The organism is Azospirillum sp. Marseille-Q6669 (genome assembly GCF_965111635.1).
Genome location: NZ_CBCOOP010000002.1, coordinates 109,694 through 164,940 on the forward strand (window position 1 = coordinate 109,694; position 55,247 = coordinate 164,940).

Genomic DNA, 55,247 nt, shown 5'->3' on the forward strand with positions numbered 1-55,247 from the left:
CGCGTCTGCGCTCGGCGCTGGTCAGCCGGGCGGCGCTGGCCGGGCTGCTGCACAGCGCGGCGGTCCACGCCTGCACCGTCTTCGCGGTGATCGCCTACGCCCATGCGCTGGGCATTCCCTTGCGGGTTCTGGACGCGCTGGCCGTCGTGCCGATGACGATCTTCGCGGCGGCGCTGCCCATCTCGCTGAACGGCTGGGGCGTGCGGGAGGGGGCTTTCGTTGCCGGCTTCGCGCTCTACGGCCTCGACGCCACCGACGCGCTGGCCCTGTCGCTGATGATCGGGCTGTCGGTCACCCTGTCGTCGCTGCCCGGTGGCCTGCTCTGGCTCAGCCTGAAGGGCTCTGCGCGGCCCTGAGCCGGGCCAACGCCCAAACCGCGGCGTCCCGCACCACCTCGCTTGGGTCTTCCAAGAGGCGTTCGGCCGCCCGTTCGGCTGCTGCGGCGTGGCGGGCGTCGCCGCTGTTGCCCAGAGCCACCAGAACGTTGCGCACGAAGCGGTCGCGGCCGATCCGCTTGATGGGCGAGCCGCTGAAGACCTGCCGGAAGCCCGCGTCGTCCAACTGCGCCAGATCGGCCAGCCGCGGCGCCGTCAGTTCCGCCCGCGGCAGGAAAGCCGCCTCGCGCGAGCGCTGGGCGAACTTGTTCCACGGGCAGGCGGCCAGACAGTCATCGCAGCCGTAGATGCGGTTGCCCATCAGCGGGCGCAACTCCTCCGGGATCGGACCCTTGTGCTCGATGGTCAGGTAGGAGATGCAGCGCCGCGCGTCCAACTGGTTGGGCGCGGGGAAGGCGGCGGTGGGGCAGGCGTCCAGGCAGCGTCGGCACTGGCCGCAGCGGTCCACCCCCGGCGGGTCCGGCGGCAGCTCCAGCGTCGTGTAGACCTCGCCCAGGAACAGCCAGGAGCCGTGGGAGCGCGACACGAGGTTGGTGTGCTTGCCCTGCCAGCCCAGCCCGGCCTTCTCGGCCAGCGGCTTCTCCATCACCGGGGCGGTGTCGACGAAGACCTTCAGCTCGGCCTTGAAACGGTGGGCGATCCATTGGCCCAGAGTCTTCAGTCGGCCCTTGATGAGGTCGTGGTAGTCTCGGTTCCTCGCGTAGACCGACACGATGCCGCGGTCGGGATGCGCCAGCAGGGCGCGAGGGTCCTCCGCCGGGGCGTAGCTGGTGCCGAGCGCGATGACGGTGCGCGCCTCCGGCCACAGGGACTGGGGATGGACGCGGCGGTCGGCCTTGTCCTCCATCCAGCCCATGTCGCCGTGCCGGCCCTGGCTCAGGAATTCGGCCAGCCGCGCCTTGGCCTCCTCGCCCAGCTCCGCCCGCGCGAAGCCGACCGCGTCGAAGCCCAGCGACAGGGCGCGGTCGCGGATCGTTTCACGGGTGGAGGTGGGTGAGTCGGACATGGTGATGGCTTGATCGCTTAGCCCTCTCCCCAGAGGGGAGAGGGGATTTAGGAGGGGTTCACCCCCGGATCAGCCGCGGCCGCGGTAGGTCTGGACGTCCTGCGACGGAATCCACACGCCTTTCGGCGGTTCGCCGGTGGCGTAGAACACGTCGATGGGGATGCCGCCGCGCGGGTACCAGTAGCCGCCGATGCGCAGCCACACCGGCTTCAGCTCGTCCGCCAGACGCTTGCCGATGCCGACGGTGCAGGCCTCGTGAAAGGCGCCATGATTGCGGAAGCTGGTCAGGAACAGCTTGAGCGACTTCGACTCCACCAGCCACTCGCCCGGCACATAGTCGATGACCAGATGGGCGAAGTCCGGCTGGCCGGTGATCGGGCAGAGCGAGGTGAATTCCGGCGCGGTGAAGCGCACGACGTAGTGGTCACCGGGGTTCGGGTTCGGCACGCGCTCCAGCACCGCCTCGTCCGGCGTCTTCGGCTGGACGGTGGCGCCGCCGAGTTGGGTCAGGCCGGCGTAGATGTTTTCAGACATCCGCGGATTCCTTCTTCGCGGGTTTCGCCGGCTTCACCTTCAGGTGGGCCAGCGGGTCTTCGGTGGCCGGGACGTCGCCCTCGTTCAGGCGGGCCTCCAGCGCGCTCGCGACCTCTTCGAAGCGGCCGTCCTCGATGGCCTGCCGAAGCTCGGCCATCAGGTCTTGGTAATAATGCAGGTTGTGCCAGGTGAGCAGCATCGGCCCCAGCATCTCGCCCGCCTTGAACAGGTGATGCAGATAGGCACGGCTGTGGTTGCGGCACGCGGGGCAGCCGCACTCCTCGTCCAGCGGGCGCTCGTCGTGGGCGTGGCGGGCGTTGCGGATGTTGATGGTGCCGCGCCGCACGAAGGCCTGACCGGTGCGGCCCGAGCGGGTGGGCATCACGCAGTCGAACATGTCGACGCCGCGCCGCACCGCGCCGATCAGGTCGCTGGGGCGGCCGACGCCCATCAGGTAGCGCGGGCGCTCCTTGACCATTAGCGGCTCGGTGAAGTCGAGCACGGTGAACATCGTCTCCTGGCCCTCGCCGACGGCCAGCCCGCCGATGGCGTAGCCGTCGAAGCCGATGTCCGACAGAGCCGCCACGCTCTCGGCCCGCAGGTCCGCGTAGACGCCGCCCTGCACGATGCCGAACAGACCGTAGCCGGGCCGCTCGACGAAGGCGTCCTTGCTGCGCTTGGCCCAGCGCATCGACAGGCGCATGGACGAGGCCGCCTGCGCCTCCGTCGCCGGGAAGGGGGTGCACTCGTCCAGGCACATGGTGATGTTGCTGTCCAGGAGATGCTGGATCTGAATCGAGCGTTCCGGCGTCAGATGGTGCTTGCTGCCGTCGAGGTGGGATTTGAATGTCACCCCCTCCTCGGTCATGGTGCGCAGGTCCGACAGGGACATGACCTGGAAGCCGCCGCTATCCGTCAGGATCGGCTTGTCCCAGTTCATGAAGCGGTGCAGGCCGCCCAACTGCCCGACGCGCTCCGCCGTGGGGCGCAGCATCAGGTGATAGGTGTTGCCCAGCAGGATTTCCGCGCCGGTGGACTTCACGGCGTCGCTGGTCATCGCCTTGACGGTGGCGGCGGTGCCCACGGGCATGAAGGCCGGCGTGTTGATGACGCCGTGCGCGGTGGAGACCCGCCCGCGCCGAGCGCGCCCGTCAGTCTTCAGAAGCTCGAACCCGATCCCGGTCATCACACCCTCCGGAGCAGCGACGCGTCGCCGTAGCTGAAGAAACGATAGTTCTGGCCGATGGCGTGCGCGTAGGCCGCCTTCATCGTGTCCATGCCCGCGAAGGCGCAGACCAGCATGAACAGGGTGGAGCGGGGCAGGTGGAAGTTGGTCACCAGAAGGTCCACGATCTTGAAGCGGTAGCCGGGGGTGATGAAGATGTCGGTGTCGCCACTGAAGGCCCGGATGCTGCGGTCGTCCAGCCCCGCCGTCTCCAGGATGCGCAGCGCCGTGGTGCCGACCGACACGATCCGCCCGCCCGCGGCGCGGGTGGCGTTGATGGCCTCGGCGGTCTCCGCGGAGATTTCGCCCCACTCGCTGTGCATGCGGTGCTCGGCGATGTCGTCCACCTTGACCGGCAGGAAGGTGCCGGCCCCGACATGCAGCGTCACCGGCACGCGGCGGACGCCGCGCGCGTCGAGCGCCGCCAGAAGCTCCGGCGTGAAGTGCAGACCGGCGGTCGGGGCGGCCACGGCGCCCTCCCGCGCAGCGAAGACGGTCTGGTAGTCCGCCGCGTCCTGCTCGTCCGCCTCGCGCCGGATGTAGGGGGGCAGGGGCATCCGGCCGTGGCGGTGCAGCGCCTCCATCAGCTCCGGCCCGCCCTTGGAGAAGCGCAGGCGCACCTCCATCCCGTCCTTGGCGACCACCTCGGCGGCGAAGTCCTCGGCGATGGCGATCACGTCGCCGGGCTTCAGCCGCTTGCCGGGGCGGGCGAAGGTCGCCCACTCCCGCTCGCCCTCGCGCTTGTGGAGGGTGATCTCCACCCGCACCTCGCCGCGCCGGCCGTCCAGCCGGGCGGGGATGACGCGGGTGTCGTTGACGACCATCAGGTCGCCCGGCTCCAGCAGGGCGGGCAGGTCGCGCACGACGCGGTCGTGCAGACGCTCCGCCACGTCGAGCAGACGGGCGGCGTCACGCGGCTTGGCCGGATGCTCGGCGATGCGGTCCGGCGGAAGGTCGAAGTCGAAATCGGCGGTCTTCATGGGAGCCGCTCGTATAGACCAAAGCGGTGGGACGGGGGAAGCATTACGAGTCGGCGCTTATTCGGGCAAAGGGAGGGCCTGTGCGGTCAGGGCGGCGGTCTGGCGGGCGTGCAGGACGTCCACGTCGAAGCCCTGGATCATCTCCTGGAACAGCCGGTACCAGTTCACCTCCGCCTGGAGATGCAGGAAGACGGAGCCCAGACCTATAGCCGCGCGGTCCATGAAGACGAATTCCCGCGGCACCTCCACCCCGCCGACGCGGCGCAGCTCCGCATGGACCTTGGCGGCGGTCTCGCGGCCATAGTGGCCGGAGTTGGTCTCCTCGATGCGGCGGCTGCGGTCGTCCATGATCGGGGCGTAGACGAAGCGCGCCCAGATGTTCAGAACGTCCACCAGCTCCTTGGTCGGGTTGCCGAAGCCCCAGGTGCGGTAGGCCTCCACCGCCTTGTCCTGGTTGCCGGTCTGCAACGCGTCGTAGAGGTCGATCACCCCCTTCACGAAGCGCGCCGGGAAGACGCGGATGCAGCCGAAATCCAGCAGGTTGATGGAGCGGTCGGGCCGCACCGTGTAGTTCCCCAGATGCGGGTCGCCGTGGATGATGCCGTAGCCGTAGAAGGGCACGTACCAAGCCCGGAACATGTTCATCGCCAGCTCGTCGCGGGCGTCCGGCTGGTCCTTGACGAAGTCAAGGATCTTGCGGCCCTCCACCCATTCCAGGGTCAGCAGGCGCCGGGTGGACAGGTCGGGCACCACCGCCGGCACATGGACGCCGGGCGTGTCGGCCAGCATGGCGCGGTAGAGGCGGGCGTGCTTGGCCTCGCGCTCGTAATCCAGCTCCTCGCGCAGCCGCGCGCCAATCTCCGCCTGGATCTGCTTGGTGGAAATGGCGCTGTCGGTGCGCTCGAAGATGGCGAAGATCAGGCCGAGCTGGCGCAGGTCCGCCTCAACGGCGGAGGCCATGTCCGGATACTGGAGCTTGCAGGCGAGGTTCTGCCCATCCAGTCCCACGGCCCGGTGCACCTGCCCCAGCGAGGCCGCCGCCGCCGCTGTCTGTTCGAAGTGCCGGAAGCGCTTGTGCCAAGCGGGGCCAAGCTCGCTCGCCATGCGGCGCTTGACGAAGGGCCAGCCCATCGACGGCGCGTCGGCCTGGAGCTGGGACAGCTCCTGCACATACTCGCGGGGCAGGGCGTCAGGGATGGTGGACAGCAGTTGCGCCACCTTCATCAGCGGTCCCTTCAGCCCGCCCAGCGCGGCGCGCAGTTCGGCGGCGTGGCGATCCCGCTCCAGGGGGATGCCCAGCACCCGTTCTCCGGCGAAACGGGCCGCAAGGCCCCCTACGGCGGTCCCGACCCGCGCATACCGCGCGATCCGGCCGCCAAGCCTGTTCTCATCCGTGTTCGGCATGCCGAATAGGTGGGTGCGGCGGGGCCGAAAGGCGAGTCCCAGGCTGGACGAAACCGGAACGCACCGGCGCCGTCATCCGCCCGGCGCGATGTTCTGGTTCACGCAGAAGAGGTTGCCGGGGTCGTATTTTGCCTTCAGCGCCCGCAGGCGTTCGTAGTTCGGCCCGTAGGCGGCCTGGACGCGCTGTTCGTCGTCGGTGACGAAGTTCACATAGACCCCACCGGTGGCGTAGCGGGCGGTCCGGTCGGAGACGCCGCGCGCCCATTGGATACAGGCGCTGTCCTCCGGAGGGGTGTTCCAGCGCGCGTGCACGTTCATGACGAAGAGGGCGTCGCGGTGCGGATAGGCGGTGGCGTCCGCCGGCACGCGGTTGGCCGCAGCCCCCAGCAGGCCGACGAAGATCTCGCACTGGTCGGAGGGCAGCCTTCCGGCTTCCTCAATCAGCGCATCGATCAGCCCGTCCTCCAGCCCGGTGAAGTTCTGCGATTTCCAATAGTTCCGCGCGCCCGGCACCAGGAGCGGGTCGAAGGCCGCCTGCCACGCCGCGTAGGGCATGAGGCCGACATGCTCCCCAATCGGCGTGCCCAGCGACAGCACCGGTTCCAGCGCCTTGCGGGCCGCCGCCTCGTCGTCTCCGGCGCAGATGACGGGCATGACCACCACCTCCTTGCCATGCACATCCGGTGGCAGGAAGGGCAGGGGGGGTGCCTTGCGCAGCACCATCCAGGCGGTGGCCTCGTCCGGCAGGGATGCCGTGGAGTCGCGGTAGCGGCGCATCAGATCGCCGGCCCCGGCGAAGGGATGGACGACCAGCCCGGCGAACACCATCGGGCCCACGGGATGCAGGCGGAAGGTGAAGGAGGTGACGATGCCGAAATTGCCGCCGCCGCCGCGGATGGCCCAGAAGAGGTCGGGATTCTCGTCGGCGCTGGCGCGCAGGAACTTCCCATCGGCGGTGACGACGTCGGCGGACAGCAGATTGTCAACCGTCAGCCCGTATTTGCGGGTCAGCCAGCCGAATCCGCCGCCCAGCGTCAGCCCGGCGATGCCGGTGGTGGAGTTGATGCCGACCGGCACGGCCAGCCCGAAAGCCTGCGTCTCCCGGTCGAGATCGCCCAGCGTGGCGCCGGGCGCCACCCGCGCCGTCCGGCTGATGGGGTCGACATGGACGAAGCGCAGGGCGCCGAGGTCGATCAGCAGGCCACCGTCGCACAGGGAATTGCCGGCGATGTTGTGGCCGCCGCCGCGCACGGAGACCAGCAGCCCGTTCTCCCGCGCAAAGCGTACCGCCTGCATGACGTCGGCGGCGCCGGCGCAGCGGGCGATCAGGCCGGGCCGGCGGTCGATCATGGCGTTCCAGATCGTCCGGGCCTCGTCATAGCCCGGCGACTGCGGGGTCAGCAGCGGGCCGCGCAGACGGACGGCAAGATCGTTGACGGTGTCCTCGGAAAGGGTCGCATCCCGCCGGTCGGCGGTGCGAAGCGTGAAATCGCCCATCAAGCACCTCCCACGTCAATGCAGCAATTTTCGCGAATATCCGGAGCGGATTGGCGCAACAAGGGTAAAGTTTCACCCCTGCACAGGCCATTCGGGAAAGGACTCCATCCGGTGTTCTTCCGGACGGAGCCACCCCTCAATTCGGTGTTCGCGCGGCTTCGACGGTGGAGGGCGGTGGATCAGCCGCCCTGGCTGCGGATCCAGGCGGCGGTGGCGCTGTCCATGGTGTTCTTGTGGTTGATGAACCACTCCGGCACGACCTCGGTCAGATAACCGCGGACCAAGGCCAGATTGCCGGCGGCCATGCGCTTGGCAATCCCTTCCAACTCCAGGCGGACGCGGTTGTGCTCGTGGACGTGGATGGGCGTCGGCGGGAAGCCGTACTGGTGCATCAGCTCCTCCTCGCGGGCCAGATGGTCGCGGAGGTGCTGGGCGAAGGCGGTGAAATGGGCGGGCAGGTCGGCGTCCGACGCCTTGGCGGCCTCGGCCAGAAGCTCGATGGTTTCCTTGTGGTCGGCGTCGATGATGGCGTTGCCGACTTCCAGGGACGGGCTCCAGGCGGGGATCGAGAGGGTGGGCATGGTGCTCTCCGAAGGGATCGTTGGAGGCACCATACCCATCCTGCAATTAGGGATTCTTGACGTCCGTCAAGAAAACCCGGTGGGAAACTCCCGTCAGGGCTGATTTTCCAGCTCATCAACAAAGCCGCGGATGACGTTCAGCCCCTTCTGCCAGAAGGCCGGGTCGCTGGCGTCCAGCCCGAAGGGAGCCAGAAGCTCCTGGTGGCGCAGCGTGCCGCCCGCCGACAGCATCGCCAGATACTTCTCCGCGAAGCCCTTCTCCGACTCCTGGTAGACCGCGTAGAGCGAGTTCACGAGACAGTCGCCGAACGCGTAGGCGTAGACGTAGAAGGGCGAGTGGATGAAGTGCGGGATGTAGGACCAGTAGTTCCGGTAGCCCTCGTCGAAGCGCAGCGCCGGGCCGAGGCTTTCGGTCTGCACCGCCATCCAGATCTCGCCCAGCCGCTCGGCGGTCAGCTCGCCCTCGCGGCGCTCGGTGTGGACGCGGCGCTCGAAGTCGAAGAAGGCGATCTGGCGGACCACCGTGTTCAGCATGTCCTCGACCTTCGAGGCCAGCATGATCTTGCGGCGCTTCGGGTCGGTCTCGCGGTCGAGCAGGGCGCGGAAGGTCAGCATCTCGCCGAACACCGACGCGGTCTCGGCCAGGGTCAGCGGCGTGTCGGACAGCAGATGCCCCTGACCGCCGGCCAGGATCTGGTGCACGCCGTGGCCCAGCTCATGCGCGAGCGTCATCACGTCGCGCGTCTTGCCCTGGTAGTTGACCAGCAGATAGGGGTGGACGCTGGGCACCGTGGGGTGGGCGAAGGCGCCCGGCGCCTTGCCGGGGCGCACCGGCGCGTCGATCCAGGCGTTGTCGAAGAAGCGCTTGCCCAACGCCGCCAGATCCGGCGAGAAGCGGCCGTAGGCGCCCAGGACCAGATCGCGCGCCTCGTCCCAGCGGATGCTGCGGTCGGTGTCGTCGGGCAGCGGCGCGTTGCGGTCCCAGTAATCCAGATGGTCCTGGCCGAACCACTTGGCCTTCATCGCGTAGTAGCGGTGGGACAGCGCCGGGTAGGCGTCCTTCACCGCCGCGGCCAGCGCGTCCACCACCTCGTCCTCGACGCGGTTGGACAGGTTGCGGGCCGAGGTCGGCGCCTTGTAGTTGCGCCACGTGTCGTCGATCTCCTTGTCCTTGGCCAGCGTGTTGGTCACCAGAGCGAACAGGCGGATGTTGTCGCCCATCACCCGGCCGATCACCGTCCCGGCCTCCTTGCGGACCTCCTGACGGCGGTCGGACAGGCGGTTCAGCGCCTCGGCGCAGGTCAGCTCCTTCCCGCCGATGGGGAAGCGCAAACTGGCGATGGTCTCGTCGAACAGGCGGTTCCAGGCGGCGCGCCCGACCACGTGCTTCTCATGGAGCAGCCGTTCGACCTCGTCGGAGAGTTGGTGCTCACGGAACAGGCGGACGTCGCGCAGCCAGGGGGCGTAGCGGGCGAGGTCCTTCGACGCCGTCAGCTTGGCGTCCAGCACCTTGTCCTCCAGCCGGTTGATCTCCAGCGTGAAGAAGACGAGGTGGGTTGAGATGCCGTTCACCCGCTCCTGTGCCGACTGGTAGAACTTGGCGATGGTCGGGTCGGTCATGTTGCCGTTGTAGACCAGCCCGGCGTAGGACATCACCCGCGACAGCACCTCGTCGATGCGCTCGTACTCGCGGATGGCGGCGGCGAAGGCGTTGCCGTCCAGACCGGCCAGCTTGGTCGCGTACTTCTCGTAGAAGTCCTTGGATGCGCGCTCCATCCGCTCCAGGTCGGCCTTCAGTTCCGCCGACTCCATGCCCGGGTAGAGGTCCGTCAGGTCCCAGGAGGGCAGGGCGCCGAGGTCAGGCCCGTCCCCCGTGGCGGCCAGGGCGGTGTCGAGCATGGTGGTCTGGGGAGCGCCAAGGAAATCGCCAATCGGGTGCCGGGTGGCGCTGCGGGTCATCTGTCCCTCCGTTCTGGGCTTTGGCCGTTCTGTGCTTGGAACGGGATATAAGCGCCGCGCGGGTTCGGGGGAAGGCTGCGCTGCGGCGCCCGCTCAGGGAGCTTGGCTTTCCTGCGCGCGTCGGATCGCCGCCTCCACGCATTGCAGGTGCAGCTTCTTGCGGGCGAGCTGGCGGGTCCGCCGCTCCTCCAGGTCGGTGGTCGGCATCGCCTCGATGGCGCAGCCGCGCCAGCCGTTGGCGTCCAGCGCGCGGGCGACCTCCGCATAGCCGAAATAGCCCTTGTCCGGCTGCTCCCACGGCGCGCGGAAGTCGGCGCGGCGCAGGACGAAGCGGTTGGACTGGCTGGACCCGCCGAGACTGGTCAGCCGGGCTACGATCAGCCGCTCGCCGTTGGTGTGGACGACGGTCAGGATCGGGCGGATGCCGAAGACGGGCGGGTCGCTGCTCATGGGGACATGCATAGCGCTCCGGCGCTGGTTAGGCCAGCAACAATGGCCAGCAATAACTGGATGCGATGCCGATATCCGCGCCGGTCGATTTTCGCTCGGATGTGCATCCACTCTTAGTGAAGAGTAAGCCAAGAGTGACCGAGGGATTGTCGAATAACATACCGCAGTATGATTGTTCTAATTGGCGCGGAGATTGGCTGTCTGATAAGTCATCATTGCTTTATATGCTGCCTTGTCCGCAATCGTGACAGGCGGCATCATCGGTCCTTACGGAGAAACGGAGAGAGCATTATGGCGCTAGGAGCATGGCTGCGCGTGTCGCTGGCAGTGGCGATCATCGGGCTATCGACCCTTTTGTCGGGGCATGCCTCGGCGCTGTCACCGCGTCAGTATCGTTGGGACGAACTGCCGGGTGATGCCTTCAACGCCCAGGGCAGTGCGCTCAAGGCGAGCGTTTACGTATCCGTGGGCGCGCGGGTGCGGGGCAAGGCTCCGCTTCTGGTCCTTCTTCACGGCTGCGAGCAGGATGCGTCGTCTTTCTTCACGGATTCCGGATGGATGGACATAGCTGACCGCTACGGCCTTATCGTCCTGCTGCCGGAGCAGCAGCACAACGCCTTTGCCATGGTCGGAGGGGCCTCCCGCTATGGCAACCCGCTCGGCTGCTTCAATTTCGCCGACCGCCTGATCAGTCCGCTGAAGGGCGGTGTCCCACGGGAAGCGGGGGCTATCGTCTCCATGGTCGACGCGGTGCGCGCGGGCAAGGGGCTTGACCGCGACGGTCCCCGAATCGAGGACGGGCGTGTCTATGTCACCGGCCTGTCGGCGGGGGCGGGCATGGCGGCGACCCTGCTGGCCGACTTCCCGCAGGTCTTCGCGGGCGGAGCGCTGTTCGCGGGCGTGCCGGTGATGTGTGCGCAGAGCATGCAGTCGGCCGCGTCGCTCTGCGGCATCTCCGTGTCGCGCGGCTGCGCCGAGGTGAAGGCGCGCTCCGGCGGCTACGACAGCCGCGAATGGACGAAGGCGGTCCAGCGCGCCCAGCACCCCGCCGGGCGTCCGCGCGTGCTGATCGTCCAGGGGACGGCCGACTGCACCGTGGACCCGCAGAACGCCCTCTACCTGACCAACCAGTGGACGGCCTTCCATGGTTTGAAGACCGACGCTCCGGTGGTCATCGGTCAGGAGCCCTCCTGGCCGGAGCGCGCCGTGCGGCAGGGCTACGCCCCGGCGGGCACCAACGCCCTGTGGGTGGAGACGGTGCTGCTGAAGGACGTCGGCCACGTCATGCCCATCGATACCCACAACCCGCAACGCCCCTGCGGGCGGGTGCGGGTGTCGGAGACGAAGACCTACATCGAGGATATCGGCTTCTGCGGCGCGGCGCTGGCCGCCGGCTTCCTGCAACTGGAGCAGTAACACCCGCCGGAAGGGCGGCGGGCGGGTTCGGCACTCACCAAAGTGGTGCGACAGCCCGCCGCACCTTCCGGAATGCCGTTTGCCAAACGATGCAGATCTGACGCAGATTGGGGCCGCTGCGTGAACGTTCATTGCGCGGCTGCGGAGAAACGCGAACCAAACAAAATATAAGGGACGCCCCCCATGAGCCAAAGCTCGGCCGATCGCTACAACCAGATCCACGCCCGTTCCCTGTCCGATCCCGATGGATTTTGGGGCGAGGCGGCGGAAGACATCACCTGGATCAAGCGCTGGGACAAGGTGCTGGACGACAGCAACGCGCCCTTCTACCGCTGGTTCACCGGCGGCGTCCTGAACACCTGTTACAACGCCGTCGACCGCCATGTGGAGGCCGGACGCGGCGCCCAGGCGGCGATCATCTACGACAGCCCGGTCACCAAGACCGTGCAGACCATCACCTACGCCGAACTCCAGGATCAGGTCGCCCGCTTCGCCGGCGCGCTGCGCGCCCAGGGCGTGGAGAAGGGCGACCGCGTCATCCTCTACATGCCGATGATTCCGCAGTCGCTGGTCGCCATGCTGGCCTGCGCGCGTCTCGGCGCGGTGCATTCGGTGGTGTTCGGCGGCTTCGCCCCGCACGAGCTGGCGACCCGCATCAACGACTCCCGGCCGAAGGCCATCGTCTCGGCCTCCTGCGGCATCGAGCCGAACCGCGTCGTCAAGTACAAGCCGATGCTCGACGCCGCCATCGAGCAGGCGGAGCACAAGCCGTCCAGCGTCATCGTCTTCCAGCGCCCGCAGGAAACCGCGACCCTGATCGAAGGCCGCGACGTGAATTGGGCGGAGGCCGTCGCCAAGGCCGAGCCGGCGGAGTGCGTGCCGGTTGCCGCGACCGACCCGCTCTACATCCTCTACACCTCGGGCACCACGGGCCAGCCGAAGGGCGTCATCCGCGACAACGGCGGCCACGCCGTGGCGCTGAAGTGGACGATGAAGAACATCTACAACGTCGAGCCGGGCGAGGTGTACTGGGCGGCGTCGGACGTGGGCTGGGTGGTCGGCCACTCCTACATCGTCTACGGCCCGCTGCTGCACGGCTGCACCACGGTGGTCTTCGAGGGCAAGCCGGTGGGCACGCCGGACGCCGGCACCTTCTGGCGGGTGATCGAGCAGCACAGGATCGGCACGCTGTTCACCGCCCCGACCGCCTTCCGCGCCATCAAGCGCGAGGACCCCAACGCCGAACTGCTGAAGAAGTACGACCTGTCGCACTTCCGCGCCCTGTTCCTGGCCGGCGAGCGGTCGGACCCCGACACGCTGCATTGGGCCGAGGACAATCTGAACGTTCCGGTCATCGATCACTGGTGGCAGACCGAAACCGGCTGGGCGATCTCCGGCAACCCGCTGGGCGTGCATCTCTTCCCGATCAAGTACGGCTCCGCCACCCGCCCGATGCCGGGCTGGGACGTGCAGATCCTGAACGCCGAGAACAAGGAAGTGCCGCGCGGCGACATCGGCGCCATCTGCGTGAAGCTGCCGCTGCCTCCGGGCACGCTGCCGACGCTGTGGAACGCCGACGACCGCTACAGGAAGTCGTACCTGTCCGATTACCCCGGCTATTACCAGACCGGTGACGCGGGCTTCATCGACGACGACGGCTACGTCTACATCATGGCCCGCACCGACGACATCATCAACGTCGCTGGTCACCGTCTGTCCACCGGCGGCATGGAGGAGGTTCTGGCCAGCCACAAGGACGTGGCGGAATGCGCGGTGATCGGCGTGGCCGACGACCTGAAGGGGCAGGTGCCACTGGGCTTCCTCTGCCTGAAGGCCGGCGTGACCCGCCCGCACGAGGAGATCGTCAAGGAGGTGGTCCAGTTGGTGCGCGAGCAGATCGGCCCGGTCGCCGACTTCAAGCGCGCCGTAGTGGTGGAACGCCTGCCGAAGACCCGCTCCGGCAAGATCCTGCGCGGGACCATGCAGAAGATTGCGGACAACCAGGACTACAAGACTCCGGCGACCATCGACGATCCGGGCATCCTGCCGGAAATCGCCGAGGCGCTGCAGTCGCTGGGCTACGCCAAGACGCATCAGGCGGGCTGACCGCTTCCGCCTGCAACCGGCGCGGCGTCCGAAACCCCTTGCCCGGCACTGCCCGGGGGAGGGGTTTTCTTTTTCCGCTAAGCCTTGTCCAGGGTGGACAGGGATTCGGCCAACTCGTCGAGCCGCGCCTGTTCCGCCTCCAACGCCGCCAGCGCATGACGGGCCTCGGTCAATTCCAGATCAAGTTGATCGCGCCGCCGCCGGATCAGTTCCTCCAGCGGGGTCAGCTCCGTCGTGGCCAGCGCCTGGGCGATGGCGGCGTTGCTTCCGCCGCCCAGCGCCAGCCGGACCATGCGCGCGGTCGGACGGATGCCCTGCGCCTCCAGGTGGCGGGCGGTGACCAGGATCTCGATGGTGTCGTGATGGCGTGCCATGGCTCCGCCCTTATGACGCAGTGCGCCCATTCTTGCCAAGCCGCGCGCCGGAGTCGCCGATTCATCCGCGCACGGTGGCAATTTGCCGCAAGTTTTTGCGGAAACGTTCTTTCTCTCGCCGGCCGGCGGCTCACGCTTGCCGTAAATCTACTTACCATGTAGATTAATAGACATAATAACACAGCGATTGCCGCTCAATCTGGCGCGCCAGTCTCTCGCTTCACCGATCCGCTTCCGCACCGCTGACGAACCAGGAGATACGATGAACACGCTGCCGCCCTCCAAAATCCGCTTGGCCAAGCGCCATTTCGCCGCCGCCTTCGGCGTCCTGCTGGCGACGACGATTTCCGGATCCGCCATGGCCGCCGCCACGGACGGGCCCCTGGTCACCACCGACTGGCTGGAAAAGAACCTCGGTGACCCGAAGGTGAAGGTCATCGAGGTCAGCGTGAACCCCGGCGTCTACGAGCGCGGTCACATCCCCGGCAGCGTGAATTTCTCCTGGCACACCGACCTGAACGACACCGTCCGCCGCGACATCGTGGGCAAGGAGCAGTTCCAGGCCCTGCTCTCCAAGGCCGGGGTGGAGAAGGACAGCACCATCGTCCTCTACGGCGACACCAACAACTGGTTCGCGGCCTGGGGCGCCTGGGTGTTCGACATCTACGGCGTTGACAATGTAAAGCTGCTGGACGGCGGTCGTAAGAAGTGGGAGGCGGAGAACCGCGCCCTGTCCAGCAAGCCGGCGGAGGTGAAGCCCAGCAACTACACCGTCTCCAAGGTGAACGCCGGCCTGCGCGCCCGCCTGACCGACGTGGTCGCCGTTGCCGACGGCAAGAGCGACGCCAAGCTGGTGGACATCCGCTCCCCCGACGAATACCAGGGCAAGGTCTTCGCCCCGCAGGGCATCCAGGAGCTGTCGATCCGCGCAGGCCATATTCCGGGTGCGGCGAACGTTCCCTGGGGCAAGGCGGTGAACGAGGCCGACGGCACCTTCAAGTCGGTGGCGGAACTGAAGGCGCTCTACGCCTCGGTCGGCATCGACGGCTCCAAGCCGGTCATCACCTATTGCCGCATTGGCGAGCGGTCGAGCCACACCTGGTTCGCCCTGTCCAAGCTGCTGGGCTATCAGGTGAAGAACTACGACGGGTCCTGGACCGAATACGGCAACGCCGTGGGGGTCCCGGTGGACAACCCGGCCGGTACGGTCTGGGCGGCCAAGTGACGGGTGGCCATGGATGGATGGCCGACTGATACCCGTCGCATGACGATCCGGACCCGCAACGGGGAGCCCGCCTTGCGGGCTTCCCCGACGCTTCACGCAGCTCTCGCCCCGGCTTCCAGCGCCACCGCGCTGGCCGGGCGGGTTCTGCTTCCCCTGCTGCTGGCCGGTGCGGTCGTGGCGGCGGCCTACGCGCTGGCCGCGCAGCCCGGCGGCGGTCCGTCGATGGCCTTCGCGCTGACGCTGGGCGCGGCGTTCGGCGCGCTTCTGCAACGGACGCGCTTCTGCTTCCTCTGCCACGCCCGCGACTTCATCGACCGCCGCGACCCGCGCGGCCTGCTGGCGATTCTGCTCGCCCTGGCGGTGGGGACGGTCGGCTATCACGTCGTCTTCGGAGCCTGGGTGCCGAACCCGGTCGCCCCGCGCTTGCCGCCCGACGCCCACATCGGTCCGGTGAGCTGGGTTCTGGCGCTGGCCGGTCTGGCCTTCGGGCTGGGGATGGCGGTGTCGGGCTCCTGCATCAGCGCCCATCTCTACCGGCTGGGCGAGGGCTCGCCGGTCTCCCCCTTCGCTCTGGTCGGGGCGGCGGGCGGCTTCCTGCTCGGCTTCCTCACCTGGAACGACCTCTACCTGTCCACGATCATCACCGCCCCGGTGGTCTGGCTGCCCCATCATCTGGGCTATGGCGGGTCGCTGGCGGTGCAGATCCTGGCGCTTGGCGGCCTTGCGGCCCTGCTCTGGCGTTTCCGCGCGGCCTCCGCCTCCGAAGCGCCCGCCCGCGAGCCTCCGCACACCCTACCGGACCTGCTGCGCTCCTGGTTCGACGGGCGCTGGCCCTATTGGATCGGCGGGCTGGGCGTCGGGCTGATCGGCTTCCTGGTGATCCTGCGGCTCAAGCCGCTGGGGGTCACCTCCGCCATCGGCACCGCCGCCCGCCAATTGGGCAGCGAGGCCGGGCTGGTACCCCTGCGGCTGGAGGGACTGGACGGCTTCGCCGGCTGCGCCACCGTGCCGGGCGACAGCTGGCTGACGCCGAACGGGCTACTGGTCGCCGGTTTGGTCGCCGGAGGCTTCGCGGCGTCGCTGGCAGCCGGCCAGTTCACCCCGCGCCGCCCGACGCTGAGGGACGCCGCACGCGGCCTCGGCGGTGGGCTTCTGCTCGGCTGGGGCAGCATGACCGGGCTGGGCTGCACGGTCGGCACGCTGCTGTCCGGCACCATGGCTGGCGCCCTGTCAGGCTGGGTGTTTGGCCTGACCGTCCTGGTCGGTGTGTGGGCCGGCTTGGCCCTGCCGCGGCGCTTTGTTCGCAGCTGACCGCAACCCCCCGCCTCGATTTTGCCGAATTTTTGCTGCACGGGCATCAAAGTCTGGAATAAACGATGAGCGGGGGGCGTTCATCCTGGCGTACCGGGTCCTGAATGGGGCTCGGCCCTGGGAGGCCGCGCCACCCGTTCCTACCTGAAGGAGTGCCATGATCCGCCACCCGGCGGTCCGTGGAGCCTTCGAGGCAACAATCGGGTGCGCGGTTGAGCACGTTCGGGGTCGAGCTGGAAGTCCACATTGCGTCGCTGCGCCGCTACGCGCGCGCGTTGCTGCGCAACCGTTCGGATGCCGAGGATCTGGTGCAGGAGGCGTTGACGCGTGCGGTGGCCCGCGCCGACACCTTCAAGGCGGGGACGAACCTGCGGGCGTGGCTTTTCACCATCCTGCACAACGTCCATGTCAATCAGGTCCGCTCCAAAGCGTCGCGGCCCGACGAGGTCGATGTGGACAGCGTCGAGTCGAAGCTGGTGACGCCGGCCCGGCAGGAGGAACGTGTGGAGTTGCGCGAGATGATGCGCGCGCTCGACGACCTGCCGGAGGAACAGCGCAAGGTGCTGCTCCTCGTCGCGCTGGAGGGCCTGAAATACGAAGAGGTCGCCGAGACGCTCGGCGTTCCGATCGGGACCGTCATGTCGCGCCTCTCGCGGGCGCGCGAGGCGGTCAGGGCGAAGCTGGCGAACGAGGGCTCGGTGGCCCTCAGGCGGGTGAAGTGATGAACGCGCATTGCGTAACGGACGACGAACTGCACGCCTACGTGGATGGGCAACTGGCTCCGGAACGCCGGCTCTTCGTGGAGCGATGGCTGGCGGACGACCCGGATGCCGCCCGCCGGGCGGAGGATTACCGCGCCCAGGCCGCGCTGCTGCACGAACTCTTCGACCCTGTGCTGCGCGAGCCGGCCAGCGGCCCGGTCGAGGAACTGACGGGCAAGCTGCGCGGGCGCATGCCCGGCAACGACAACGCCGCCCCCTGGCACGCCCGCTCCTGGGTGCGCATGGCTGCGGCGGTGATGCTGATCGTCGGCGGGGCCGGCGGCGGCTGGCTGGGCCGCGGCGCGGTGGACCAGTCGCCGGTCGTCCAGCAGCGCCAGACCCTCCAGACCTTCGCCGAGGAGGCCACCCAGGCCCACCGCTTCTACACCTCCGACGAGCGCTTCCAGGTCGAGCTCGGCGCCGACAACCAGGACGAGCTGAACAGCTGGCTGTCCAAGCGCGTCGGGCGCGACGTCTTCGGCCCGGACCTGGGCAAGGTCGGTCTGCGGCTGATCGGCGGGCGGTCGCTGCCCACCGAGCTGGGGGCCGGCGCCCAGTACATGTACGTGAACGAGGCGAACAAGCGCGTCACCCTGTTTGTCGGCGCCCCGCGCTCCGGCAACCCGGCGAAGTTCGGCTTCTCGCAGAACGGCGACGTGGCGACCATCTACTGGGTCGAAGGCCCGCTGGCCTACGCGCTGGCCGGGCGGATGTCCAAGGAGGACCTGCTGCGCGTCGCCGAGGCCGTCTACAACGACGTCAAGGCCGGTCCGCGCCGCCCCGAGCCGCAACAGCAGGACCAGCAGAACCCGCAGCCGCAGCAGGAGCAGCAGCCCCAGCAACAGCAGGACCAGCCGCCCGCCGGCGTCCAGCCGATCAGCGACACGCACAAGCCGAAGGACAGCTGAGGCAGGAAAGGGCGCGCTTTGCGAGGGGCGACCGCCGCCCCTCGCGCTTCCCGCAAAAGGGCGGTGTGGCTTCTGAAGTCAATGAGTTGAAATAGGCTTCCCTCTCTTCGTTTCCCGGTTTACTCCCACCCAGCCGCCGCCCCACAATGCGCCGGTGGTGGCGTGGGTCGTGAGGCATGCGGGACTGGTTCTTCATCGGCGACAGCCATGTGCAATCCTTCGAGATCGCCGCGACGATTCGCTTGCTCGACCGGCCGGCGCGCTGTCTGCTGGTTCCCGGGGCGACCTCGATCGGCCTGCGCAACCCGGAAAGCCAGACCCACGCGGTCACTCTCTTCAAGGACGCCTTGCTGCCCGCCGATCCGAACGCCATTCCGGTGATCCAACTCGGCGAGGTCGATTGCGGCTTCGTCATCTGGTGGCGGGCGCAGAGGCACGGCGACTGCGTCGAGCGGCAGTTGGAGGAGTCGGTGGTCGCCTGCGCCACCTTCGTGGACGATCTGCTGGAGGGCGGCTATCCCACGCTGGTGCTGACCGGGGCGGTGCTGCCGACCATCCGGGACGGCGAAACCCGGGGCAAGGTCGCGCGCGCCCGGCACGAGGTCACCGCCACCCTGCGCCAGCGCACCGAACTGACCCACCGCTACAACGCCCGCCTGCGCGACGAGGCGGACGCGCGCAGGTTGCCCTTCGTTGACATCACCCCGCGCATCACCGACCCGGACACCGGGCTGGTCGCCGAGGCGTTCCGCAGCCCGAATCCCGGCGATCACCACCTCCACCCCATCCGCGCCGCCGGGGTCTGGGCGGAGGCTTTGAACGCGCTGGACCTGCCGCCATGATGACGCCCATCATGATTCGATCATCATCCCAGGAGGCCGCGTGACCGACGCGATGGAGTTTCTCCGCGCGGGCGCCGCCGCGCTCCAGCGGGGCGACCGAGCGGGGGCAGAGCGCCGGGTTGTCCGTGCGTTGGCGCTGGTCCCCGGCCACGGCGAAGCCTGGAACGTCCTGGGCGTGCTGGCCGTCTCCGCGGGCGATCCTGCGGGAGGCGAGGCGCGCTTCCGCCGGGCCGCCGTCTGCGCGCCGGAGAACCCCGCCTACGCGCGCAGCCAGGCGGAATGCCTGAAGCGCCAGGGGCGGGCGGACCGGGCGGCGGCCCTGCTGGCCGGCGCCGTGCGCCGCGGTGTGCTGTCGCCCGATCTTGCCTGCGACCTTGGCGACCTGCGGCTGGGCACGCGCGATATCGCCGCGGCGGCGGTGCTGTACCGGCTCGCTCTGGTCCTGGCCCCCGGCCACACCCGCAGCCAGAACAACATGGCGGAGGCGCTGGGCAAGGTGGAGCGGCCGGACGCGGCGGCCGACGCCTTTGTCCGGCTGGCGGTGCTGCGCGGCACGGCCGCCGCCTGGGGTGCGGCGGGTGCGGCGCTGCTGGCGGCGTGGCGGCAGGACGAGGCGCGCACTGCGCTGCGCCGGGCCGTCACGCTCGACCCGTCCACGGCCGAGCACTGGGCCAACCTGGGCTTCGCCGGGCTGGGACGGCACGCGGTCGTCCTGGCCGAGGCCGCCTTCGACCGCGCCTTGCGCCTGTCACCGGGGATGGACACGGCGCGGGCGGGGCGGGGGACGCTGCGGATGCTCACCGGGCGCCTGCGCGACGGAGCGGCGGATTACGAGGCGCGGCTGAGCCTGCCGGCCTTCCTGCCGTCGCGGTCCTACAGCCGGCCGGTCTGGGACGGTCGGATTCAGCCGGGCCGGACGCTGCTGATCCACGCCGACCGCGGTTATGGCGATGCCATCCAGTTCATCCGCTACGCCCCGCTGCTGCGAGCCCAGGGGATGCGCGTGGTCTTCCACGGGCCGGAAGGTTTGCTCGCCCTCTTCCGCGCGTCGGAACTGGTGGATGACCTGTCCGGTCTCGATGGACCGCCGCCAGCCCACGACGTCCAAATCCCCATCATGAGCCTGATCCACCGGATGGGCACCGATCTGGACAGCGTGCCCGCCGCCGTTCCCTATCTGCGGGCGCCCGATGCGGCAGCGCGGCGTTGGGCGGACCGGCTGGCCGAGTTGCGGGGTGTGAAGGCGGGGCTGGTCTGGCACGGCTCGGTCGCCTTTCCCTACCATCGCCAGCGCTCGCCGGGGCTTGAGGCGGTGCTGCCGCTGACCGGCGTCTCCGGCGTGACGACCGTCCTGCTCCAGGTCGTCAACGGCCGTGCGGACCTTGAGCGCCACACCCCGCTCGGCCCGTTCCTCGACCTGGGGACGGAGCTTCGCGATTTCGCGGACACCGCCGCGGCGATCCAGGCGCTGGACATCGTGATCAGCCCCTGCACCGCCGTGGCCCACCTCGCCGGAGCGCTTGGGAAACCGGTGGCGGTGCTGCTCGACCAGGGGGCGGAGTGGCGCTGGATGTGCGGACGGGTGGATTCGCCCTGGTACCCGACGGCGCGCCTCTACCGCCAGTCCGTGTTCGGCGACTGGACGGAGCCGGTGGAACGGCTGCGCCGCGATTTGGCGGCGCTGAGTGGACCCTTGCAGGATCGACCATGAGCACATTGTGCGTGACCGGCGCCAACGCGCGCTACTTCATCACCACGCTGGCCTTCCTGGAGGGGCTGAGCGGGCGTTTTCCGCTGGAGCGGGTGCGCGTCTGCGATTTCGGTCTGACCGACGGGCAGCGCGCGTATCTGCGCGCCGCTGGCCTGCTGCTCGACCGCCCGAAAATCCTGCCGGCGGACGCGCATCCCTACCTGTGCAAGGGGCACCTGTCGGACTATTGCGCGGGTGAGGCGTGGGACAGCCTGCTGTGGCTGGACGCCGACATGATGGTGGGGGCCCTCGACCTCGCCGCGGCCGAGCGGCTGGCGGATGATCTCCGGCGTTCCGGCAAGGCGCTCGCCACCACCGACACGGTGGACCGCATGACCTTCGGCGGGATGATGGACGAACTGCACAGTGGCGGCCATTACGTCACGCCGGCGGAACGCCTGTTGCGGGACCGCGGGATCGACCCGGACTCGCCGTACCTGATGTCGGCGCTGATGCTGTGGGTGTCGCGCGGGTTGCTGGCGGAATGGGCGGTGACCTGCCGGGGCGTGCCGCAGCACGCGCTGTGGGAACAGAATGTGCTGAACGCGCTGGTTCTGCCCGATCCCGCCTGCGTGGAGGTGCTCGACGCGCGCCTGTGGCAGGTCTACGACGCGCCTCTGGCCGATGTGACGATGCCGGACCCCCGGGACCGCCATGGCTTCGTGCTCGACGGGCATCCGACGATGGTCGTCCACGCCACCTCCCGGAAGGGGCATCACCTGGACGCCGACCTCGCGCTGAACTTTGGGGAGCATGTGCTGAAGGGCTATCTGCGCACCTTCGCCAATCCGGCCCTTCAGCAGCAGCATTTGCGCCATCTGGCTGCCGCCGTCACCCGCAACCGCGCGGCATTGGCGGAGATCGGCGTCCTGCAGCCGCGATGAGGGTACGGGAGGCAAGCCGCCTCCCGTACCCGGTCCGGTCGGTCACTCCGCCGCCATCGGCTGCGGGGCGGCGGGCTGGCGGAAGCCGTCGAGCAGGGTGGCCTCCTTCGCCTTGGCCGCCTCGACGTTGCGGGCCTTCACCGGGCCGTAGCCGCGCATTTCCTGCGGCAGGCGGGCGATCTCCACCGCCGTGGCGTGGTTGTCGCGGGTCAGGCCGTGCAGGATTTCGCCCATGATCGCCTCGTACTCCGCGATCAGGCGGCGCTCCATGCGGCGCTCGGCCAGCCAGCCGAACGGGTCCAACGGGCTGCCGCGCAGGCGCTTGCCTTTGGCGAGCAGGCGCAGGGCCTTCAGCATCCACGGGCCGAAGCGCTTCTTCTTCGGCTCGCCGCCGTCCTCGCCGGTCTCGCCCATCACCGGCGGGGCCATGTGGAAGACCAGCTTGTAGTCGCCCTCGAACATCCGCCCGACCTGCTCGACGAAACCGGTGTCGGTGTAGAGTCGGGCCACCTCATACTCGTCCTTGTAGGCGAGCAGCTTGAAGTAGCCCTTGGCCACGGCCTCGGTCAGGGCGGTGGAGCCGGGAATCTTCTGGCCCTCGACGCGCCGCGTCCAGTCGACCAGCGCGTGGTATCGGCTGGCGTAGGCCGCATCCTGATAGTCGGTCAGGAAGGCGGTGCGGCGGGCGATGGCCTCGTCCAGGCTGGCGGACGGGCGGCGCTGGTCGAGGATGAACAGGTCGTGGGCCGCGGCCTGCTCCTGCGGCGGGTTGGCGGCGGCCTCCACGGCGGCCAGATCGACGGCGGCGCGGCGGCCCCAGTTGAAGGCGTCGGTGTTCATTTTCACGGCCACGCCGTTCAGTTCGATGGCCTTGAGGATGGCTTCGGCGGTGATCGGGATCAGCCCCTTCTGCCACGCGTAGCCCATCAGGAAGGGGTTGGTGGCGATGCTGTCGCCCATCAGCGCGGTCGCCAGCTTGGTCGCGTCGAAGGCGTTCACCGCCCCCTCGCCGCAGGCCTTGCGGATGTCGGCCACCAGATCGTGGACCGGCACGGTGAAGTCCGGCTTCTTCAGGAAGTCCACGGTGATGGTGTCGTGGGTGTTGATGACCGCGCGGGTGTGGCCGTGCGCCATCTTCGACAGGGCGTCGCCCGCCCCGGCGACGATCAGGTCGCAGCCCACCACCGCGTCGGCCCCGCCCGCCGCGATGCGGACGGAATGGATGTCCTCCGGCGTGGCGGCGATGCGGATGTGGCTGGTCACAGCACCACCCTTCTGGGCGAGGCCGGTCATATCGAGCACGCCGACGCCCTTGCCCTCGATGTGGGCGGCCATGCCGAGCAGGGCGCCGATGGTCACCACGCCGGTGCCGCCGACGCCGGTGACGTAGATGCCCCAGGGCCGGTCGAGCGCGGGCAGGGTGGGGGTGCGCAGGTCGGACGGCTCGGCCCCGGCCTTGGCCGCGGCCGGTTTCGGCTTGCGGAGCTGCCCGCCCTCCACCGTCACGAAGCTGGGGCAGAAGCCCTTGGTGCAGGAATAGTCCTTGTTGCAGCTCGACTGGTCGATCTGGCGCTTGCGCCCGAACTCGGTCTCCAGCGGCACCACCGACACGCAGGAGGACTTGGCGGAACAGTCGCCGCAGCCCTCGCAGACCAGCTCGTTGATGATCACGCGCTTGGCCGGGTCGACCATCCGGCCGCGCTTGCGGCGGCGACGCTTCTCGGTGGCGCAGGTCTGGTCGTAGATCAGGACGCTGACGCCGGACACCTCGCGCATCTCCTTCTGCACGCGCTCCAAGTCGTCGCGGTGCTCGACGCTGGTGTATTGCGGCAGGCCGTCGCCGATGCCGTACTTCTCCGGCTCGTCGGAGACGACGACGATGCGGCCCACACCCTCGGCGCGGAGCTGGTTGGCGAGCGACTGGACGGTCAGCGTGCCATCCACCGGCTGGCCGCCGGTCATCGCTACGGCGTCGTTGAACAGGATCTTGTAGGTGATGTTGGCCTTCGCCGCGATGGCCTGCCGGATGGCCAGGATGCCGGAGTGGTAGTAGGTGCCGTCGCCGAGGTTGGCGAAGATGTGCTTCTCCTCGGTGAAGGGGGCCTGGCCGACCCAGGGCACGCCCTCGCCGCCCATCTGGGTGAAGGTGTCGGTCTTGCGGTCGAGCCAGGTCGCCATGTAGTGGCAGCCGATGCCGCCCAGCGCCCGGCTGCCCTCCGGCACATGGGTGGAGGTGTTGTGCGGGCAGCCGGAGCAGAAGGTCGGCTTGCGGATGACGCGGGCCTGATGGGCCTTCTGCTTCTCCTGCGCATCCAGGAAAGCGACGCGGCGCTTCAGGTTCTCGTTGTCGACGAAGCGCTCCAGCCGACGCCCGATGACCACGGCGATCTGCGCGGGGGAGAGTTCGCCAGCGGAGGGGAGAATCCACTCGCCATGCTCGTCGAACTTGCCGACCACCTTCGGGCGGACGTCGGGATGCCAGTTGTAGAGCTGCTCCTTGAGCTGGTTCTCGATGACGGCGCGCTTCTCCTCGACCACGACGATCTCGTCGAGCCCCTCGGCGAAGTGACGCACGCCGTCGCGTTCCAGCGGCCAGGGCATGCCGACCTTGTAGACGGTAAGGCCCCAGTCGGCGGCCATCTCCTCGGTGATGCCCAGCTCGTCGAAGGCCTGCCGGACGTCCAGATAGCTCTTGCCGGTCGTGACGATGCCGAAGCGTGGACGGGGGGAGGACACCATCACCTTGTCCAGCCGGTTGGCACGCGCGAACGCCAGGGCGGCGTACAGCTTGTGCTTCATCAGCCGGTATTCCTGCTCCAGCGGCGGGTCGGGCCAGCGAATGTTCAGGCCGCCCGGCGGCATCGGGAAGTCGGCGGGGACGATCGGGCTGACGCGATGCGGGTCGATGTACACCGAGGCCGAGGTATCCACCGTCTCGGCGATCGTCTTCATGGCGATCCAGCAGCCGGACCAGCGGCTCATCGCCCAGCCGATCAGGCCGTAATCCAGGATCTCCTGCACGCCCGACGGGTTCAGCACGGGGATCATCGCGTGCATGAAGGCGTGTTCGGACTGGTGCGGGAAGGTGGAGGACTTGGCGTTGTGGTCGTCGCCCGTCAGAACCAGCACGCCGCCGTTGCGCGACGTGCCGGCGGCATTGGCGTGCTTGAACACGTCGCCCGACCGGTCGACGCCCGGACCCTTGCCGTACCACATGGAATAGACGCCGTCGTACTTGGCGCCGGGGAACATGCCGACCTGCTGGCTGCCCCAGACAGCGGTGGCGCCCAGCTCCTCGTTCACGCCGGGCTGGAATTGGATGTGGTTCTTCTCCAGGAACTTGCGCGCGTTCCACAAATTCTGGTCGAAGCCGCCCAATGGAGACCCACGGTAACCCGAAATGAAACAGGCGGTGTTCAGCCCGGCGGCAAGATCGCGCTGGCGCTGCATCATCGGAAGGCGCACCAGCGCCTGGGTTCCCGTCAGGTACACGCGCCCTTGTTCAAGCGCGTACTTGTCGTCAAGGGTCACGGTTGCGAGAGCCATTGTTCCATCCCCTTTGTGGCGCCCTGAAAAGCGCTGTTCGGGGCGCGTTCGCCGCGCCGCTTGTTGTGTTTGTTCGACAAGCAAAAAGGTAACGAAGGCTGTCTTATTCGGCAACCGGCGCGGGGCCTCCTTCCGCAAAAAGCAAGGAACGGTCCGGCGCTCGCAGCGCTGTGAAACGGACGGGCGGGAATCGCCCTTCGGCGGGACATTCCCGCTCGCGTCCATGGGTGCGTCACCCTTGCCACCACCCTAACCCTCCCCCGCTAACGCAGGGGAGGGTTAGGGTGGTGGCCCTCTTACCCGATATGGGAAGTCTTCAGGCGGGTGGCAGGGGGGAATGCCCCGCTTCGCCCCCATGGTCCGACGCGCCGAAGGCGCCGTCCGGCCACAGATTGGGGCCGTTGCCGTCGCGTAGGCTGAGGCTGCGCACCATGGCGCGCAGGGCGCCGATCATCACCCGCAGGGCGGCGGAGGAGTCCGCTCCGCCGCCGATGCTGATGGTCCAACGCAGCGCGTCCATGTGGGCTTGCACCGCTTCCTGGAAGCTCTCTCCGTCATGCTCCACCCAGGTGACGCAGGTGGACAGAGACGCGACGATGGCGGTGGCCGCGGCGTTGCCGGCGGCGGCCAGCTGCAGGTCGGACACCGCGTGGCGCAGCCGCGTGCCCAGCGCGTCGGGGCAGGCCAGCGCCCTTTCCATCCGGTCGAGCGCCAGCACTAGGCGGACCATCTTCGGATCGGTCGAGCGCAGCGGACCCGTTCCCGTCGTGGACGGCCCGGACAGGCGGGGCGGCGGAGGCGGCAGACGGGGGGTGGGACCGGCAGAGATCGCCGGGCGGGCCGGCGCTGGGCGGGAATGCGGCGGCGCGTTGTTGTTCGTCGGCTTTGCCGTGGCCGCCTCGGCTTGGGAGCGACCGCCCCGGCGTGGGTTGTTCAGCACGGTTTCGATCCGCCGGGCGATGGTGGCGGCGGAGGCCGGCTTGGCGAGCACGGTGTCCGCCCCGGCGTCCCAAGCAGCGCGCACGGTGGCGACGTCGGCGTTGGCGGTCAGCACGATGATCGGCAGATCGGGGCTGAGGCAGCTGGCCGCGCCGCGCACCCAGCGGACGAGTTGGCCGCCACCCACCGGCTCCATCACCCAGTCGGTGACCATCAGATCGTAGGGTTCCCGGCGCAGCAGCTCCATCGCCTCCTGCCCGTTGGCGGCGGGGGCGACCTGGCCGCCCCCCCAATGCTCCAGCATGTCCCGCAGCGCCCGCAGCAGCAGCGGGTTGTTCTCGACGACCAGGATTTTCAGATGGGTCGGGTAGCGGCGGGGCATGTCGGGTCCGAAGGTTCGGGAACGGAGCGTTACCGAATATCCGAACGCCGCCCTGGGATTTCAGGACACGGAGACGTGTTAGCGCCAATCGGCGCACGACCGGGGGAGCCTTTTCGCCTCATGGAGTGCGCTTGGTCTTCGGCTCCCCCGTCCGGGAACTTGATCAAGGTCCGGGGTGCCTCTAGCGGACCAGCGCGAGATCCTTCAGGACGGCCACCTCGTGGGCCTGCTCGTCCAACCGGGCCTTCACGGCATCACCGATGGAGATCACGCCGGCGAGATCGCCCGCCTCGTTGCAGACCGGCACATGGCGGTGGCGGCGCAGGGTCATCATCTGCATCAGGTCCTTGATCGTGTCCTCCGGCCGGCAGGTCTTGACCTGACGGGTCATCAGATCCTCCACCGGCATATCCAGCGCGTCGGCGCCATGCATCGCCACGGCGCGGACGATGTCGCGCTCCGACAGGATGCCGGCCAGCCGGCCCCGGCGGTCGCACACCACCAGGGCGCCGATGCGCCGGTCGGTCAGCGTGCGGGCGGCGGTCCGGATGGACTCGGACGGCAGGATCGATGCGACGTTATGGCCTTTGCGGTTCAAAACCTCGGAAACGACGGTCATGTCCACCCTCCCTCTTTGGGGTTGGCGAATCGGCGGGGTCCGATTCGGAATGAGCCTGGAGCGGCCGGCGGTTCCGGCAAGGGCTTGGCGGTCCGGATTGGAAAATCGGTTTTGCCGCCTCGATGGGGCCGCTATGCATGAATGCATGGCAACCGCTGAGTTGCGGGGGAAAAGGGAGAGCGCGCATGACCACCGAGCAGAAGGTTCTTCGCCTGTCCATCGCCGTCACGGTGCTGCTGGCGGGGGCCGGCATCCTGTTCGGCTTGCTGTCGGGTTCCTTCGCCATCGTCTTCGACGGCATCTATTCGCTGGTGGACGCCAGCATGACGATGGTGACGCTGTTGGTGTCGAACCTGATCGCCGCCTCGACCAGTGTCGGCCCGCGCCGGGGCAAGCTGGCCGAGCGTTTCACCATGGGATTCTGGCACCTCGAACCCATGGTCCTCGGGCTGAATGCAACGCTGCTGATGGGAGCGGCGATCTACGCGCTCATCAACGCCGTGGGCAGCCTGATGACGGGGGGCCGCGATCTGGCCTTCGACCATGCGATCGTCTACGCGGCGGTGACCCTTCTCGTGGCCGCCGGCATGGCGGTCTTCGCGACGCGGGCGAACCGGACGGTCCATTCCGACTTTTTGGCGCTCGACGCGAAGTCCTGGGTCATGGCAGCGGCGCTCACCGCGGCGCTGCTCGTCGCCTTCGTCTTCGGATACCTGATCGAGGGCACCCGGCTTCAGTGGATGTCGCCCTACATCGACCCGGCGGTGCTGGCCCTGGTCTGTCTGGTGGTCATTCCGATCCCAGTCGGCACGATGCGGCAGGCGCTGGCCGATGTCCTGCTGGTCACACCCGCCGACCTCAAGCGGCACGTCGATGCCGTCGCGTCGGACACCGTGCGGCGCCATGGCTTCGCCTCCTACCGCGCCTATGTCGCGCGGGTGGGCCGGGGGCGGCAGATCGAGCTGTTCTTCATCGCCCCGATCGGCTGGCCGCCGCGCAGGCTGGAGGAGTGGGACAGGATCCGCGACGAGGTCGGTGCTGCCCTCGGCGGCGAAGGTCCGGACCGCTGGCTCACCATCGTTTTCACCAGCGACCCGGAATGGGCGGAATGACGGCCTGCCCTATGGACGGGCCGGAGTGGGTACATTAGCTTTCCATGAGGAACGGAGCGCGTGGAGCGGGCGGAGGGTGACGGGATGGCGGGCAATTGCTGTGGAGGCTCCTGTGGGAGCGGCGGTCGTTCAAACAGCGGACGGCAGGCCGACTACCGTCGCACCCTGCGCATGGCGCTGATCGTCAACGGGCTGATGGCCGCCGTCGCCCTGGCCGCGGGGCTGGAGACGCAGTCCATGGCCCTGCGGGCGAGCGCGCTGGATTTCCTGGCGGCCGCGCTGACCCATGGCGTCGGCCTGTGGATGATGGGGCGGGGGCTGGAGTCCCGCGGCTGGGCCACGCTGGCGAGAGGGCTGACGCTGACCGTCCTCGGGCTGGGGGTGGTGGCCGCCACGGCGTGGAGCGCCTATGCCGGCACGGTTCCCGACGCGCCGGTCATGAGCCTCGTCGCACTTCTCGGGATGGGGGCGACCCTGTCGGTGGCGGTCCTGCTGTTCGCCGGACGGCGCGGCGGATTGACGCTGCGCGCGGTCTGGCTGTGCGCCCGCAACGGCGTGCTGACCAACGCCGCGGTGATGATGGCGGCGGCGGGCGCCTGGACGATGGGGCAGGGCTGGCCGGATCATCTGGTCGCCGCGGTCATCGCCGCCACGGTGCTGTCCGCCGCGGTGACGGCGCTGCGGCAGGCGGTGGGGGAACGGCGCGCGTGGTACGCGCCCGCCGACCCGACCGGGCTGGGCAAGGGGGCTTGACAGGCCCGCATCCCTGTGGCGAACTCGGTGTCATGATTTTCGCTGCGCCCTCCCTGTCGTGTCGTTGGTGGTGGCCCGTCTAACCGGGCCGGCCAGCCGACGCGCGTGAGCGCGCACACCATCGAAAGGCCGCCCGGAGCTTCCGGGCGGCCTTTTTCCTGACCAGGGAATCACAGGTGTCGAGCAAGGGAACTCCGGGTGTCCGTCCATCCACGGATCGACCATCGGAGTCCCCGCCATGTATCCCGCCGATCTCCTCGCTTCGCCCAACCTCCTCGAACCGCTGCGTTTCCGGACGCGCGGTGGCGTGACCGTGACCCGGCGGGCCACGACACTCGACCCGCGGAACGCCCTCGATCCGGTGATCGACGCGCTGGACCGCCGCCGCGGCTTGCTGTTGTCCAGCGGTGTGGAGGCGCCGGGCCGCTACCGCCGCCACGCGCTGGGCTTCACCGACCCGCCGCTGGCCGTCACGGCGCGCGGGCGGACGCTGCGCATCGACGCGCTGAACGCGCGGGGCCGCGTGCTGCTGCCGGCCATCGCCGAGGCCCTGCGCGGCCTGGAGGCGCTGGCCGGGCTGGAGGAGGCGCCGTCGCGGGTCACCGCGCTGGTCCGCAAACCCCAGCACCCCTTCCCGGAGGAGGAGCGGAGCCGCCAGCCCTCCGTCTTCTCGGTCCTGCGTGCGGTGCTGGAGCTGTTCGCCGCCCCCGACGACCCGCTGCTCGGGCTCTACGGCGCCTTCGCCTACGACCTCGCCTTCCAGTTCGAGCCGATCCGCCTGCGGCTGGAGCGGCCCGACGACCAGCGCGATCTGGTGCTCTACCTGCCGGACCGGCTCGTCGCTCTGGACCCCATCGCAGGACTCGCGCGGCTCGTCGAGTATGAGTTCGCCACGGCGGCGGGGAGTACGGAAGGGCTGGAGCGCGCCGGGCGCGACCACCCGTACCGCCCGGACACCAACACCGAGGCCGGCTGCGACCACGCGCCCGGCGCGTATCAGCGCGTCGTCGAGACCGCCAAGGCCGCCTTCCGCCGCGGCGACCTGTTCGAGGTGGTGCCCGGCCAGACCTTCGCCGAGCCCTGCGCCGACGCGCCCTCGGCGGTGTTCCGCCGGCTGCGCGCCGCCAATCCGGCGCCCTACGAGGCCTTTGTCAATCTCGGGCGGGGCGAGTTCCTCGTCGCCGCCAGTCCGGAGATGTATGTGCGGGTGGCCGGCGGGCGTGTGGAGACCTGCCCGATCTCCGGCACCGTGGCGCGCGGGGCCGACGCGTTGGGCGACTCCTCCCAGATCCTCCGCCTGCTGACCTCGGCCAAGGACGCGGCGGAACTGACCATGTGCACCGACGTGGACCGCAACGACAAGGCGCGGGTGTGCGAGCCGGGGTCCGTCCGGGTGATCGGGCGGCGGATGATCGAGCTGTACTCCCGCCTGATCCACACGGTGGACCATGTGGAGGGGCGGCTGCGGCCCGGCCTGGATGCGCTGGACGCCTTCCTCACCCACACCTGGGCGGTGACGGTGACCGGGGCGCCCAAGCGCTGGGCCATGCAGTTCCTGGAGGACACGGAGCAATCGCCGCGGCGCTGGTATGGCGGGGCCTTCGGCCGGCTGGGCTTCGACGGCGGGATGGACACCGGCCTGACCCTGCGCACCATCCGCATGGCCGAGGGCGTCGCCTATGTGCGGGCCGGGGCGACCTTGCTGTCCGACAGCGACCCGGACGCGGAGGACGCGGAGTGCCGCCTGAAGGCCGCCGCCTTCCGCGACGCCATCCGCGGGACGACGGCAGGTGCGGTGTCCGCTCTTCCGGCGGCTCCCCGCGGCGGGCGGGGCCGGCGGGTGCTGCTGGTGGATCACGATGACAGCTTCGTCCACACGCTGGCCGACTATCTGCGCCAGACCGGCGCATCGGTGACGACGCTGCGTCACGGCCACGCGCGGGCGACGCTGGCGGAGCGGAGGCCGGATCTGGTCGTGCTGTCCCCCGGTCCGGGGCGCCCGGCGGATTTCGACGTGGCCGGCACCATCGACGCGGCGCTGGCGCTCGGCCTGCCGGTGTTCGGCGTCTGCCTGGGCTTGCAGGGGATGGTGGAGCGCTTCGGCGGTGCTCTGGACGTTTTGCCGGAGCCGGTCCACGGCAAGGCGACGGAGGTCTGTGTGCTGGGCGGCGCGCTGTTCGCCGGCCTTCCGGAGCGGCTGACGGTCGGGCGCTACCACTCGCTGGTGGCGCGGCGCGACCGGCTGCCGGCGGACCTCACGGTGACCGCGGAAACCGCCGACGGTCTGGTGATGGCGGTCGAGCACCGGCGGCTTCCGCTCGCCGCCGTGCAGTTCCACCCCGAGTCGATCCTGTCGCTCGACGGTGGGGCCGGTCTCGCCCTGCTGGGCAACGTGATGGACCGGCTGGCCGCCGGCGCCCTCGCGGACGCGGCGGCGTGAGGAAGGGGGCGGGGGTGGTTACTCCACCATCCCCAGCGCTTCCTTGTAGAGTTCCAGGATGGCTTCCTGCTCCTGGCGATCGGCCTTGTCCATTTTGCGCAGCCGGATGATCTGGCGGATGATCTTGGTGTCGAAACCGGTGCCCTTGGCCTCGGAGTAGACCTCCTTGATGTCCTCCTGCAGGCCGCGCTTCTCTTCTTCCAGGCGCTCGATGCGCTCCACGAAGGATTTCAGGCGATCCGCCGCAATGCCGCCGACGTCGGACATGATAAGGGTAACCTCAAATTGGGTGCTTCCGGGGAATCCGGCGCGGACGATATCGGCGGTCGCTGTCGATGGCAAGCGACTCCCGGCGTCGTCGGCGCGGATGCCACAGGGCGCGGCAAACCGCAGCAACGCCTCGGCCGGGTGTGCCCGGATAGTGGGATGCGTCCGTGGCGACGACCGCCGCCTCGGAGGACGCCTGATGCGAAAGACCGATGGCGGGAGCGTGCGAAAGCGGCGACCTTGCACTTTCCGTTGCACGCGGGCGTGCCAAGCCTCTTCGGGCTGTTGCGCCGCACCCATCACCGCTGGTAATACCATCGACGCTCTTGAGCTTCACAAAGTCACATAAATCCGGCATTGATGCCGACGGTCTAGGCCGATTGCACGCAAATCGGCCACTTGCGGCAGGGGAGATAAAGAACCATGAAAATCGCCATACCCAGGGAGCGGCGCGCGGGCGAGAATCGCGTCGCGGCTTCTCCGGAGACGGTCAAGAAACTCAAAGCCCTCAGCCTGGAAGTGGTCGTGGAGACCGGCGCCGGACTGGGCTCGAACCTGCCGGACCGGGTCTATCAGGACGCGGGCGCGGAGATCGCGCCGGACGCCGCGTCGGCGCTGGCCGACGCCGACATCGTGCTGAAGGTGCAGCGCCCGCTGCTGGCCGGGGAAGGGTACCTCGACGAGCTGGCGCTGATCAAGCGCGGCGCTCTGCTGTTCGCCATCCTCAACCCCTACAACAGCCGCGACCACGTGGCGGCCTACGCCGCGGCCGGGGTGAACGCCTTCGCCATGGAGTTCATGCCGCGCATCACCCGCGCCCAGGTCATGGACGTGCTGTCCTCCCAGGCCAACCTCGCCGGCTACAAGGCGGTGGTCGATGCCGCCAGCGAGTATGGCCGGGCCTATCCGATGATGATGACCGCGGCGGGCACGGTGCCGCCGGCCCGCGCCTTCATCATGGGTGTCGGCGTCGCCGGGCTGCAGGCCATCGCCACGGCCAAGCGGCTGGGCGCCATCGTCTCGGCGACCGACGTGCGCCCGGCGGTCAAGGAGCAGGTGCAGAGCCTTGGCGGCAGCTTCGTCGCGGTCGAGAACGAGGAGTTCAAACAGGCCGAGACGTCGGGCGGCTACGCCAAGGAGATGTCGGACGACTACAAGCGCCAGCAGGCGGCGCTGGTGGCCGAGCACATCAAGAAGCAGGACATCGTCATCACCACGGCGCTGATCCCCGGACGCAAGGCGCCGATCCTGGTGACGCGCGAGCATGTGGCGTCGATGAAGCCGGGCTCGGTGCTGATCGATCTGGCGGTGGAGCAGGGCGGCAACGTCGAGGGCTCGGAGCTGGGCAAGGTCGTCGTCACCGACAACGGGGTGAAGATCGTCGGCCACGCCAACTACCCCAGCCGCATCGCCGAGAGCGCCTCGCTGCTCTACGCCAAGAACCTGCTCGCTCTGCTGCAGTCGCTGCACGACAAGGAGAAGGGCGTCACGCTCAACTGGGACGACGAGATCGTGAAGGCCATCGCGCTCACCCGCGATGGGCAGGTCGTCCATCCCGCCTTCGCCGGCCAGACGGTCTAAAGGCCGGACGGAATTAGGGAGAGACACATGGATCAGACTCAATTGTCCAACCGCGTCGCTGAGCTGAAGGCCCAGCTCGCCGCGGCCAGCCAGCAGATCGACGCGCTCGCCGCCCAGGCCGCCGCGCTCGGCCACGCCGCTCCCGTCGCGGACGCGGCGAGCCACGGCAACTTCTTCATCACCGGCCTGACGGTGTTCGTGCTGGCCTGCTTCGTCGGCTACTACGTGGTGTGGCGGGTGACGCCGGCGCTGCACTCGCCGCTGATGGCGGTGACCAACGCGGTGTCCTCGGTGATCATCGTCGGCGCCCTGATCGCCGCCGGCCCGGCCGGCTTCGGCTTCTCCAAGATCATGGGCTTCCTCGCGGTCATCCTGGCCAGCGTCAACATCTTCGGCGGCTTCCTGGTCACCCAGCGCATGCTGTCGATGTTCAAGAAGAAGGGCAAGTAACCATGGAAACCCTGTCCGCCCTTCTCTATCTGGTCGCCTCGGTCTGCTTCATCATGGCCCTGCGCGGCCTGTCCAGCCCGGAGACCTCCCGCCAGGGCAACTTCTTCGGCATGGCCGGCATGACCATCGCCGTGCTGACCACGCTGGCCCTGCCCATCGTCCAGTCCTACTGGATGATCGTGCTCGGCATCGCCATCGGCGGCGGCATCGGCTACGTCATCGCCAAGAAGATCGAGATGACCGCCCTGCCGCAGCTCGTCGCCGCCTTCCACTCGCTGGTCGGTCTGGCCGCGGTGTTCGTGGCGCTGTCGGCCTTCTACTCGCCCGAGGCCTACGGCATCGGCGTGCCCGGCGCCATCGCCAAGGGCTCGCTGGTCGAGATGGCGCTGGGCACCGCCATCGGCGCCATCACCTTCACCGGCTCGATCGTCGCGTTTGCCAAGCTCCAGGGTCTGGTCACCGGCAAGCCGCTGGTCTTCCCCTTCCAGCACCATCTCAACGCCGGCCTCGGCATCCTCACCATCCTCCTCATCGTCTGGCTGGTGCAGAGCAACGCCGATGCCCCGATGTGGCTGATCGTCGCCGTGTCGCTGGCGCTCGGCCTGTTGCTGATCCTGCCGATCGGTGGCGCGGACATGCCGGTGGTGATCTCGATGCTGAACAGCTACTCGGGCTGGGCGGCGGCGGGCATCGGCTTCACGCTGCAGAACAACCTGCTGATCGTCACGGGCGCGCTGGTCGGCTCGTCGGGCGCCATTCTGTCCTACATCATGTGCAAGGGCATGAACCGCTCGATCTTCAACGTCATCCTGGGCGGCTTCGGCGGCGACAGCGGGGCGGCGTCGGCGGCGGCCGGCGGCGGCGAGCGCGGCACGGTCAAGGCCGGCTCGCCGGAGGACGCGGCCTACATCATGAAGAACGCCCAGTCGGTGATCATCGTCCCCGGCTACGGCATGGCGGTGGCCCAGGCCCAGCACGCGCTGCGCGAGATGGCCGACCTGCTGAAGAAGGAAGGCGTCGAGGTCAAGTACGCCATCCATCCGGTGGCGGGGCGCATGCCCGGGCACATGAACGTGCTGCTGGCCGAGGCCAACGTGCCCTACGACGAGGTGTTCGAGCTGGAGGACATCAACCGCGACTTCGGCACGGCGGACGTGGCCTTCGTGATCGGCGCCAACGACGTGACCAACCCGGCGGCCAAGACCGATCCGCAGTCGCCGATCTACGGCATGCCGATCCTCGACGTCGAGAAGGCCAAGACGGTGTTCTTCATCAAGCGCGGCATGGCCGCCGGCTACGCCGGCGTCGAGAACGAGCTGTTCTTCCGCCCCAACACCATGATGCTGTTCGGTGACGCCAAGAAGGTCACCGAAGAGGTCGTGAAGTCGATGGAGTAACCCGCACCCTTACCGGTGTGGCGTAAGATGAACCCCCGGGGCCGGCGCGCTCCGGGGGTTCTTTTTGCCATCACAAGAAACGGAGAGAGGACGCCATGCCCGCCTACATCATCGCCGACGTGAACGTGACGAATCCCGAGGCCTATGAAAACTACAAGAAGCTGACCCCCAATGCGGTCGCCAGGAATGGCGGGCGGTTCATCGCCCGCGGCGGGCAGGCGGAGGAGCTGGAAGGCGGCTGGCAGCCCAACCGCGTGGTCATCCTGGAGTTCCCGGACTACGCCACCGCCAAGGCCTTCTACGACAGCCCCGAGTACCGCGAAGCGCGCGAGGCCCGGAAGGACGCGGCCGACTTCCGGATGATCGTGGTGGACGGAGCCTGACACTCTCCGAAACAAGAAAAAAGCCGTGCGAGGGCGCACGGCTTCTTTCTTTTGGAGAGGGGAGGGGGCCCTACGCCTTCTTGATGCCGAAGCAGTGCTCCGGACCGGGGAAGTTGCGGGCCTTCACCTCGGTGGCGTAGGTCGCGGCGGCTTCGCCGATGGCGGTGCCGAGCTGGGCGTAGCGCTTCACGAACTTGGGCTGGAACTCGCCGAACAGGCCGAACATGTCGTCCGACACCAGGACCTGCCCGTCGCAGGCGGGGGAGGCGCCGATGCCGATGGTGGGGATGGTCACATCCTCGGTGATCTGGCGGGCCAGCGACTCCATCGTGCCTTCGATGACCAGGGAGAAGGCGCCGGCCTCGGCGATGGCACGGGCGTCGGCGCGGATGCGCTCCGCCGCTTCCGGATCGCGGCCCACCGCCTTGTAGCCGCCGAGCGCGTTGACCGACTGCGGCAGCAGGCCGACATGGCCCATCACCGGCACGCCGCGGGTGGTCAGGTAGGCCACCGTCTCGGCCATCTCCAGCCCGCCTTCCACCTTCACCGCCTGGGCGCCGCTCTCCGCCATGACGCGGGCGGCGTTGCGGAAGGCCACCTGCGGGCTCTCCTGGTAGCTGCCGAAGGGCAGGTCGACGACCACGCAGGCGTGGCGCGAGCCGCGCACCACGGCGGCGCCATGGGCGATCATCATGTCGAGCGTGACGGGAAGCGTGCTGTCGAAGCCGTAGACGACCATGCCCAGCGAGTCGCCGACCAGCAGCAGGTCGACGTGCGGGTCCAGCAGGCGGGCGACCGGAGTCGTGTAGGCGGTCAGGCAGACGATCGGCTCCCCGCCCTTGCGCGCGCGCAGCGCCGGCACGGAAACGCGCGGAGTGTCCTTGGATGCGCTCATTGGCGACCCTCCCCATTCTTTTCTTGGCAAATATTCTTTTGGCAGGCGTTCTTGTGCGGCGAAGCGGACCGCAGATGCACCAAAACCGCCCACGCGCAGACGCGGGGCGGCAGGTGCAAGACACAAGAGGGGCAAGCGCGCGAACGCGCATGGATGCCCGGCGTGCCGAAGCACGCCTGTCAATCCGGCGCGAAACGCGCCTGAGGATTAATAGCCCTCGCGCTCCATACGCTTGCGGAGCAGCTTGCGGGTGCGACGCACCGCCTCAGCCTTCTCACGCGCGCGCTTCTCCGAGGGCTTCTCGTAGTTCCGGCGCAGCTTCATTTCCCGGAAAATGCCCTCGCGCTGCATCTTCTTCTTCAGCGCGCGGAGGGCCTGATCGACGTTGTTGTCTCGGACCAGAACTTGCACGTTAACCGTCACCTTTATCAAGTGAGCCGAGTTGCCATGAAGCAACAAACAGGCATGCGACAGGCATGCGCTTTCGGGCGCACCCCTTGTGTGGACCTTTATGTAGCACGGACGGGGCCGCCTGTGAAGCGGAGTCTTCCAACCCTGCGTGTTCCGCTGCGACAATGCGTGGGCAAAACGGTTGCCCGGTGGCCCGCGCCGCCCAGATAATAGGGCATGGCCCTGTTGAAGATCGCCCGCATGGGGCACCCGGTGCTGCGCAAGGTCGCAGACCTGGTGCCCGACCCGACGGCCCCGGAGATCCGGCGGCTGGCTTCCGACATGATCGACACCATGCTGGACGCGCCCGGAGTCGGGCTGGCGGCCCCGCAGGTGCACGAATCGCTGCGCATGATCGTGTTCCGCGTTCCCGCCATGCGTTCCGGTGGCGAGTCGGTGGAGCCGACCGTCCTCATCAACCCGGTGATCGAGCCGCTGGACGGTGGGATGGAGCACGGGATGGAGGGCTGCCTGTCGATTCCTGAGCTGCGCGGCGTCGTTCCGCGATTCGCGCGCATCCGCTACCGCGGAGTCGGGCTGGACGGCGAATCCATCGAGCGCGAGGCGGCGGGGTTCCACGCCCGTGTCATCCAGCACGAGTGCGATCACCTGGACGGCGTGCTTTACATCGACCGGATGACCGATCTGCGCTATCTGGCCTTCACCGACGAGGCGCATCACGTGACCGAGGCGCTGGAACAGCAGGAGGGGAGAGACTGATATGGACGCTGCGCTGGATATGGACGCGGTGCGGGACGACATCCTGCTGTCCACGCTTCCCAATATCGTGTTTGACGGCTGGAGCCTCCAGGCGCTGCGCGACGGCGCCCAAATGGCCGGCTACGACACGGCGACCATGCATCGCGCCTTCCCCGGCGGCGTGCCGGAGCTGGCCGAGCATTTCGGCGCCTGGACCGACCGCCGCATGCTGGCCGAGCTGGACAAGCACCCGCTCGACGAGATGAGGGTGGGCGAGAAGATCGCGCTCGCCATCCGCACCCATTTCGAGGTGCTGGAACCGCATATGGAGGCCAAGCGCCGCCTGCTCGCCTATCTCGCCATGCCGCAGAATCTCGGCATGGGCCTGACCATGCTCTACCGCACGGTGGACGCCATGTGGTTCGCGGCAGGCGACACCGCCACCGACTTCAATCACTACACCAAACGCGCCACGCTGGCCGCGGTGCTCAGCTCCGCGACCTTCTACTGGCTGGACGACCGGTCGGAGGGGCATGCCGAGACCTGGGCCTTCGTGGACCGCCGGCTTGGCGACGTCATGAGCATGGGCAAGGCGATGTCGGCCATGGGCCGCGCCGGGCGTCTCCTCAGCCATCTGCCGAGTCCCGCGCGCTTCGCCCGTCAGATCCGCCAGCGTGCCGGCGCCGCTCCGGTGGACACCGCCTCCGCCCACATGGCGGAGAACATCTGACGGCTCAGGCCCGGGCCTTCTTAAGGACAGCTTTCTTGCGGGACGGTTTTATGACGGCGGCGGTGCGGATCGCCGCTGCCAGGGCCGGGCGGGCCCAGAACAAAAGCTCGTCCGGGTCGTCCAGCGCCGAGTCGGGCGGAGGGAAGTAGGGCAGGACCGTCGGCTTGTCGTCGAAGGGCTTGAAGGGGCGCAGGCCCAGCGCCTCGTACTCCGGCCGGTTGCCATCGTCGGTCTTGAAATATAGGATGTTGCGGGCGACCAGGGCGAAGACGACGCCGTCGCAATAGACCGCGTAACCGCCGAACATGCGGCGGGCGGTGATGGCCCCCAAGGGCGTCAGCGACTCGCACAGGAAACGGACGAGTTCGCTGACCGTGGCCATGCTGGGGAGCCTGTTGGTGAAAGCCTATTTTTTGCGGAAGGCGTCGAGCGCCACGACCTCGCCGCGCTTCGGCTCCTCGCCGGAACGGTCGGAGTCGGGCTTGCCGGCGTCGGCCTTGGCCGCGTCGGCTTTGGCGAGCTTCGCGATGGACGGCTTCGCCCCGTCCGCAGCCTTCTTCTCCGGCGTCTCGCGCGCGGGGATGGTGGCGATTTCCGCCGATTCGGCGGGCTCCACGGGCTGGAACTGGAGGGCGAAATTCTCCGACGGATCGGCGAAGGTGGTGATGGCGGCGTAGGGAATGACCAGCCGCTCATGCACGTTGTTGAAGCTCAGCGTCACCTCGAAATGATCATCCAGCGCCTCCAGCCCATAGAACTGGTACTGGATGACGATGGTCATCTCGTTGGGATACTGGGACGACAGATATTCGGGGATGTCGACGCCCGCGTAACCCGTCCGGAAGGTCAGGTAGAAGTGATGATCGCCGGGGAGCCCGCGGTCCGTCACCTGGCGGAGCGCGTCACGGACGACACCACGCAAGGCGGCCTCGACCATGCGGTCATAACGCAACTGCTCTCTCGGCATTCTTGGGCGGGTCCTTAACGCCAGACGGGTAAGTGTGGGCCTTCTGTTGCTAGGCGGCCCACGGCCCCACCCTCAGGTGCTACCCATCGGGGATTGATTTCGGTCAGTCACCGCCGTTAGGCGGCAACGGCGACCGGAGCAACGTTGTCGTTGGCAACTATTGCAATGGCCCGATAACGGCGGAACCATGCCGGGCGAAGACCATGCCTTTACCACGCGTGTCGATCCTATTTCGCCCCCAACGAACCCGCTCCCTACGGCAACGCCCGAGAGACCGGTGGTTTGTTTGGTGGAGGCGCCGGGTACCGCCCCCGGGTCCACAACGCTTATTCCGCAAGGCGTTTATCGCCATAGTCGGCTGCTGCCGACGGACCCAATATAGGCCCTTCGCCCGAAGATGGAAAGGGGGTGCCGCGGATTCTGACCGGAGGCTCTTGCAAAGGGGTGACTGTCCGGGTTCGCGGACGTAGAGTGCCGCCCGAATTTCAGTCCCCGGAGTACCCATGCCGATCACGCCCGAGCAGCGCGCCGAGATCGACCGCCTGCGCGCCGTCACCGCCACCACCCGCCGCGCCACCGTTCCGGCTCTGGAGGAGATCCTCTATGAGCCGCTGGAGGTCCTGGACCACGGCTTCGTGCGCGTCGTCGACTACATGGGCGACGATTCGGCCGTCGTCCAGGCGGCGCGCGTGTCCTACGGCAAGGGCACCAAGAAGGTCACCGAGGACGCCGGTCTCATCAAGTATCTGATGCGCCATCGCCACTCGACGCCGTTCGAGATGTGCGAGATCAAGTTCCACGTCAAGCTGCCGATCTTCGTCGCCCGCCAGTGGATTCGGCACCGCACGGCGAACGTCAACGAATACTCCGCGCGCTACTCCATCCTCGACCGCGAGTTCTACATCCCGACACCCGAGAACCTGGGCGCCCAGGCCGTTGTCAACCGGCAGGGCCGCGGCGACGTTCTCCAGGGCGACGAGGCGGCGGCGGTGATGAAGCTGCTGCGCGACGATTCGGAGGCGGTCTATGCGCACTACGAGGAGATGCTGAACCAGCGCGAGGACGGCACCACCATCGAGGAAGGTCGCCAGGGACTGGCGCGCGAATTGGCGCGCATGAACCTGACGCTGAACTACTACACCCAGTGGTACTGGAAGGTCGATCTCCACAACCTTCTGCATTTCCTCAGCCTGCGCGCCGACCCGCACGCCCAGTACGAGATCCGCGTCTATGCGGAGGCCATGCTGGATGTGGTGAAACGCTGGGTCCCTGCCGTGTTCGACGCCTTCAGCGAGTACCGGCTGGGCGGCACCCACATGTCGAAGACCGGGCTGGAGGTCGTGAAGCGCCTGCTCTCCGGAGAGGCCGTGACCCAGGAGGCCAGTGGCCTGTCCAAGCGCGAATGGCGCGAACTGATGGACCAACTCGGCCGCGCCGAGTAACGCCCGCTCCAACTGTGTAAGGACCAACCGTCATGACGCCGCCCCCGATGACGCCGCACGAGGCCGATGGATTGCACCGCCAGGGCCTCGTCGCGGCGCAGGCCGGGCGGTTCGACGAGGCCTTGGACCTGATCGGGCGGGCCATTGCCGCCTATCCCTCGGTTGCCGTCTGGTGGGCCAACTACGGGCTGGTGATGGAAAGCCTGGGCGACGTCGCCGGGGCGGCCAACGCCTATGCCGGGGCGCTGAACCTCGATCCGTCGCTGGAGATGGCGATGGACGGGCTGCTCACCATGGCGGAGGCGGTGCGCCGGGCCGGCGATTCGGCGCGCGCGGAGGCCTTCTTCCGCCGCGCCATCGCGCTGAACCCGAAGACGCTGGCCGCCGTCGCCAATCTCGGCGTGCTGCTGCGCGCCCAGGCGCGGCGGGCGGAGGCGGTGACGCTCTATGAGAGGGCCGGGCGGCTCGATCCGGCCAACTGGGCGCACCCTTACAACCTCGGCAACGCGCTGGCCGAGATGAACCGGCTGGGCGAGGCCGACGACGCCTATGGGGCGGCGCTCGCGCTGGCGCCAGGCCGGGCAGAGGTGCGGGCGAACCGCGCCACCCGCGTGCTCGCCATGCAGGGGCGGGCGGCGGAGGCCCTGGCGGAAATCGAAGCCGTGGTGGCGCAGCATGGCAACGTCGATTCGCTGCACGCCTCGCGCCTCTACCTGATGCAGTTCGTGCCGGGGCTGGCCATGCCGGCCATCGCCCAGGCCCACGCGGACTGGGGGGCCCGCTATCCCGACCGTCCGGCGCCCGCGGTGGCCGCTCCGGCGCCGAAGATCCGCATCGGCTATGTCTCGCCGGACTTCCGCGCACACCCCGTGGGCTTCTTCCTCGAGCCGGTGCTGGCGAATCACGACCGCACGGCCTTCGAGGTCGTGTGCTACGCCAACACCGCCAACCCGGACTGGAAGACCGAGCGGCTGATGGCCCACGCCGACCACTGGGTCTGGACCACCGGCATGGACGATGAGGCTCTGGCCCGGCGCATCCAGGCGGACGGCATCCACATCCTGGTCGATCTGGCCGGGCAGACCTTCGGCAACCGCCTGCCGGTCTTCGCGCGGCGCGCGGCGCCAGTGCAGGCGACCTGGGCGGGCTATGTCGGCACCACCGGCCTGCCGGCCATGGACTATCTGATTTCCGATTCGCGGCAGAGCCCGCCGGGATCGGACGGCTGGTGCATCGAGGGCATCGTGCGCATGCCCGACGCCTACGTCCCCTGGGCGCCGCCCGAGGACGCGCCGGCCGTGGCTCCGCTGCCGATGGCGACGCGCGGTCACGCCACCTTCGGGTCCTTCAACGCTCTGCCCAAGCTGAACGCGGAGGTCGCGGCGCTGTGGGCGCGCGTGTTGGGCGCCGTTCCCGGCTCCCGGCTGCTGCTGCGCACGCCGGGCCTGGACGACGCCGGCACCGCGGCGCGCACCCTGACGCTGTTCGAGCGGGCCGGGCTCGACCCGGCGCGGGTGGATCTGCGGGGCGGGGCGCCGCACCGGGACTTCCTGGCCGGCTACGGGGAGGTCGACGTGGCGCTGGACCCCTTCCCCTATTCCGGCGGGCTGACGACCCTGGAGGCGCTGTGGATGGGCGTGCCGGTGGTGACGCTGGGCGGCGACCGCTTCTGCGCCCGCCATTCGGTGACGCACCTCGCCTCGGCGGGCCTGTCCGATTTGGTGGCCGACGGGCCGGACGGCTACGTCGCCAAGGCGGCGGCGCTGGTCGCCGATCCGGCAGGGCTGGCGGCTCTGCGCGGCGGGCTGCGGGATCGGCTGGCGGCCTCCCCGGCGCTGGACGGCGTGCGCTTCACCCGCGCGCTGGAGGCCGCCTTCGGCGTGATGTGGCAGCGCTTCCAGGCCGGGCAGGGGCGGGCGAGCTTCGCCCTCAGTTTCGATTGAGCCAGCTTCGATTGAGGCTCAGGCGCGCTCGGACCCCGGCGCGCCGGTGCTCCACAGCAGCCCCAGCACCACGCCCTTGCAGCGCGGCAGCAGCAGGCCGGTCAGCAGCAGCGTCAGCAACGGCCAGATGGTGAGATGCACCCAGGTCGCCGGCTCGTAGCTTTGCTCGACCGACAGGACGGCCGGGATGATGATGTGGCCGACGATCAGGATGGTCATCCAGGGCGGGGCGTCGTCGGCGCGCAGATGGCCGAACGCCTCGCCGCAATGGGTACAATGGTCGACCGGCTTCAGGTAGTTCCGCAGCAGGCGCCCGCGTCCGCAGGCCGGGCATTGCCCCATCAGCCCGCGCAGCGCCGCCGTCGTCTTCGACCGCGTCCCGTCTTCCGCTCCGACCGCCGCCCTGTCTTCCGCCGTCATGACCGTACCCCTGCGTTCCGCTCCCCGAAGGGCCTCATATGGGGAGGGAGCGACCGATCGTCACGCCGTTCCGTCGCCCGCACCCCGGGGTTGCGCCGCGCGCAGGGCCTCCACGCGGCGGGCGATGTTCTCCAGCCGCATCTGAAGCTCATGGGCGCACAGGGCGTGGGCGGCGGCGCGGGCCTCCGCCTCGATGTCGGCGATGGCGGATTCCAAGGCTTGGAGTCGGGCTTGGAGTCGGGCGTCGCGTGGGTCTTCGCTCATCGGATTCCTGCTCCGGCAGTTGACGGACCGGCCCCTGGGCGTCTACGGGATGCACAAACCCTCTCCGGGAGCCTGGAGCCATGACGATCACCCGCCTGTTTTTCGCCGCCGCCACGGCGGCCGTCGCGCTGACCAGCGCCGCCGCCTTCGCCCAGACCAAGACCGTCGCCATCACCGCCATCGTCGAGCATCCGGCGCTCGACGCCACGCGCGACGGCGTGGTCGAGGCGCTGAAGGCCGCGGGCTACACGCCGGGTGACACCCTGAAGGTCGAGTATCAGAGCGCCCAGGGCAACCCCGCCACCGCCGCGCAGATCGCGCGCCAGTTCACCGGCGCCCGTCCGGACGTGATCGTTCCGATCTCCACCCCCTCCGCCCAGGCCGTCGTCGCCTCGACCCGCGACATTCCGGTGGTCTTCACCGCGGTGACCGACCCGGTCGGCGCGCAGCTCGTCCGCAGCCTGGACAAGCCGGGGGCCAACGTCACCGGCGTGTCGGACATGGCCCCGGTGGCCGAGCATGTCGCGCTGATCCGCGAGATCGTGCCGTCCGTCAAGCGTCTGGGCGTTCTCTACAACGCCGGCGAGCCGAACTCCGTCTCGCTGGTCAAGGCGCTGAAGGACGAGGCGCAGAAGGCCGGGCTGACCGTGGTCGAGGCGACCGCCACCAAGTCCGCCGACGCCCAGCCCGCCGCCCGCAGCCTCGTCGGCAAGGCCGATGCGATCTACGTGCCGCTGGACAACACGGTCGTCTCGGCGCTGGAGAGCGTCGTCGCGGTGGGCCAGCAGGCCAAGCTGCCGGTCTTCTCTGCCGACACCGACAGCGTGGCGCGCGGCACGGTGGCCTCCATCGGCTTCGACTACCGGCAGGTCGGCCGCCAGACCGGCGAGGCCGTGGTCCGCATCCTGAAGGGCGAGAAGCCGGGCGACGTTCCGGTGACCTTCGCCAAGGGCACCGACCTGTTCGTGAATCCGAAATCCGCGGCGGCGATGGGCGTGACCATTCCCGAGGCGGTGACCCAGCGCGCGACCAAGGTGGTCGGGCAGTAAGTTGTTTCGTTGAGGGGGAGTGGTTGAGACGGGCCCCCACCCAACCCTCCCCGCTTTGCAGGGGGAGGGCTTTCTCCTCCCCCTGCGAAAGCGGGGAGGCCGGGAGGGGGGCCCGACGCGACGCTCGCCAAGGACCAATCATGAGTGAAATCGCCTTCTTCGGGGCCGTCGAGATCGGGCTGGTGTACGCGCTGGTCGCCCTTGGCGTGTACCTGTCCTTCCGGGTGCTCGATTTCCCGGACCTGACGGTGGACGGCAGCTTCCCGCTGGGCGCGGCGGTCTGCGCCACGCTGCTGGTCGCCGGGGTCAACCCGTGGATCGCCAGCCTCGTCGCGGCCCTGGCCGGCTCGATGGCCGGGCTGGTCACGGCGACTCTGAACGTCCGCTTCAAGATCCTGCACCTGCTGGCCAGCATCCTGACCATGATCGCGCTGTTCTCGGTGAACCTGCGCGTGATGGGCCGCCCGAACGTGGCGCTTCTGATGCAGGACACGGTGCTGACGCCCTTCTATGGGCTGGGGCTGCCCGACCATGTGGTGCGGCCGCTCGTCGTGCTGGTCGTGGTCATGGTGATCGTCCTGCTGCTGGCCCGCTTCCTGAACAGCGAGTTCGGCCTCGCCATGCGGGCGACCGGCGTCAACGCCCGGATGGCCCGCGCGCAGGGGGTGCAGACGGACTTCCACATCTACGCCGGCATGGCCCTGTCGAACGGCCTCTGCGCCCTGGCCGGCGCGCTGTTCGCCCAGACCAACGGTTTCGCCGACGTGACCACCGGCATCGGCACCATCGTGGTCGGTCTGGCCGCGGTGATCGTCGGCGAGACGGTGCTGCCGGCCCGCGCGATGCTGTGGGCGCTGGTCGGCTGCGTCGTCGGCTCCATCCTGTACCGGCTGGCGGTCCAACTGGCCCTATCGGCGGACGCCATCGGGCTCCAGGCCTCCGACCTCAACCTCGTCACCGCCGTCCTGGTCGCGGTGGCGCTGATCCTGCCGCGGATGCGGCTGAAAGCCGCGTCGAAGAAGAGGGAGGCCGTCCGATGATCACGGTCAACGGCATCCACGTCACCTTCGGGCGCGGCACCCCGCTGGAAAAGCACGCCCTGCGCGGCGTCGACCTGACGATCCCGGAAGGGCAGTTCGTCACCGTCATCGGCTCCAACGGCGCCGGCAAGTCCACCTTCCTGGGCGCGCTGGCCGGCGACGTGATCGCCGAGGAGGGGCGCATCGCCATCGACGGGGTGGACGTCACCCGCTGGGCGACGCCGAAGCGCGCCTCGCTGGTCGCCCGCGTCTTCCAGGACCCGATGGTCGGAAGCTGCACCGCGCTGACCATCGAGGAGAACATGGCGCTGGCCGCCGCCCGCGGGCGGCGCCGCGGCCTGGGCTTCGCCCTGCGCGGCGACCGCCGCCGGCATTTCCGCGAGCGCATCGCGGAGCTGGGGCTGGGGTTGGAGAACCGGCTGCACGACCGCATGGGCCTGCTGTCCGGCGGGCAGCGGCAGGCGGTCAGCCTGCTGATGGCGACGCTCGCCGGGTCGAAGATCCTGCTGCTCGACGAGCACACGGCGGCGCTCGACCCCGGAACGGCGGAGTTCGTGCTCGGCCTGACCCGCCGCATCGTCGAGGAGAACCGGCTGACCACGCTGATGGTCACCCACTCCATGCGGCAGGCGCTGGACTACGGCGACCGCACGGTGATGCTGCACGAGGGCCGGATCGTGCTCGACGTGTCCGGCGAGCAGCGCGCCGGTCTGGACGTGCCGCACCTGCTGGCGCTGTTCGCCAAGCAGCGCGGCGGCGAGGACATCACCGACGACAGCCTGCTGATCGGGTAAGCTTGCGAGAGGAGCGTCAGACGGTCTTGCGGTCGCGCTCCTTCTCCGGTTCCTCGCGGTCGGCCTCGAAGAGGGCCTGAAGCTCGGCGGCGGCTTGGCGGGAGGTCTGGATCAGGCGGTTCTCGTCGTGGTGCACGGCGTGCTGCCGGATCAGCGTGCGCTCGTCATGCTCGCGGAAGGTGTCCAGCGTGTGGCGGGTCTCCTCCGGCGGCAGGCCCAGCGATTCCAGAACGCCGCCGGTCAGCCGCAGGCTCGAATCGTAGGTCTCGCGCACGAAATGCGTGACCCCGCGGTCCATCAGGAAATGGGCGTGGCGGCGGTTGCGGGCGCGGGCGTGGATGACGAGGTGGGGGAAATGGCGCGTCGCCAGTTCCACCACGCGCAGCGACTGCTCCATGTCCTCCAGCGCCACCACCAGCACCTTGGCCTTGTCCGCCCCGGCGGCGCGCAGCAGGTCGAGCCGCGACGGGTCGCCGTAATAGACCTTGTTGCCGAATCGCCGCACGACGTCGACCTGCTCGGCGCTCTGCTCCAGCGCCGTGAAGGGGATGCCGCGCAGCCGCAGGACGCGGCCGACGATCTGCCCGACCCGGCCGAAGCCGCAGATCAGCACCGGCGGCTCGCCGTCCGGCGCGATGGTGTCGTAGGGGCGGACGGGCTTCACGATCAGGCGCGGCGCCAGCCAGCGCTCCTCCGCCGCGAAGACGAAGGGGGTGGCGATCATCGACAGCGTGACCACCAGCATGGCCGTCGCCGCCTGCCCCCCGGTCATCGCCCCGACGCCGACGGCCAGCCCGAACAGCACGAAGCCGAACTCGCCGCCCTGGCTCAGCACGGTGGACAGCCGCGTCGAGCCGCCCGGACGCAGGCCGGACAGGCGGGCCAGCCCGAACAAGGCCGCCGCCTTCAAGGCCATCAGCCCGAGCGCCAGCGACAGGTAGCGCACCGGCTCGGCCATCAGCGCCGCGACATCGGCCCCCATGCCCACCGACACGAAGAACAGGCCGAGCAGCAGCCCTTCGAACGGTGCGATGTCCGCCTGCACCTCGTGCCGGTATTCCGAATCGGACAGCAGCACCCCGGCCATGAAGGCGCCGAGCGACATGGACAGCCCCGCCCAGGCGGCGAACAGCGCGGTGCCCAGCACGATCAGCAGGGCGGTGGCGGTGAAGATCTCCGGCGTCCGGGCGCCGTCCACGATGCGCAGCACCGGGCGCAGCAGGTAGCGCCCGCCGGCTAGGATCACCGCGACCGCTCCGCCGGCCTTCAGCACGGCCAGCCACGCCGTTCCGGCGTCCGGCACCTCCCCGGCGCCATGGCCGAGCAGGGGCAGCAGCGCCACGGCGGGGATGATCGCGAGGTCCTGGAACAGCAGGATCGAGAAGGCGCTGCGCCCAGCGTTGGTGGTCAGCAGTTCCCGCTCCGCCAGCATGGGCAGCACCATGGCGGTGGAGGACAGCGAGAGGCCGAATCCGGTCACCGCGGCGGCGGCGGGGGTGAATCCCAGCAGGAAAATGGTGGCGGCGGCGATCACGACGGCGGTCACCGCGACCTGCGCGCCGCCGAGCCCCAGGACCGATCGTCGCATCACCCAGAGGCGGGCAGGGCGCAACTCCAGCCCGATCAGGAACAGCAGCATGATAACGCCGAGTTCGGAGACGTGCCGGATCGCCTCGACGTCCGTCACCAGCCCGAGCCCGCCCGGCCCGATGGCCAGCCCCGCCGCGAGATAGCCGAGCGGCCCGCCGAAGCCGATCCGCTTGGCCACCGGCACCGCCAGGACCACGGCGGCCAGCAGCACCACCAACGTCACGAAATCCGGCATCGGCCCCGTCCCCTAAAGGCTTTGCCCCCACCCTAACCCTCCCCGCTGACGCAGGGGAGGGTGGGGGGAATGACGCCTTACGACACCACGATCCGCGGCGCGGTCCGCGCCGGGCCCTGCTCGCCGGCGATCTTCTCCCACACGCGCTTGGCAATTCCGCGGTACACCTTCGCGTGCTCCGACTCGGGCTGCGACACCACGATGGGCTGGCCTTGGTCGGAGGTCTCGCGGATGTCGAGGTGCAGCGGGACCTCGCCGAGGAACTCCATGCCGAGGTCCGTGGCTTCCTTGCGGGCGCCGCCGTGGCTGAAGATGTCCGTGCGGTGGCCGCAGTTGGGACAGCAGAAATAGCTCATGTTCTCGATGATGCCGAGGACGGGCACGTCCACGCGGCGGAACATGTTCAGCCCCTTGCGGGCGTCCAGCAGGGCGATGTCCTGCGGGGTCGAGACGATGATCGCCCCGGCCAGCGGCACCTGCTGTGCCATGGTGAGCTGGGCGTCGCCGGTGCCCGGCGGCATGTCCACCACCAGAACGTCGAGCGTGCCCCAGTTCACGTCGCGCAGCATCTGCTGGAGCGCGCTCATCACCATCGGGCCGCGCCAGATCATCGGCGTGTCCTCGGCGACCAGGAAGCCCATCGACATCACCTTGATGCCGTAGTTCTCCATCGGCTCCAGGATTTTGCCGTCGCGGCTGGTCGGCCGGCCGGAGATGCCCAGCATGCGCGGCATGGACGGGCCGTAGATGTCGGCGTCCAGAAGCCCGACCTTCAACCCGTTCGCCGCCATGGCGAGGGCGAGGTTGCTGGCCGTGGTGGACTTGCCGACGCCGCCCTTGCCCGATGCGACGGCGACGATCGCCTTCACGCCCGGCACCAGCGGCTTCTGCTCCGCAGGCTGCCCATGGGTGTGGCCGCCGTGGGAGTGGCCATGCCCGCCATGGGAATGCCCGTGATCGTGCCCGTGGCCCTGCTGCGGGGCGGCGCCCTGACCGGCGGGGCGGTGCGCCGTCAAGACTGCGGTGACCGACAGAACGCCCGGCAGGGCCTCCACCGCTTTCTCGGCGGCGTGGCGCACCGGCTCGGCCTGGGCGCCGCGCTTGGGGTCCACTTCGATCGAAAAGGCGACGTGCCCGTCACGCACGACAAGGCCGGAAAGCATGCCGAGGCTGACGACGTCCTTGCCCCGTTCCGGATCGACAACCGTCCTCAGAGCTTCAAGGACTTGAGCTTCGCTGACCTGCGCCATGGTTGAAAACTCCGCTTCCTTCCCGATATTGGCGGATATCCGTCGGTGAAATCCTTCCCCGAATGGGATGGGCACTATAGGGCCGGCGGACAATAATGGTAAAGGGATCGGACGGTCCGGAAACGATTTGTTTTCCGGAATTTCCGTCCCAAGAATTGAGAGAGCGCGAAGGGGAACGAACGGAATGCCGTGGAGCAATCAGGAGGGGGCGGCGGTGGCGGCCCCTGGGGTCCTCCGCCGGGTGGTGGCGGTCAGAATCCGTGGGGCCGTCCGCCGGGTGGCGGTGGAGGCGGCGGTGGTGGTGGCGGCGGAGGGCCGCAGCCGCCGGACCTGGAGGATCTGCTGCGCCGCGGCCAGGACCGCCTGAAGCGGGTGATGCCGGGCGGCGTCGGCAGCGGCCGGGGCATCGCGCTTGTCGTCGGCCTGCTGGCCGTGGTCTGGCTGGCCAGCGGCATCTACCGCGTCGAGGCGGACGAGCAGGGCGTTGTTCTGCGCTTCGGCCAGTGGGTGCGCACCGAACAGCCCGGTCTGCGCTACCACCTGCCGTCGCCCATCGAAACGGTGCTGATGCCCAAGGTGACGCGCGTCAACCGGATCGAGGTCGGCTACCGCTCGGCCGGCGACGGGCGTCGGGGTGATCGCGACGTTCCCGACGAGTCGCTGATGCTGACTGGTGACGAGAACATCATCGACATCGACTTCACCGTCTTCTGGGTCATCAAGGACGCAGGCGAGTATCTGTTCAAGATCCGCGACCCCGAGGCCACCGTGAAGAAGGCGGCGGAAAGCGCGATGCGCGAGGTCATCGGCCGCACCGACCTGCAGCCGGCCCTGACCGAGGCCCGCCAGCAGATCGAAACCTCCACCCGCCAGCTCCTCCAGGCCATGCTGGACGACTATGAGGGCGGCATCGAGGTGACGCAGGTGCAGTTGCAGAAGGCCGACCCGCCGTCGCCCGTCATCGACGCCTTCAACGACGTGCAGCGCGCCCGCGCCGACCGCGAGCGCGCCCGCAACGAGGCCGAGGCCTACCGGAACGACGTGATCCCGCGCGCCCGAGGCGATGCGGAACGGCTGATCCAGGAGGCTTCCGCCTACCGTGAGCAGGTCGTGAACCTGGCCCAGGGTGACGCCGACCGCTTCCGCAAGGTGTTCGACGCCTACTCGACCGCCAAGGACGTGACCGCCAAGCGCATGTATCTGGAGACCATGGAAGAGATCCTGAGCGGCGCCAACAAGGTCATCATCGACGGCAACGCGCAGGGTGCCCAGGGCGTGGTTCCCTACCTGCCGCTCAACCAGCTTCAGCCTGCCCCGGCGCGGCCCGCCGGCCAGCAGCCGGCCCGTTGAGGAGGGATGCCATGAACCGCACATTGTTGGTCGCCGGCATCGGCATCCTCGCCGCGGGCGTGCTCGCCTCGGCCTCGCTGTTCACGGTGAACGAGGCGCAGCAGGCGCTCGTCCTCCAATTCGGCGAGCCGATGCGCGTCATCCGCGAACCCGGCCTGAAGGCCAAGATCCCCTTCATCCAGGAAGTCCGCATCCTCGACCGTCGCGTGCTCGATCTCGACCCGCCGGTGGAGCAGGTCATCCTGGCCGACCAGAAGCGCCTGGACGTGGACGCCTTCGCGCGTTACCGCATTCTGGACCCGCTGCGCTTCTACCAGACCGCCGGCAACGAGGCGGTGGCCGAGACGCGGATGAACGCCATCGTGAACTCGGCGCTCCGCCGCGTTCTCGGCAGCGTGACGCTGCTCGCCATCCTGTCGGACGAACGTCCGCGCGTGATGAACGACATCCGCGGGCAGGTGAACGACGAGGCGAAGCGCTTCGGCATCGAGATCGTCGATGTCCGCATCCGCCGCGCCGACCTGCCGGAGGAGACCAGCCAGTCGATCTTCGCCCGCATGCGGTCGGAGCGTGAACGCGAAGCCGCGGAGGCCCGCGCCCAGGGTCAGGAGCAGTCGCAGCAGATCCGCTCCCGCGCGGATCGCGAGCGCACCGTCATCCTGGCCGAAGCGCAGCGCGATTCGCAGATCCTGCGCGGTGAAGGCGACAACCAGGCGCTGAAGATGATCGCCGAGGCGACGTCGCAGGACCCGCAGTTCTACAGCTTCTACCGGACGCTCGAAGCCTACCGGAAGTCGCTGAACAAGGACGACACCACCATGGTGCTGTCCCCGACCGGCGAGTTCTTCCGCTACTTCGGCGACATCACCGGCGGCGGCAACGGCCAGCCGGCTCCGGCTTCGGGCAGCGGCCCGGCGCTGCAGCGGGCCCCGGCTCCGGCGACCGCCCAGCAGCAGTAAGTCGTCGCGCTCGCTTCCCCTTCCCCCTTGTCCCGGGGGAGGGGCTGGGGTGGGGGCTCCCGTTCTCCCACCCCAATTTTGTCTTTCCGTCCTGAAATCCTCCTCTGAAATGCCGCCCGACCGATGACGGATTTCCTCACCGCGCTGGCCCTGGTCCTGGTGATCGAAGGCGTGCTCTACGCGCTGTTCCCGTCTGCGATGCGGCGGCTGATCGTCGAAGCGCTGACGATGCCGGAGAACCGGCTGCGCACCGTCGGGCTGGTGACGGCGATGGCCGGCGTCGGATTCGTCTGGCTTCTGCGGGGCGCCTGACACCCTTTTGCCGCGCGCGCGTCGCTGGACCGCGCCGCCATTTTCCGGCCATACTCCGACTTCTATACTCGCGCGTCCTCCGTGGCGGATGGGACCCGTGCGCCTTTGCTTGAAGCAGTGACGCGCGGGGATTACATCCGGCTCACGGATCGGTGAAGCGCCCCCTCGGACCGCAATTCGCATGAAGCCGCGGGCCGATTGGAACAGATGGCCGATTGGAACAAGAAGGTGCCGGATGTCCGGCAGGGAGAGCTGAGTTGAACCCGAACCACCCCATCCACCGCGCCGAATCCGGCCGCCGTCTGCGCGTCGTGCCGCTGATCGCCGCTCTCCTGTTGGGGCTGTCCGCCGCCGTCGGCACCCCCGCCATGGCCCAGTCGCGCCCGGCGCCGACCAGCTTCGCCGACCTGTCGGAAAAGCTGCTGCCCGCCGTGGTCAACATCTCCACCAGCCAGGCGGTGGCGCAGCGCCAGCAGGGCGCCCGTCCCGAGATGCCGCAGTTCCCGCCGGGCTCGCCGTTCGAGGAGTTCTTCCGCGACTTCTTCGACCGTCAGCAGCAGGACCAGCCGCAGCAGCCGCGCAAGTCCACCTCGCTCGGGTCCGGCTTCATCATCGACGCCAAGAACGGTTACGTGGTCACCAACAACCACGTCATCCAGGACGCCGACGAGATCACCGTCATCCTGCAGGACGACACCAACATCAAGGCGGAGCTGATCGGCAAGGACCCGAAGACCGACGTCGCCCTGCTGAAGATCACCACCAACCACCCGCTGGTCGCCGTGCCCTTCGGCGATTCGGACGCCATGCGCGTGGGCGACTGGGTGCTGGCCATCGGCAACCCGTTCGGCCTGGGCGGCTCGGTCACCGCCGGCATCATCTCGGCCCGCCAGCGCGACATCAACGCCGGCCCCTACGACGATTTCCTGCAGACCGACGCCTCGATCAACCGCGGCAACTCCGGCGGCCCGATGTTCAACCTGAACGGCGAGGTCATCGGCATCAACACGGCGATCTTCTCGCCGTCGGGTGGTTCGGTCGGCATCGGCTTCGCCATCCCGTCCAACCTCGCCAAGCAGGTGGTCGCGCAGCTCCGCGAGTACGGCAAGACGCGGCGCGGCTGGCTGGGCGTGCGCATCCAGGGCGTGACCCCGGAGATCGCCGAGAGCCTGGGCCTGCAGGGCCACAAGGGCGCGCTGGTCGCCTCGATCACCCCGAACGGCCCGGCGGCCAAGGCCGGCATCCAGGCGGGCGACGTGGTGACCAAGTTCGATGGCAAGGAAATCAACGAGATGCGCCGCCTGCCGCGCGTCGTCGCCGAGACGCCGATCGACAAGGCCGTCCCGATCGAGGTGTGGCGCAAGGGCAAGTCGCAGCAGCTTCAGGTGAAGGTGGGCGAGCTTGAGGCCGCCGAGGAATCGGGCCTTCTCGCCGCCAATCCGGAGGAGCAGCGCCGCCAGCCTCAGCAGGCCCCGGCCCAGAAGCCGACCGAGACGCTGGGCCTGAAGCTGACCAACATCACGCCCGAGCTGCGCCAGCAGTTCGAGATCAAGCCCGAGCTGAAGGGCGTCGTGGTGACCGAGGTGGCCGGCAACTCCACCGCGTCGGAGAAGGGCATCCGCGCCGGCGACGTCATCATCGAGGTCGGCCAGGAGGAGGTCCGCAAGCCGGAGGACGTGACGTCCAAGATCCAGAAGGCCAAGGAGCAGGGCAAAAAGTCCATCCTGCTGCTGGTGGACCGTCACGGCGACCTGCGCTTCGTCGCCATCCCGCTCAGCCAGGGCTGATCCGGGGGCTATCCCGAAAGGAAAAGGGCACCGGCGGGAGACCGCCGGTGCCCTTTCGCTTTGTGAGGTTGCGGAGGCGTGCCCGTAAAGGCTGGGCGGTCAGCCCTCCACGAACTCCCCGATCCGGTAGCCCTGGGCGAACAGCAGGGCGGTCAGGTCGCCATGGTCCACGCGGGCGCGGGCCTGGGCGGCCACCGTCGGCTTGGCGTGGTAGGCGACGCCAAGCCCGGCGGCCAGCAGCATCGGCAGGTCGTTGGCGCCGTCGCCGACGGCCATGGTCTCGACGCTCGGGACGTGGCGCTCCCCGGCGTAGGCGAGCAGGGCCTCCAGCTTGCTATCCTTGTCGAGGATCGGCTCGACCACCGCGCCGGTCATGACGCCGTTGACCACCTCCAGCACGTTGCCGCGGTCGTCGTCGAAGCCGACCCACTGGCGCACCCGCTCCGTGAAGCAGCGGAAGCCGCCGGAGACCAGCACGCAGGTCGCCCCGTTGGCGCGCATGGTGGAGACCAGTGTCCTGGCACCCGGCATCAGCGTGGCGCGCTGCCACACCTCGTCGACGACGCTCTCGTTCAGGCCCTTCAGCAGGGCGACCCGCTCGCGCACCGCGCCCTTGAAGTCGATCTCGCCGTTCATGGCGCGGGCGGTGATCGCGGCGATGTGGTCCTTCAGCCCGACGTAATCGCCCAACTCGTCCAGCATCTCCTGCTCGATGATCGTGGATTCCATGTCGGCAACCAGCAGGCGCTTTTTCCGGTTGCCCGGCTTCTGGGCGATGACGTCGATGGCGAGGCCGTCTTGAGCAAGATTGGCCAGAGCGCGGCGCACGGCGGCTTCGGCCTGCTCGGGGACCAGCCCTTCCTCGGCAATGTCGCAGGCGCGGTCCGGCGCCAGCCAGTCCGGCTTGGCGGTGTCGGCCCCCAGCGCGGTCAGGGACGCGCGGGCGGCCTGCACGGCCTGCTCGTCGAGAACGGCGGAGGCGGCGGCGATCAGCGTAACGACAGCGCTCATGGCGGGCGATCCTGGAAGAGCCGTGGGGAAAGGGCGCGCGCGCTCCCTAGCACAGCCGGGAGTTTGCGCCAACCCACTCCGCCAAGCGTCATAGACATTCCGCGCCGGGGACCCGGAAGCCTCCCGCCGTGTTTCCGCTCAAATCGCGGGAGGGTTCGTCCATGATCCAGCGGCCTGCCACCCTTCTTACCCCGTCCATTCTCGCTTTCACCTTGCTGTTGGCCGGATGCGGCACCAGGACTGATCTGGCGCAGCGCCCGCCGCCCGGCTATGTCGGCGACGTGGCAGGGCGTGTCTCGGCGGTGGATTGGGCGCAGGCCCGCCCCGTGACCGTGCAGTTGGACGAGTTCCGGTTCCAGCCCGACCGTCTGGTCTTCGAGCGGGGAACGCCCTACCGCCTGATGCTGGAGAACCGCGGGAGCGTCGCGCACACCTTCACTTCCGAAGGCTTCTTCAAGGCCATCGCGGTGCGCCGGGTCACCACCGCGCAAGGCGCCGTCGAGACGCCGGCCCTGGTGAATCTGGAAATCCCCGCCGGCCAGACCGACGTGGTGGACTTCATCCCGATCCAGGCCGGCACCTA

Annotated in this window: 51 protein-coding genes, 1 other RNA gene and 1 pseudogene (2 of these 53 running past the window's edge); 29 read left to right on the forward strand and 24 right to left on the reverse strand. The window is 68.9% G+C overall.

The features are described from left to right. Nucleotides 1-356, forward strand: the end of a protein-coding gene (locus tag ACWPXE_RS11730; RefSeq protein ID WP_454018019.1) for a lysylphosphatidylglycerol synthase transmembrane domain-containing protein. Its footprint begins 607 nt before the window's first position; 356 of the gene's 963 nt are visible here — the last part of the coding sequence; its start codon lies beyond the left edge, outside the window; its stop codon occupies nt 354-356. On the opposite strand, the gene queG is transcribed toward ACWPXE_RS11730, so the two are convergent. The 9 genes from queG to ACWPXE_RS11775 all read right to left on the reverse strand — a co-directional run bounded on the left by queG (nt 328) and on the right by ACWPXE_RS11775 (nt 10,031). After that, the gene (gene queG, locus ACWPXE_RS11735) at nt 328-1,401 is read right to left on the reverse strand and encodes a tRNA epoxyqueuosine(34) reductase QueG (RefSeq protein WP_454018020.1); all 1,074 of its coding nucleotides are present in this window, start codon (nt 1,399-1,401) and stop codon (nt 328-330) included. The two genes, ACWPXE_RS11730 and queG, sit on opposite strands and share 29 nt — an antisense overlap. A gap of 69 nt (nt 1,402-1,470) precedes the next feature. After that, nucleotides 1,471-1,935: a preQ(1) synthase gene (queF, locus tag ACWPXE_RS11740; protein WP_454018021.1), complete on the reverse strand. Its 465-nt coding sequence runs from the start codon at nt 1,933-1,935 to the stop codon at nt 1,471-1,473. Next, nucleotides 1,928-3,121 carry a tRNA guanosine(34) transglycosylase Tgt gene (tgt, locus tag ACWPXE_RS11745; RefSeq protein ID WP_454018022.1) on the reverse strand — a complete coding sequence of 398 codons (1,194 nt, stop codon included), beginning with the start codon at nt 3,119-3,121 and terminating at the stop codon, nt 1,928-1,930. The genes queF and tgt overlap by 8 nt, the downstream gene beginning before the upstream one ends. After that, on the reverse strand, nt 3,121-4,140 hold the full coding sequence (queA, locus tag ACWPXE_RS11750) for a tRNA preQ1(34) S-adenosylmethionine ribosyltransferase-isomerase QueA (RefSeq protein WP_454018023.1): 1,020 nt from the start codon (nt 4,138-4,140) through the stop codon (nt 3,121-3,123). The genes tgt and queA overlap by 1 nt, the downstream gene beginning before the upstream one ends. Before the next feature lie 57 nt (nt 4,141-4,197). Next, entirely contained in the window at nt 4,198-5,544 is a 1,347-nt protein-coding gene (locus ACWPXE_RS11755) for an ABC1 kinase family protein (RefSeq protein ID WP_454018024.1), read from the reverse strand. A 72-nt stretch (nt 5,545-5,616) separates the two neighbouring features. Next, nucleotides 5,617-7,041, reverse strand: coding sequence for an FAD-binding oxidoreductase (locus tag ACWPXE_RS11760; RefSeq protein WP_454018025.1), 1,425 nt, complete (start codon nt 7,039-7,041; stop codon nt 5,617-5,619). A gap of 179 nt (nt 7,042-7,220) precedes the next feature. Beyond that, entirely contained in the window at nt 7,221-7,622 is a 402-nt protein-coding gene (locus ACWPXE_RS11765) for a bacteriohemerythrin (protein ID WP_172428710.1), read from the reverse strand. A 93-nt stretch (nt 7,623-7,715) separates the two neighbouring features. Next, nucleotides 7,716-9,521, reverse strand: coding sequence for a M3 family oligoendopeptidase (locus tag ACWPXE_RS11770; RefSeq protein WP_454018766.1), 1,806 nt, complete (start codon nt 9,519-9,521; stop codon nt 7,716-7,718). A gap of 153 nt (nt 9,522-9,674) precedes the next feature. Next, nucleotides 9,675-10,031, reverse strand: a complete 357-nt coding sequence (locus ACWPXE_RS11775) for a hypothetical protein (RefSeq protein WP_145684471.1) — start codon at nt 10,029-10,031, stop codon at nt 9,675-9,677. A gap of 291 nt (nt 10,032-10,322) precedes the next feature. Here ACWPXE_RS11775 and ACWPXE_RS11780 point away from each other — a divergent pair, with 291 nt between their 5' ends. Next, a complete protein-coding gene (locus ACWPXE_RS11780) occupies nt 10,323-11,447 on the forward strand; it encodes an extracellular catalytic domain type 1 short-chain-length polyhydroxyalkanoate depolymerase (RefSeq protein ID WP_454018026.1) in 1,125 nt (374 codons plus the stop codon). A gap of 183 nt (nt 11,448-11,630) precedes the next feature. Beyond that, complete coding sequence (locus tag ACWPXE_RS11785) at nt 11,631-13,553, forward strand: propionyl-CoA synthetase (RefSeq protein WP_454018027.1); 1,923 nt, start codon at nt 11,631-11,633, stop codon at nt 13,551-13,553. A 77-nt stretch (nt 13,554-13,630) separates the two neighbouring features. Here the strand turns inward: ACWPXE_RS11785 and ACWPXE_RS11790 are convergent, their stop codons facing one another. Beyond that, the gene (locus ACWPXE_RS11790) at nt 13,631-13,927 is read right to left on the reverse strand and encodes a DNA-binding protein (protein WP_014239949.1); all 297 of its coding nucleotides are present in this window, start codon (nt 13,925-13,927) and stop codon (nt 13,631-13,633) included. A 262-nt stretch (nt 13,928-14,189) separates the two neighbouring features. Here ACWPXE_RS11790 and ACWPXE_RS11795 point away from each other — a divergent pair, with 262 nt between their 5' ends. From ACWPXE_RS11795 to ACWPXE_RS11825, 7 genes are all read left to right on the forward strand, one after another. Continuing rightward, nucleotides 14,190-15,152: a sulfurtransferase gene (locus ACWPXE_RS11795; RefSeq protein WP_454018028.1), complete on the forward strand. Its 963-nt coding sequence runs from the start codon at nt 14,190-14,192 to the stop codon at nt 15,150-15,152. Nucleotides 15,153-15,191: 39 nt separating this feature from the next. Next, nucleotides 15,192-16,463 carry a YeeE/YedE family protein gene (locus ACWPXE_RS11800; RefSeq protein ID WP_454018029.1) on the forward strand — a complete coding sequence of 424 codons (1,272 nt, stop codon included), beginning with the start codon at nt 15,192-15,194 and terminating at the stop codon, nt 16,461-16,463. Nucleotides 16,464-16,675: 212 nt separating this feature from the next. Further along, on the forward strand, nt 16,676-17,185 hold the full coding sequence (locus ACWPXE_RS11805; protein WP_014239953.1) for a sigma-70 family RNA polymerase sigma factor: 510 nt from the start codon (nt 16,676-16,678) through the stop codon (nt 17,183-17,185). Next, a complete protein-coding gene (locus tag ACWPXE_RS11810) occupies nt 17,185-18,132 on the forward strand; it encodes an anti-sigma factor family protein (protein WP_454018030.1) in 948 nt (315 codons plus the stop codon). Before ACWPXE_RS11805 ends, ACWPXE_RS11810 begins: the two co-directional genes overlap by 1 nt. 176 nt (nt 18,133-18,308) lie before the next feature. After that, entirely contained in the window at nt 18,309-18,974 is a 666-nt protein-coding gene (locus tag ACWPXE_RS11815) for a hypothetical protein (protein ID WP_454018031.1), read from the forward strand. Between the two features lie 40 nt (nt 18,975-19,014). Further along, nucleotides 19,015-20,685 (forward strand): tetratricopeptide repeat protein, encoded by a 1,671-nt coding sequence (locus ACWPXE_RS11820; protein ID WP_454018032.1) that lies wholly within the window; start codon nt 19,015-19,017, stop codon nt 20,683-20,685. Further along, on the forward strand, nt 20,682-21,608 hold the full coding sequence (locus ACWPXE_RS11825; protein ID WP_454018033.1) for a hypothetical protein: 927 nt from the start codon (nt 20,682-20,684) through the stop codon (nt 21,606-21,608). Before ACWPXE_RS11820 ends, ACWPXE_RS11825 begins: the two co-directional genes overlap by 4 nt. 42 nt (nt 21,609-21,650) lie before the next feature. On the opposite strand, the pseudogene ACWPXE_RS11830 reads toward ACWPXE_RS11825, so the two are convergent. From ACWPXE_RS11830 to ACWPXE_RS11840, 3 genes and pseudogenes are all read right to left on the reverse strand, one after another. Next, nucleotides 21,651-25,157: pseudogene (locus tag ACWPXE_RS11830) on the reverse strand (indolepyruvate ferredoxin oxidoreductase family protein); the annotation flags it as partial. A 313-nt stretch (nt 25,158-25,470) separates the two neighbouring features. Beyond that, nucleotides 25,471-26,475 carry a response regulator gene (locus ACWPXE_RS11835; RefSeq protein ID WP_454018034.1) on the reverse strand — a complete coding sequence of 335 codons (1,005 nt, stop codon included), beginning with the start codon at nt 26,473-26,475 and terminating at the stop codon, nt 25,471-25,473. A 181-nt stretch (nt 26,476-26,656) separates the two neighbouring features. After that, entirely contained in the window at nt 26,657-27,094 is a 438-nt protein-coding gene (locus tag ACWPXE_RS11840) for a CBS domain-containing protein (RefSeq protein ID WP_014239962.1), read from the reverse strand. 185 nt (nt 27,095-27,279) lie between these two features. On the opposite strand from ACWPXE_RS11840, the gene ACWPXE_RS11845 reads away from it, so the two are divergent. From ACWPXE_RS11845 to ACWPXE_RS11855, 3 genes are all read left to right on the forward strand, one after another. Beyond that, entirely contained in the window at nt 27,280-28,206 is a 927-nt protein-coding gene (locus tag ACWPXE_RS11845; RefSeq protein WP_454018035.1) for a cation diffusion facilitator family transporter, read from the forward strand. A 171-nt stretch (nt 28,207-28,377) separates the two neighbouring features. Further along, the gene (locus tag ACWPXE_RS11850; protein WP_454018036.1) at nt 28,378-28,959 is read left to right on the forward strand and encodes a cation transporter; all 582 of its coding nucleotides are present in this window, start codon (nt 28,378-28,380) and stop codon (nt 28,957-28,959) included. Nucleotides 28,960-29,197: 238 nt separating this feature from the next. Further along, nucleotides 29,198-31,399, forward strand: coding sequence for an anthranilate synthase (locus tag ACWPXE_RS11855; protein ID WP_454018037.1), 2,202 nt, complete (start codon nt 29,198-29,200; stop codon nt 31,397-31,399). 18 nt (nt 31,400-31,417) lie between these two features. Here the strand turns inward: ACWPXE_RS11855 and ACWPXE_RS11860 are convergent, their stop codons facing one another. After that, nucleotides 31,418-31,666, reverse strand: coding sequence for a DUF2312 domain-containing protein (locus ACWPXE_RS11860; RefSeq protein ID WP_014239966.1), 249 nt, complete (start codon nt 31,664-31,666; stop codon nt 31,418-31,420). A gap of 423 nt (nt 31,667-32,089) precedes the next feature. On the opposite strand from ACWPXE_RS11860, the gene ACWPXE_RS11865 reads away from it, so the two are divergent. From ACWPXE_RS11865 to ACWPXE_RS11880, 4 genes are all read left to right on the forward strand, one after another. After that, nucleotides 32,090-33,247 carry a Re/Si-specific NAD(P)(+) transhydrogenase subunit alpha gene (locus tag ACWPXE_RS11865; RefSeq protein ID WP_454018038.1) on the forward strand — a complete coding sequence of 386 codons (1,158 nt, stop codon included), beginning with the start codon at nt 32,090-32,092 and terminating at the stop codon, nt 33,245-33,247. A 27-nt stretch (nt 33,248-33,274) separates the two neighbouring features. Continuing rightward, complete coding sequence (locus tag ACWPXE_RS11870; protein WP_014239968.1) at nt 33,275-33,697, forward strand: NAD(P) transhydrogenase subunit alpha; 423 nt, start codon at nt 33,275-33,277, stop codon at nt 33,695-33,697. Between the two features lie 2 nt (nt 33,698-33,699). Then, nucleotides 33,700-35,094 (forward strand): NAD(P)(+) transhydrogenase (Re/Si-specific) subunit beta, encoded by a 1,395-nt coding sequence (locus ACWPXE_RS11875; RefSeq protein WP_454018039.1) that lies wholly within the window; start codon nt 33,700-33,702, stop codon nt 35,092-35,094. A 95-nt stretch (nt 35,095-35,189) separates the two neighbouring features. Next, nucleotides 35,190-35,477: a DUF1330 domain-containing protein gene (locus ACWPXE_RS11880; protein ID WP_454018040.1), complete on the forward strand. Its 288-nt coding sequence runs from the start codon at nt 35,190-35,192 to the stop codon at nt 35,475-35,477. A 70-nt stretch (nt 35,478-35,547) separates the two neighbouring features. On the opposite strand, the gene panB is transcribed toward ACWPXE_RS11880, so the two are convergent. Both panB and rpsU read right to left on the reverse strand, forming a co-directional pair. After that, nucleotides 35,548-36,372: a 3-methyl-2-oxobutanoate hydroxymethyltransferase gene (gene panB, locus ACWPXE_RS11885; protein ID WP_454018041.1), complete on the reverse strand. Its 825-nt coding sequence runs from the start codon at nt 36,370-36,372 to the stop codon at nt 35,548-35,550. Between the two features lie 207 nt (nt 36,373-36,579). Beyond that, nucleotides 36,580-36,783 carry a 30S ribosomal protein S21 gene (gene rpsU, locus ACWPXE_RS11890; protein ID WP_012974546.1) on the reverse strand — a complete coding sequence of 68 codons (204 nt, stop codon included), beginning with the start codon at nt 36,781-36,783 and terminating at the stop codon, nt 36,580-36,582. A gap of 216 nt (nt 36,784-36,999) precedes the next feature. Between rpsU and def the strand changes: the two genes are divergently transcribed. Further along, complete coding sequence (def, locus tag ACWPXE_RS11895) at nt 37,000-37,542, forward strand: peptide deformylase (protein ID WP_454018042.1); 543 nt, start codon at nt 37,000-37,002, stop codon at nt 37,540-37,542. Between the two features lies 1 nt (nt 37,543). Next, nucleotides 37,544-38,251 (forward strand): COQ9 family protein, encoded by a 708-nt coding sequence (locus tag ACWPXE_RS11900; protein WP_454018043.1) that lies wholly within the window; start codon nt 37,544-37,546, stop codon nt 38,249-38,251. Nucleotides 38,252-38,255: 4 nt separating this feature from the next. On the opposite strand, the gene ACWPXE_RS11905 is transcribed toward ACWPXE_RS11900, so the two are convergent. The 3 genes from ACWPXE_RS11905 to ssrA form a co-directional block, all read right to left on the reverse strand. Beyond that, nucleotides 38,256-38,633, reverse strand: coding sequence for a TfoX/Sxy family protein (locus ACWPXE_RS11905; RefSeq protein ID WP_454018044.1), 378 nt, complete (start codon nt 38,631-38,633; stop codon nt 38,256-38,258). Nucleotides 38,634-38,657: 24 nt separating this feature from the next. Beyond that, a complete protein-coding gene (locus tag ACWPXE_RS11910; RefSeq protein WP_454018045.1) occupies nt 38,658-39,218 on the reverse strand; it encodes an SspB family protein in 561 nt (186 codons plus the stop codon). A gap of 31 nt (nt 39,219-39,249) precedes the next feature. After that, nucleotides 39,250-39,626, reverse strand: a transfer-messenger RNA (tmRNA) gene (gene ssrA, locus ACWPXE_RS11915). A 95-nt stretch (nt 39,627-39,721) separates the two neighbouring features. On the opposite strand from ssrA, the gene thyX reads away from it, so the two are divergent. Together thyX and ACWPXE_RS11925 are read left to right on the forward strand one after the other, a co-directional pair. Then, nucleotides 39,722-40,660 carry an FAD-dependent thymidylate synthase gene (thyX, locus tag ACWPXE_RS11920; RefSeq protein ID WP_145678343.1) on the forward strand — a complete coding sequence of 313 codons (939 nt, stop codon included), beginning with the start codon at nt 39,722-39,724 and terminating at the stop codon, nt 40,658-40,660. Nucleotides 40,661-40,692: 32 nt separating this feature from the next. Next, nucleotides 40,693-42,603, forward strand: a complete 1,911-nt coding sequence (locus ACWPXE_RS11925; RefSeq protein WP_454018046.1) for an O-linked N-acetylglucosamine transferase, SPINDLY family protein — start codon at nt 40,693-40,695, stop codon at nt 42,601-42,603. Nucleotides 42,604-42,621: 18 nt separating this feature from the next. On the opposite strand, the gene ACWPXE_RS11930 is transcribed toward ACWPXE_RS11925, so the two are convergent. Together ACWPXE_RS11930 and ACWPXE_RS11935 are read right to left on the reverse strand one after the other, a co-directional pair. After that, nucleotides 42,622-43,023, reverse strand: a complete 402-nt coding sequence (locus ACWPXE_RS11930; protein WP_454018047.1) for a DUF983 domain-containing protein — start codon at nt 43,021-43,023, stop codon at nt 42,622-42,624. 60 nt (nt 43,024-43,083) lie between these two features. Beyond that, nucleotides 43,084-43,287, reverse strand: coding sequence for a hypothetical protein (locus ACWPXE_RS11935; RefSeq protein ID WP_145678340.1), 204 nt, complete (start codon nt 43,285-43,287; stop codon nt 43,084-43,086). An 80-nt stretch (nt 43,288-43,367) separates the two neighbouring features. Between ACWPXE_RS11935 and ACWPXE_RS11940 the strand changes: the two genes are divergently transcribed. The 3 genes from ACWPXE_RS11940 (at nt 43,368) to ACWPXE_RS11950 (ending at nt 46,170) form a co-directional block, all read left to right on the forward strand. Continuing rightward, complete coding sequence (locus ACWPXE_RS11940; protein ID WP_454018048.1) at nt 43,368-44,336, forward strand: ABC transporter substrate-binding protein; 969 nt, start codon at nt 43,368-43,370, stop codon at nt 44,334-44,336. Between the two features lie 140 nt (nt 44,337-44,476). After that, complete coding sequence (locus ACWPXE_RS11945; RefSeq protein ID WP_454018049.1) at nt 44,477-45,376, forward strand: ABC transporter permease; 900 nt, start codon at nt 44,477-44,479, stop codon at nt 45,374-45,376. Beyond that, nucleotides 45,373-46,170, forward strand: coding sequence for an ABC transporter ATP-binding protein (locus ACWPXE_RS11950; RefSeq protein WP_038528612.1), 798 nt, complete (start codon nt 45,373-45,375; stop codon nt 46,168-46,170). The genes ACWPXE_RS11945 and ACWPXE_RS11950 overlap by 4 nt, the downstream gene beginning before the upstream one ends. A 16-nt stretch (nt 46,171-46,186) precedes the next feature. Here ACWPXE_RS11950 and ACWPXE_RS11955 read toward each other — a convergent pair whose 3' ends face one another. Both ACWPXE_RS11955 and apbC read right to left on the reverse strand, forming a co-directional pair. Further along, the gene (locus ACWPXE_RS11955; protein ID WP_454018050.1) at nt 46,187-47,995 is read right to left on the reverse strand and encodes a monovalent cation:proton antiporter-2 (CPA2) family protein; all 1,809 of its coding nucleotides are present in this window, start codon (nt 47,993-47,995) and stop codon (nt 46,187-46,189) included. A 77-nt stretch (nt 47,996-48,072) separates the two neighbouring features. Continuing rightward, on the reverse strand, nt 48,073-49,245 hold the full coding sequence (apbC, locus tag ACWPXE_RS11960) for an iron-sulfur cluster carrier protein ApbC (protein WP_454018051.1): 1,173 nt from the start codon (nt 49,243-49,245) through the stop codon (nt 48,073-48,075). 189 nt (nt 49,246-49,434) lie between these two features. On the opposite strand from apbC, the gene hflK reads away from it, so the two are divergent. From hflK to ACWPXE_RS11980, 4 genes are all read left to right on the forward strand, one after another. After that, nucleotides 49,435-50,595: an FtsH protease activity modulator HflK gene (hflK, locus tag ACWPXE_RS11965; protein WP_454018052.1), complete on the forward strand. Its 1,161-nt coding sequence runs from the start codon at nt 49,435-49,437 to the stop codon at nt 50,593-50,595. A gap of 11 nt (nt 50,596-50,606) precedes the next feature. Beyond that, on the forward strand, nt 50,607-51,554 hold the full coding sequence (hflC, locus tag ACWPXE_RS11970) for a protease modulator HflC (RefSeq protein WP_454018053.1): 948 nt from the start codon (nt 50,607-50,609) through the stop codon (nt 51,552-51,554). A gap of 123 nt (nt 51,555-51,677) precedes the next feature. Next, a complete protein-coding gene (locus ACWPXE_RS11975; protein WP_014239988.1) occupies nt 51,678-51,866 on the forward strand; it encodes a DUF2065 domain-containing protein in 189 nt (62 codons plus the stop codon). Nucleotides 51,867-52,123: 257 nt separating this feature from the next. Beyond that, nucleotides 52,124-53,653 carry a DegQ family serine endoprotease gene (locus ACWPXE_RS11980; protein ID WP_454018054.1) on the forward strand — a complete coding sequence of 510 codons (1,530 nt, stop codon included), beginning with the start codon at nt 52,124-52,126 and terminating at the stop codon, nt 53,651-53,653. Between the two features lie 99 nt (nt 53,654-53,752). Here the strand turns inward: ACWPXE_RS11980 and serB are convergent, their stop codons facing one another. Continuing rightward, the gene (gene serB, locus ACWPXE_RS11985; protein WP_454018055.1) at nt 53,753-54,664 is read right to left on the reverse strand and encodes a phosphoserine phosphatase SerB; all 912 of its coding nucleotides are present in this window, start codon (nt 54,662-54,664) and stop codon (nt 53,753-53,755) included. Between the two features lie 161 nt (nt 54,665-54,825). Here serB and ACWPXE_RS11990 point away from each other — a divergent pair, with 161 nt between their 5' ends. Continuing rightward, nucleotides 54,826-55,247, forward strand: the 5' portion of a protein-coding gene (locus ACWPXE_RS11990) for a cupredoxin domain-containing protein (protein ID WP_454018056.1). The gene runs 67 nt beyond the window's last position; only the first 422 of its 489 coding nucleotides appear in the window; the start codon lies at nt 54,826-54,828; the stop codon falls past the right edge of the window.

What these genes read in the sequence shown, in the direction of transcription:
- ACWPXE_RS11850 (WP_454018036.1), top strand. Translation starts at nt 28,378, where the DNA reads ATGGCGCTGATCGTCAACGGGCTGATGGCCGCCGTCGCCCTGGCCGCG.
- ACWPXE_RS11845 (WP_454018035.1), top strand. Translation starts at nt 27,280, where the DNA reads ATGACCACCGAGCAGAAGGTTCTTCGCCTGTCCATCGCCGTCACGGTG.
- queA (WP_454018023.1), bottom strand. Translation starts at nt 4,140, where the DNA reads ATGAAGACCGCCGATTTCGACTTCGACCTTCCGCCGGACCGCATCGCC.
- ACWPXE_RS11755 (WP_454018024.1), bottom strand. Translation starts at nt 5,544, where the DNA reads ATGCCGAACACGGATGAGAACAGGCTTGGCGGCCGGATCGCGCGGTAT.
- ACWPXE_RS11835 (WP_454018034.1), bottom strand. Translation starts at nt 26,475, where the DNA reads ATGCCCCGCCGCTACCCGACCCATCTGAAAATCCTGGTCGTCGAGAAC.
- ACWPXE_RS11925 (WP_454018046.1), top strand. Translation starts at nt 40,693, where the DNA reads ATGACGCCGCCCCCGATGACGCCGCACGAGGCCGATGGATTGCACCGC.
- ACWPXE_RS11975 (WP_014239988.1), top strand. Translation starts at nt 51,678, where the DNA reads ATGACGGATTTCCTCACCGCGCTGGCCCTGGTCCTGGTGATCGAAGGC.
- ACWPXE_RS11810 (WP_454018030.1), top strand. Translation starts at nt 17,185, where the DNA reads ATGAACGCGCATTGCGTAACGGACGACGAACTGCACGCCTACGTGGAT.
- def (WP_454018042.1), top strand. Translation starts at nt 37,000, where the DNA reads ATGGCCCTGTTGAAGATCGCCCGCATGGGGCACCCGGTGCTGCGCAAG.
- ACWPXE_RS11905 (WP_454018044.1), bottom strand. Translation starts at nt 38,633, where the DNA reads ATGGCCACGGTCAGCGAACTCGTCCGTTTCCTGTGCGAGTCGCTGACG.
- ACWPXE_RS11945 (WP_454018049.1), top strand. Translation starts at nt 44,477, where the DNA reads ATGAGTGAAATCGCCTTCTTCGGGGCCGTCGAGATCGGGCTGGTGTAC.
- ACWPXE_RS11855 (WP_454018037.1), top strand. Translation starts at nt 29,198, where the DNA reads ATGTATCCCGCCGATCTCCTCGCTTCGCCCAACCTCCTCGAACCGCTG.
- tgt (WP_454018022.1), bottom strand. Translation starts at nt 3,121, where the DNA reads ATGACCGGGATCGGGTTCGAGCTTCTGAAGACTGACGGGCGCGCTCGG.
- ACWPXE_RS11780 (WP_454018026.1), top strand. Translation starts at nt 10,323, where the DNA reads ATGGCGCTAGGAGCATGGCTGCGCGTGTCGCTGGCAGTGGCGATCATC.
- ACWPXE_RS11950 (WP_038528612.1), top strand. Translation starts at nt 45,373, where the DNA reads ATGATCACGGTCAACGGCATCCACGTCACCTTCGGGCGCGGCACCCCG.
- ACWPXE_RS11815 (WP_454018031.1), top strand. Translation starts at nt 18,309, where the DNA reads ATGCGGGACTGGTTCTTCATCGGCGACAGCCATGTGCAATCCTTCGAG.
- ACWPXE_RS11760 (WP_454018025.1), bottom strand. Translation starts at nt 7,041, where the DNA reads ATGGGCGATTTCACGCTTCGCACCGCCGACCGGCGGGATGCGACCCTT.
- ACWPXE_RS11785 (WP_454018027.1), top strand. Translation starts at nt 11,631, where the DNA reads ATGAGCCAAAGCTCGGCCGATCGCTACAACCAGATCCACGCCCGTTCC.
- ACWPXE_RS11910 (WP_454018045.1), bottom strand. Translation starts at nt 39,218, where the DNA reads ATGCCGAGAGAGCAGTTGCGTTATGACCGCATGGTCGAGGCCGCCTTG.
- ACWPXE_RS11955 (WP_454018050.1), bottom strand. Translation starts at nt 47,995, where the DNA reads ATGCCGGATTTCGTGACGTTGGTGGTGCTGCTGGCCGCCGTGGTCCTG.
- ACWPXE_RS11860 (WP_014239966.1), bottom strand. Translation starts at nt 31,666, where the DNA reads ATGTCCGACGTCGGCGGCATTGCGGCGGATCGCCTGAAATCCTTCGTG.
- hflC (WP_454018053.1), top strand. Translation starts at nt 50,607, where the DNA reads ATGAACCGCACATTGTTGGTCGCCGGCATCGGCATCCTCGCCGCGGGC.
- ACWPXE_RS11935 (WP_145678340.1), bottom strand. Translation starts at nt 43,287, where the DNA reads ATGAGCGAAGACCCACGCGACGCCCGACTCCAAGCCCGACTCCAAGCC.
- ACWPXE_RS11795 (WP_454018028.1), top strand. Translation starts at nt 14,190, where the DNA reads ATGAACACGCTGCCGCCCTCCAAAATCCGCTTGGCCAAGCGCCATTTC.
- ACWPXE_RS11865 (WP_454018038.1), top strand. Translation starts at nt 32,090, where the DNA reads ATGAAAATCGCCATACCCAGGGAGCGGCGCGCGGGCGAGAATCGCGTC.
- ACWPXE_RS11840 (WP_014239962.1), bottom strand. Translation starts at nt 27,094, where the DNA reads ATGACCGTCGTTTCCGAGGTTTTGAACCGCAAAGGCCATAACGTCGCA.
- ACWPXE_RS11900 (WP_454018043.1), top strand. Translation starts at nt 37,544, where the DNA reads ATGGACGCTGCGCTGGATATGGACGCGGTGCGGGACGACATCCTGCTG.
- ACWPXE_RS11800 (WP_454018029.1), top strand. Translation starts at nt 15,192, where the DNA reads ATGACGATCCGGACCCGCAACGGGGAGCCCGCCTTGCGGGCTTCCCCG.
- ACWPXE_RS11880 (WP_454018040.1), top strand. Translation starts at nt 35,190, where the DNA reads ATGCCCGCCTACATCATCGCCGACGTGAACGTGACGAATCCCGAGGCC.
- thyX (WP_145678343.1), top strand. Translation starts at nt 39,722, where the DNA reads ATGCCGATCACGCCCGAGCAGCGCGCCGAGATCGACCGCCTGCGCGCC.
- queG (WP_454018020.1), bottom strand. Translation starts at nt 1,401, where the DNA reads ATGTCCGACTCACCCACCTCCACCCGTGAAACGATCCGCGACCGCGCC.
- ACWPXE_RS11765 (WP_172428710.1), bottom strand. Translation starts at nt 7,622, where the DNA reads ATGCCCACCCTCTCGATCCCCGCCTGGAGCCCGTCCCTGGAAGTCGGC.
- ACWPXE_RS11875 (WP_454018039.1), top strand. Translation starts at nt 33,700, where the DNA reads ATGGAAACCCTGTCCGCCCTTCTCTATCTGGTCGCCTCGGTCTGCTTC.
- ACWPXE_RS11770 (WP_454018766.1), bottom strand. Translation starts at nt 9,521, where the DNA reads ATGCTCGACACCGCCCTGGCCGCCACGGGGGACGGGCCTGACCTCGGC.
- queF (WP_454018021.1), bottom strand. Translation starts at nt 1,935, where the DNA reads ATGTCTGAAAACATCTACGCCGGCCTGACCCAACTCGGCGGCGCCACC.
- serB (WP_454018055.1), bottom strand. Translation starts at nt 54,664, where the DNA reads ATGAGCGCTGTCGTTACGCTGATCGCCGCCGCCTCCGCCGTTCTCGAC.
- ACWPXE_RS11870 (WP_014239968.1), top strand. Translation starts at nt 33,275, where the DNA reads ATGGATCAGACTCAATTGTCCAACCGCGTCGCTGAGCTGAAGGCCCAG.
- ACWPXE_RS11930 (WP_454018047.1), bottom strand. Translation starts at nt 43,023, where the DNA reads ATGACGGCGGAAGACAGGGCGGCGGTCGGAGCGGAAGACGGGACGCGG.
- ACWPXE_RS11825 (WP_454018033.1), top strand. Translation starts at nt 20,682, where the DNA reads ATGAGCACATTGTGCGTGACCGGCGCCAACGCGCGCTACTTCATCACC.
- ACWPXE_RS11940 (WP_454018048.1), top strand. Translation starts at nt 43,368, where the DNA reads ATGACGATCACCCGCCTGTTTTTCGCCGCCGCCACGGCGGCCGTCGCG.
- apbC (WP_454018051.1), bottom strand. Translation starts at nt 49,245, where the DNA reads ATGGCGCAGGTCAGCGAAGCTCAAGTCCTTGAAGCTCTGAGGACGGTT.
- panB (WP_454018041.1), bottom strand. Translation starts at nt 36,372, where the DNA reads ATGAGCGCATCCAAGGACACTCCGCGCGTTTCCGTGCCGGCGCTGCGC.
- ACWPXE_RS11790 (WP_014239949.1), bottom strand. Translation starts at nt 13,927, where the DNA reads ATGGCACGCCATCACGACACCATCGAGATCCTGGTCACCGCCCGCCAC.
- ACWPXE_RS11775 (WP_145684471.1), bottom strand. Translation starts at nt 10,031, where the DNA reads ATGAGCAGCGACCCGCCCGTCTTCGGCATCCGCCCGATCCTGACCGTC.